53 protein-coding genes (1 of these 53 running past the window's edge) are annotated in these 57,671 nt (G+C 57.6%); 38 read left to right on the forward strand and 15 right to left on the reverse strand.

Annotated elements, in window-relative coordinates:
- Positions 1-190: 190 nt before the first annotated feature.
- A complete protein-coding gene (locus tag ACTQ33_RS10915; protein WP_441464622.1) occupies positions 191-1,078 on the reverse strand; it encodes a DMT family transporter in 888 nt (295 codons plus the stop codon).
- Positions 1,079-1,216: 138 nt separating this feature from the next.
- On the opposite strand from ACTQ33_RS10915, the gene pepF reads away from it, so the two are divergent.
- The 5 genes from pepF (at position 1,217) to ACTQ33_RS10940 (ending at position 7,478) form a co-directional block, all read left to right on the forward strand.
- A complete protein-coding gene (gene pepF / locus ACTQ33_RS10920; RefSeq protein WP_441464623.1) occupies positions 1,217-3,016 on the forward strand; it encodes an oligoendopeptidase F in 1,800 nt (599 codons plus the stop codon).
- A gap of 9 nt (positions 3,017-3,025) precedes the next feature.
- Positions 3,026-3,316 carry a hypothetical protein gene (locus tag ACTQ33_RS10925; protein ID WP_441464624.1) on the forward strand — a complete coding sequence of 97 codons (291 nt, stop codon included), beginning with the start codon at positions 3,026-3,028 and terminating at the stop codon, positions 3,314-3,316.
- A gap of 3 nt (positions 3,317-3,319) precedes the next feature.
- Positions 3,320-5,041: an ABC transporter ATP-binding protein gene (locus ACTQ33_RS10930; protein ID WP_441464625.1), complete on the forward strand. Its 1,722-nt coding sequence runs from the start codon at positions 3,320-3,322 to the stop codon at positions 5,039-5,041.
- Complete coding sequence (locus tag ACTQ33_RS10935; RefSeq protein ID WP_441464626.1) at positions 5,038-6,774, forward strand: ABC transporter ATP-binding protein; 1,737 nt, start codon at positions 5,038-5,040, stop codon at positions 6,772-6,774. The genes ACTQ33_RS10930 and ACTQ33_RS10935 overlap by 4 nt, the downstream gene beginning before the upstream one ends.
- A gap of 137 nt (positions 6,775-6,911) precedes the next feature.
- The gene (locus tag ACTQ33_RS10940; RefSeq protein WP_441464627.1) at positions 6,912-7,478 is read left to right on the forward strand and encodes a putative ABC transporter permease; all 567 of its coding nucleotides are present in this window, start codon (positions 6,912-6,914) and stop codon (positions 7,476-7,478) included.
- Between the two features lie 64 nt (positions 7,479-7,542).
- Here the strand turns inward: ACTQ33_RS10940 and ACTQ33_RS10945 are convergent, their stop codons facing one another.
- Positions 7,543-9,228, reverse strand: a complete 1,686-nt coding sequence (locus ACTQ33_RS10945; protein ID WP_441464628.1) for an FAD-dependent oxidoreductase — start codon at positions 9,226-9,228, stop codon at positions 7,543-7,545.
- A gap of 154 nt (positions 9,229-9,382) precedes the next feature.
- Here ACTQ33_RS10945 and ACTQ33_RS10950 point away from each other — a divergent pair, with 154 nt between their 5' ends.
- The 4 genes from ACTQ33_RS10950 (at position 9,383) to ACTQ33_RS10965 (ending at position 14,846) form a co-directional block, all read left to right on the forward strand.
- Entirely contained in the window at positions 9,383-10,246 is an 864-nt protein-coding gene (locus tag ACTQ33_RS10950) for a LysR family transcriptional regulator (RefSeq protein WP_441464629.1), read from the forward strand.
- A 111-nt stretch (positions 10,247-10,357) separates the two neighbouring features.
- Positions 10,358-11,710 (forward strand): C-GCAxxG-C-C family (seleno)protein, encoded by a 1,353-nt coding sequence (locus tag ACTQ33_RS10955; protein WP_441464630.1) that lies wholly within the window; start codon positions 10,358-10,360, stop codon positions 11,708-11,710.
- Positions 11,711-11,853: 143 nt separating this feature from the next.
- A complete protein-coding gene (locus ACTQ33_RS10960) occupies positions 11,854-13,869 on the forward strand; it encodes an LTA synthase family protein (RefSeq protein ID WP_441464631.1) in 2,016 nt (671 codons plus the stop codon).
- 110 nt (positions 13,870-13,979) lie between these two features.
- The gene (locus ACTQ33_RS10965) at positions 13,980-14,846 is read left to right on the forward strand and encodes a prephenate dehydrogenase (protein ID WP_441464632.1); all 867 of its coding nucleotides are present in this window, start codon (positions 13,980-13,982) and stop codon (positions 14,844-14,846) included.
- 44 nt (positions 14,847-14,890) lie between these two features.
- On the opposite strand, the gene ACTQ33_RS10970 is transcribed toward ACTQ33_RS10965, so the two are convergent.
- From ACTQ33_RS10970 to ACTQ33_RS10990, 5 genes are all read right to left on the reverse strand, one after another.
- On the reverse strand, positions 14,891-16,087 hold the full coding sequence (locus ACTQ33_RS10970) for an ABC transporter substrate-binding protein (protein ID WP_441464633.1): 1,197 nt from the start codon (positions 16,085-16,087) through the stop codon (positions 14,891-14,893).
- The gene (locus ACTQ33_RS10975) at positions 16,084-16,911 is read right to left on the reverse strand and encodes an ABC transporter permease (protein ID WP_441464634.1); all 828 of its coding nucleotides are present in this window, start codon (positions 16,909-16,911) and stop codon (positions 16,084-16,086) included. The genes ACTQ33_RS10970 and ACTQ33_RS10975 overlap by 4 nt, the downstream gene beginning before the upstream one ends.
- The gene (locus ACTQ33_RS10980; protein ID WP_441464635.1) at positions 16,908-17,723 is read right to left on the reverse strand and encodes an ABC transporter permease; all 816 of its coding nucleotides are present in this window, start codon (positions 17,721-17,723) and stop codon (positions 16,908-16,910) included. The genes ACTQ33_RS10975 and ACTQ33_RS10980 overlap by 4 nt, the downstream gene beginning before the upstream one ends.
- A complete protein-coding gene (gene potA / locus ACTQ33_RS10985; protein ID WP_441464636.1) occupies positions 17,713-18,834 on the reverse strand; it encodes a spermidine/putrescine ABC transporter ATP-binding protein in 1,122 nt (373 codons plus the stop codon). Before potA ends, ACTQ33_RS10980 begins: the two co-directional genes overlap by 11 nt.
- 118 nt (positions 18,835-18,952) lie before the next feature.
- The gene (locus ACTQ33_RS10990; protein WP_441464637.1) at positions 18,953-19,918 is read right to left on the reverse strand and encodes an RluA family pseudouridine synthase; all 966 of its coding nucleotides are present in this window, start codon (positions 19,916-19,918) and stop codon (positions 18,953-18,955) included.
- Between the two features lie 166 nt (positions 19,919-20,084).
- Between ACTQ33_RS10990 and ACTQ33_RS10995 the strand changes: the two genes are divergently transcribed.
- The 7 genes from ACTQ33_RS10995 to ACTQ33_RS11025 all read left to right on the forward strand — a co-directional run bounded on the left by ACTQ33_RS10995 (position 20,085) and on the right by ACTQ33_RS11025 (position 25,185).
- Complete coding sequence (locus tag ACTQ33_RS10995) at positions 20,085-20,582, forward strand: YceD family protein (RefSeq protein ID WP_441464638.1); 498 nt, start codon at positions 20,085-20,087, stop codon at positions 20,580-20,582.
- A 47-nt stretch (positions 20,583-20,629) separates the two neighbouring features.
- Positions 20,630-20,815: a 50S ribosomal protein L32 gene (rpmF, locus tag ACTQ33_RS11000; protein ID WP_441464639.1), complete on the forward strand. Its 186-nt coding sequence runs from the start codon at positions 20,630-20,632 to the stop codon at positions 20,813-20,815.
- Between the two features lie 172 nt (positions 20,816-20,987).
- On the forward strand, positions 20,988-22,316 hold the full coding sequence (gene der, locus ACTQ33_RS11005; protein WP_441464640.1) for a ribosome biogenesis GTPase Der: 1,329 nt from the start codon (positions 20,988-20,990) through the stop codon (positions 22,314-22,316).
- Positions 22,313-22,945 carry a glycerol-3-phosphate 1-O-acyltransferase PlsY gene (plsY, locus tag ACTQ33_RS11010; protein WP_441464641.1) on the forward strand — a complete coding sequence of 211 codons (633 nt, stop codon included), beginning with the start codon at positions 22,313-22,315 and terminating at the stop codon, positions 22,943-22,945. Before der ends, plsY begins: the two co-directional genes overlap by 4 nt.
- 30 nt (positions 22,946-22,975) lie before the next feature.
- Complete coding sequence (locus ACTQ33_RS11015) at positions 22,976-23,971, forward strand: NAD(P)H-dependent glycerol-3-phosphate dehydrogenase (RefSeq protein WP_441464642.1); 996 nt, start codon at positions 22,976-22,978, stop codon at positions 23,969-23,971.
- A 168-nt stretch (positions 23,972-24,139) separates the two neighbouring features.
- Positions 24,140-24,703 carry a putative ABC transporter permease gene (locus ACTQ33_RS11020; protein WP_441464736.1) on the forward strand — a complete coding sequence of 188 codons (564 nt, stop codon included), beginning with the start codon at positions 24,140-24,142 and terminating at the stop codon, positions 24,701-24,703.
- Entirely contained in the window at positions 24,700-25,185 is a 486-nt protein-coding gene (locus tag ACTQ33_RS11025) for an HD domain-containing protein (protein ID WP_441464643.1), read from the forward strand. The genes ACTQ33_RS11020 and ACTQ33_RS11025 overlap by 4 nt, the downstream gene beginning before the upstream one ends.
- A 130-nt stretch (positions 25,186-25,315) precedes the next feature.
- Here ACTQ33_RS11025 and rpmB read toward each other — a convergent pair whose 3' ends face one another.
- Positions 25,316-25,504, reverse strand: a complete 189-nt coding sequence (gene rpmB / locus ACTQ33_RS11030) for a 50S ribosomal protein L28 (RefSeq protein ID WP_441464644.1) — start codon at positions 25,502-25,504, stop codon at positions 25,316-25,318.
- Between the two features lie 251 nt (positions 25,505-25,755).
- On the opposite strand from rpmB, the gene hprK reads away from it, so the two are divergent.
- The 20 genes from hprK (at position 25,756) to tsaD (ending at position 49,687) form a co-directional block, all read left to right on the forward strand.
- A complete protein-coding gene (gene hprK / locus ACTQ33_RS11035) occupies positions 25,756-26,703 on the forward strand; it encodes an HPr(Ser) kinase/phosphatase (protein ID WP_441464645.1) in 948 nt (315 codons plus the stop codon).
- Positions 26,704-26,837: 134 nt separating this feature from the next.
- A complete protein-coding gene (murB, locus tag ACTQ33_RS11040) occupies positions 26,838-27,737 on the forward strand; it encodes a UDP-N-acetylmuramate dehydrogenase (RefSeq protein WP_441464646.1) in 900 nt (299 codons plus the stop codon).
- An 11-nt stretch (positions 27,738-27,748) separates the two neighbouring features.
- Complete coding sequence (gene rapZ / locus ACTQ33_RS11045; RefSeq protein WP_441464647.1) at positions 27,749-28,609, forward strand: RNase adapter RapZ; 861 nt, start codon at positions 27,749-27,751, stop codon at positions 28,607-28,609.
- 12 nt (positions 28,610-28,621) lie between these two features.
- Positions 28,622-29,632, forward strand: coding sequence for a gluconeogenesis factor YvcK family protein (locus ACTQ33_RS11050; RefSeq protein ID WP_441464648.1), 1,011 nt, complete (start codon positions 28,622-28,624; stop codon positions 29,630-29,632).
- Between the two features lie 11 nt (positions 29,633-29,643).
- A complete protein-coding gene (gene whiA, locus ACTQ33_RS11055; RefSeq protein WP_441464649.1) occupies positions 29,644-30,537 on the forward strand; it encodes a DNA-binding protein WhiA in 894 nt (297 codons plus the stop codon).
- Between the two features lie 13 nt (positions 30,538-30,550).
- Positions 30,551-34,012: a DNA polymerase III subunit alpha gene (locus ACTQ33_RS11060; RefSeq protein WP_441464650.1), complete on the forward strand. Its 3,462-nt coding sequence runs from the start codon at positions 30,551-30,553 to the stop codon at positions 34,010-34,012.
- Between the two features lie 61 nt (positions 34,013-34,073).
- Positions 34,074-35,414: a hypothetical protein gene (locus ACTQ33_RS11065; protein WP_441464651.1), complete on the forward strand. Its 1,341-nt coding sequence runs from the start codon at positions 34,074-34,076 to the stop codon at positions 35,412-35,414.
- 14 nt (positions 35,415-35,428) lie between these two features.
- The gene (locus ACTQ33_RS11070; RefSeq protein ID WP_441464652.1) at positions 35,429-36,118 is read left to right on the forward strand and encodes a response regulator transcription factor; all 690 of its coding nucleotides are present in this window, start codon (positions 35,429-35,431) and stop codon (positions 36,116-36,118) included.
- Positions 36,119-36,152: 34 nt separating this feature from the next.
- On the forward strand, positions 36,153-37,571 hold the full coding sequence (locus tag ACTQ33_RS11075) for an ATP-binding protein (RefSeq protein WP_441464653.1): 1,419 nt from the start codon (positions 36,153-36,155) through the stop codon (positions 37,569-37,571).
- Positions 37,572-37,604: 33 nt separating this feature from the next.
- A complete protein-coding gene (locus ACTQ33_RS11080; RefSeq protein WP_441464654.1) occupies positions 37,605-38,570 on the forward strand; it encodes a DUF1385 domain-containing protein in 966 nt (321 codons plus the stop codon).
- Positions 38,564-39,436: a peptide chain release factor N(5)-glutamine methyltransferase gene (gene prmC, locus ACTQ33_RS11085; protein WP_441464655.1), complete on the forward strand. Its 873-nt coding sequence runs from the start codon at positions 38,564-38,566 to the stop codon at positions 39,434-39,436. The genes ACTQ33_RS11080 and prmC overlap by 7 nt, the downstream gene beginning before the upstream one ends.
- Positions 39,437-40,543, forward strand: coding sequence for a recombinase RecA (recA, locus tag ACTQ33_RS11090; RefSeq protein ID WP_441464656.1), 1,107 nt, complete (start codon positions 39,437-39,439; stop codon positions 40,541-40,543).
- Positions 40,533-41,165, forward strand: a complete 633-nt coding sequence (locus ACTQ33_RS11095; protein ID WP_441464657.1) for a regulatory protein RecX — start codon at positions 40,533-40,535, stop codon at positions 41,163-41,165. Before recA ends, ACTQ33_RS11095 begins: the two co-directional genes overlap by 11 nt.
- Before the next feature lies 1 nt (position 41,166).
- On the forward strand, positions 41,167-42,504 hold the full coding sequence (gene rimO, locus ACTQ33_RS11100) for a 30S ribosomal protein S12 methylthiotransferase RimO (protein ID WP_441464658.1): 1,338 nt from the start codon (positions 41,167-41,169) through the stop codon (positions 42,502-42,504).
- Positions 42,501-43,013, forward strand: coding sequence for a CDP-diacylglycerol--glycerol-3-phosphate 3-phosphatidyltransferase (gene pgsA / locus ACTQ33_RS11105; protein WP_441464659.1), 513 nt, complete (start codon positions 42,501-42,503; stop codon positions 43,011-43,013). The genes rimO and pgsA overlap by 4 nt, the downstream gene beginning before the upstream one ends.
- A gap of 332 nt (positions 43,014-43,345) precedes the next feature.
- Complete coding sequence (gene cysE, locus ACTQ33_RS11110; RefSeq protein WP_441464660.1) at positions 43,346-43,975, forward strand: serine O-acetyltransferase; 630 nt, start codon at positions 43,346-43,348, stop codon at positions 43,973-43,975.
- 46 nt (positions 43,976-44,021) lie between these two features.
- Positions 44,022-45,467 (forward strand): cysteine--tRNA ligase, encoded by a 1,446-nt coding sequence (cysS, locus tag ACTQ33_RS11115; protein WP_441464661.1) that lies wholly within the window; start codon positions 44,022-44,024, stop codon positions 45,465-45,467.
- A gap of 260 nt (positions 45,468-45,727) precedes the next feature.
- Positions 45,728-48,244 (forward strand): DNA polymerase I, encoded by a 2,517-nt coding sequence (gene polA, locus ACTQ33_RS11120; protein WP_441464662.1) that lies wholly within the window; start codon positions 45,728-45,730, stop codon positions 48,242-48,244.
- A 1-nt stretch (position 48,245) separates the two neighbouring features.
- Entirely contained in the window at positions 48,246-48,686 is a 441-nt protein-coding gene (gene rimI, locus ACTQ33_RS11125; RefSeq protein WP_441464663.1) for a ribosomal protein S18-alanine N-acetyltransferase, read from the forward strand.
- Positions 48,683-49,687, forward strand: a complete 1,005-nt coding sequence (gene tsaD / locus ACTQ33_RS11130; RefSeq protein WP_441464664.1) for a tRNA (adenosine(37)-N6)-threonylcarbamoyltransferase complex transferase subunit TsaD — start codon at positions 48,683-48,685, stop codon at positions 49,685-49,687. Before rimI ends, tsaD begins: the two co-directional genes overlap by 4 nt.
- Before the next feature lie 17 nt (positions 49,688-49,704).
- On the opposite strand, the gene ACTQ33_RS11135 is transcribed toward tsaD, so the two are convergent.
- Positions 49,705-50,784 carry a tetratricopeptide repeat-containing glycosyltransferase family 2 protein gene (locus tag ACTQ33_RS11135; protein WP_441464665.1) on the reverse strand — a complete coding sequence of 360 codons (1,080 nt, stop codon included), beginning with the start codon at positions 50,782-50,784 and terminating at the stop codon, positions 49,705-49,707.
- 104 nt (positions 50,785-50,888) lie between these two features.
- On the opposite strand from ACTQ33_RS11135, the gene ACTQ33_RS11140 reads away from it, so the two are divergent.
- Positions 50,889-51,353 (forward strand): TspO/MBR family protein, encoded by a 465-nt coding sequence (locus tag ACTQ33_RS11140; protein WP_441464666.1) that lies wholly within the window; start codon positions 50,889-50,891, stop codon positions 51,351-51,353.
- A 49-nt stretch (positions 51,354-51,402) separates the two neighbouring features.
- Here ACTQ33_RS11140 and ACTQ33_RS11145 read toward each other — a convergent pair whose 3' ends face one another.
- The 6 genes from ACTQ33_RS11145 to ACTQ33_RS11170 form a co-directional block, all read right to left on the reverse strand.
- Positions 51,403-52,059 (reverse strand): HAD family hydrolase, encoded by a 657-nt coding sequence (locus tag ACTQ33_RS11145; protein ID WP_441464667.1) that lies wholly within the window; start codon positions 52,057-52,059, stop codon positions 51,403-51,405.
- An 84-nt stretch (positions 52,060-52,143) separates the two neighbouring features.
- Entirely contained in the window at positions 52,144-53,067 is a 924-nt protein-coding gene (locus ACTQ33_RS11150) for a helix-turn-helix domain-containing protein (RefSeq protein WP_441464668.1), read from the reverse strand.
- A 154-nt stretch (positions 53,068-53,221) separates the two neighbouring features.
- Positions 53,222-54,607: a thioether cross-link-forming SCIFF peptide maturase gene (gene scfB / locus ACTQ33_RS11155; protein ID WP_441464669.1), complete on the reverse strand. Its 1,386-nt coding sequence runs from the start codon at positions 54,605-54,607 to the stop codon at positions 53,222-53,224.
- A 117-nt stretch (positions 54,608-54,724) separates the two neighbouring features.
- Positions 54,725-54,877 carry a six-cysteine ranthipeptide SCIFF gene (gene scfA, locus ACTQ33_RS11160; RefSeq protein WP_441464670.1) on the reverse strand — a complete coding sequence of 51 codons (153 nt, stop codon included), beginning with the start codon at positions 54,875-54,877 and terminating at the stop codon, positions 54,725-54,727.
- Positions 54,878-55,034: 157 nt separating this feature from the next.
- Positions 55,035-56,468, reverse strand: a complete 1,434-nt coding sequence (locus tag ACTQ33_RS11165) for an aminotransferase class I/II-fold pyridoxal phosphate-dependent enzyme (protein WP_441464671.1) — start codon at positions 56,466-56,468, stop codon at positions 55,035-55,037.
- A gap of 2 nt (positions 56,469-56,470) precedes the next feature.
- Positions 56,471-56,923, reverse strand: a complete 453-nt coding sequence (locus ACTQ33_RS11170) for a C-GCAxxG-C-C family protein (RefSeq protein WP_441464672.1) — start codon at positions 56,921-56,923, stop codon at positions 56,471-56,473.
- A 400-nt stretch (positions 56,924-57,323) separates the two neighbouring features.
- On the opposite strand from ACTQ33_RS11170, the gene ACTQ33_RS11175 reads away from it, so the two are divergent.
- A protein-coding gene (locus tag ACTQ33_RS11175) for an L-cysteine desulfidase family protein (RefSeq protein WP_441464673.1) crosses the window boundary here: on the forward strand, positions 57,324-57,671 show its 5' end (the start). 927 nt of this gene lie beyond the right edge of the window; the window shows 348 of its 1,275 coding nt (coding positions 1-348); its start codon is at positions 57,324-57,326; its stop codon lies beyond the right edge, outside the window.

Raw genomic sequence — 57,671 nt, forward strand, 5'->3', positions numbered from 1 at the left:
TGGTTGTGGAAGGAGAAGCTTGCTCCATTTACCCTTATCCTTCTTTGGCCTCTATACGCCAGAGACCCGGCTTATGCTTGACGCATATGCCGGGTTTCTCGACAGACTGAGAGACGCTGCTTCAGCAGCGTCTCTTGTGGCTTCATATTATAGATGTAATGAACCCGCCTCCGTGCTGGAGGCGGGTTTGTTATTGGGGCTGTCTGGTACGCGTAGGCAGTTGGGCCAGGACAATCGCGCCGAACATCAGGAGGCAACCCACATATTCTCGAAGGGACAGCCGTTCTTGCAGCAGCACCGCGCCGAAGAGAACGGCAAAAACAGACTCCAGACTCATAAGCAGGGAGGCGACTGTCGGTTTGGTGTATTTCTGAGCTACAATCTGCAAGGTGAAGGCCACGCCGCTGGATAAAATACCGGCATAACCAATGGGCAGCCAGCACCGAACGACGGCAGTCCAGGAGGGGGTTTCCCACAGGAAAGCGGCCACCCAGGCCAGCACCGCACAGACGGCAAACTGTATGCAGGACAGTTTCACGCCGTCAACGCGGCTGGAAAAGTGATCGATGACAAGAATGTGGATGGAAAAACACAGGGCGCAGCCCAATGTCAACAGTTCACCGAAACCCACCGAAAGGGATTCGTTCCAACAGAGCAGATACAGGGCAGCAGCTGCAATGACGGCACTGATCCAAAGGTTGACGCGAAACCGGCGGCCCAGGAGCACGCTGCATAGGGGAACCAGCACCACATAGAGGGCCGTGACAAAGGCAGATTTTCCAGCGGTGGTGTACAGAAGTCCCACCTGCTGCAAGGTGGCGGAGACGAACAGAATCACACCGCAGAGAGTGCCGCCCAGCCAGAGGTCCCGCCGGGAACCGGTGGGCGGCGCAGCCGGGGTCCGACGTGATAGCACGGCAATGACCGGCAGGAGCACGGCGCTGCCGAGGACGCTGCGGCAGGCCAGAAAGGTCAGTGGTCCCACATAGTCCATACCGGCGGACTGCGCAACAAAGGCCGCACCCCAGATCATGGCGGCCAGAATCAACAATCCGTTGGATATCCGTTGCAGTTTCATCAATGTTCCCCGTTTCCTCACAAAATCTCGATTTACCGTAGCACAGTTGTGGGACAATGTCAATGGTGTCCGTTGTAAAGCGGCGCAAAACATGGTACAATAGCGCTGAAAAATTTCATGACGCAGGAGGAACACAACATGGAAACAAAGGTGTTGGAGCGCGCACAGCGCAAGCCTGAGGAACTTTGGGCCATTGAGGATTTGTTTGCCAGCGACCAGCAGTGGGAGCAGGCGTTGGAAGAGCTGCGCAAAGAACTGGCAAAGGTACCGCAGTACGCCGGAAAACTGGGCGAGTCGGCCCGGACGCTCTGCGCCTATTTGCAGTTGCAGGACCGGGTGGAACGGATGATCAGCGATCTGGCGGAGTATGCCCAGCGCCGCAATGATGAGGATACCCGTGTGGCGACCTATCAGGCCATGTCGGACCGCATCATTTCCGTCTGGGTGGAGGCCTCCGCGGCTTCCAGCTTCGAGACGCCGGAGGTGCTGGCCATTGAAGACGCGGTGCTGGAACAGTTCTATCGTGACGAACCGGCTTTGGAGCTGTACCGCCGGTATCTTGAGAACCTCCGCAGCCGCCGGGCCCATATTCTCTCTGCGGCGGAAGAGAAATTGCTGGCCGGTACCGGTGAGATGGCCCAGACGCCCAACGCGGCGTTTTCCATGTTTTGTGACGCCGATTTGACCTTTAAAGATGCCGTGGACGGGGCAGGGAAGTCCTATCCTTTGACCCAGGGCACCTACGGCCAGTATATGGAGAGCAGCGACCGGGCGCTGCGGAAGTCTGCCTTCCAGAATCTGTACGCCCCTTTCCGCCAGTTCCGCAACACCGTGGCGACCATGCTGTCGGGCCAGGTAAAGCAGCTGCAATTCTATGCAAACGCCCGCAACTATGGTTCTTCCCTGGAAGCCTCTCTCGATGGGACCCGGGTACCGGTGCCCGTATACCATAACCTTATTGATGCCGTCAACCGCAATATGGACAAGATGCACCGCTACGTCCGCCTGCGCAAGAAGCTGCTGGGTGTGGACGAGCTGCACATGTATGATGTCTATGCGCCGCTGGTGGAGGGCGTCAGCCGGAAGATCCCCTATGAAGAGGCCCGGGAGACGGTCTATGAAGCACTGGCGCCCATGGGCGAGGAATACCGCAAGATCCTGCGGGAGGGCTTTGACAACCGGTGGATCGACGTCTATGAAAACCCCGGTAAGCGGTCCGGCGCGTACTCTGCCGGCGCCCATGTCCATCCCTATGTGCTGCTCAATTACAACGGCACCCTGGACAGCCAGTTCACCCTGGCCCATGAGATGGGCCACGCCATCCATTCCTACCTGTCCAATAAGACCCAGCCCCAGCGCTACTGTGAGTATGTGATTTTTGTGGCCGAAGTGGCCTCCACCTGCAATGAAGCGCTGCTGATGGAGCATCTTCTGGCCAAAACCACCGACCGCAAGGAACGCGCCTACCTCATCAACCATTTCCTGGAGCAGTTCAAGAGCACCCTGTACCGGCAGACCATGTTTGCCGAGTTCGAGCTGCGTATGGGAGAGCTCAACGCCGGTGGTACCCCGCTGACGGCGGAGACACTGTGCAAGGAGTACCGGGCCCTCAATGAGCGGTATTTCGGTCCTGATATGGTGCTGGATGAGCAGATTGAGCTGGAGTGGGCCCGGATTCCCCACTTCTACTATAATTATTATGTGTTCCAGTACGCCACCGGTTACGCCGCAGCCATTGCACTGTCCCGGCGCATCCTGCGGGAAGGGGAGCCGGCGGTCAAAGATTACCTGAAGTTCCTGTCCGGCGGATGCAGCCAGGACCCCATCGACCTGCTCAAGGGCGCCGGTGTGGACATGACTACCGCCGCGCCGGTGGAGGAGGCGCTGGCCCTCTTTGATGAGCTGCTGGACGAGATGGAAGAACTGCTGGAGGCGTAAAGAGAGCGTATGGAGGAGTACGAACAAATCTTTCTGCCCACGCTGCACTACTTTGAAAACAACAACCGGTTTTCCGGCAGCTTTGGCCTGCTGCGGTTTATGCTGACGCCGCAGGTGTCCATGAAGTCACCCAAAGAGGTGGATTTGGAAGCCAGCACCATTTTGGGTCAGCTGTGGCACGGGCTGTATTGTATGGAAAAGAGCGAGATTGAGGCGGAGCAGACTTTCCCCATGAGCGCTCAGGGACTGGTGGACATCCGCGCCTGGCTGGAAGCCCATCAGAAGGATACGGAGCGGTAACCTATGAGAAGTCTGATTAAGTATCTGAAACGCTATACAAAAGAATGCATTTTGGGGCCGCTGTTCAAGCTGCTGGAAGCCACCTTTGAATTGTTTGTGCCCCTGGTGGTGGCGGCCATGATCGATACAGGCATCGCCAGCGGCGACAAAGGCTTTCTGCTGCGCCAGGGGGTGCTGCTGGTGGTCCTGGCCCTGATCGGTCTGACCTGCGCCATTACTGCCCAGTATTTTGCTGCCAAGGCGGCGGTGCATTTTGCCGGCGATCTGCGCCAACGGCTTTTTGCGCATATCCAGCGATTGCCCCATAGCCAGCAGGACCGGCTGGGCAGTGATACGCTGATTACCCGCATGACCAGCGATATCAACCAGGTCCAGACCGGTGTCAATCTGACGCTGCGGCTGCTGCTGCGGTCACCGTTTATCGTCTTCGGCGCTATGGTTATGGCCTGTACCATTGACCTGCGGGCCGCCGGGATTTTTTTGGGTGTCATCGCCGCTCTGTCGCTGGTGGTTTTCGGTATTATGCTGTGGAGCATCCCCCGTTATAAGGCGGTGCAGCAGCGTTTGGACAAGGTCCTGGGCGCTACGCGGGAAAACCTGTCCGGCGTCCGGGTCCTGCGGGCCTTTGGACGCCAGCGGCAGGAGACGGAGCGTTTTGACCAGCGGAATGAATCCCTGACCTCCTTTGGACTGTTTGTGGGCCGGATTACAGCCCTTATGAATCCCTTGACCTATGTGCTGGTGAATCTGGGCCTGGTGGTACTGCTGAAAACCGGCGCGTTGGAGGTGGACGGCGGCGTGCTGACGCAGGGCCAGGTGGTGGCCCTGGTCAACTACCTGTCGCAGATTCTGGTGGAGCTGGTGAAAATGGCCAATTTGATTATCAATATCACCAGGTCCTGGGCCTGCGGCAACCGTATTGCACAGCTCCTTTCCACACCGGAGGAGCCTTTGGGCACAGAACGGCAAACTGGTGAAAAAAGTTCGGATTCCGTCGTTTTTGATCATGTGTCCCTGACCTATGCAGACGGCGGTGCACCGGCGTTGAAAGACATTTCCTTTCGCGTAGGAAAGAACAGCGTTTTCGGAATTATTGGCGGTACTGGTTCCGGTAAAACATCAGTAATCAACCTGATTCCGGGATTTTATCAACCAACAAATGGCTCGGTGCTTGTCGATGGGTTATCCACAAAACTGTGGATAAATGACAGTCTCCGACAGCGCATCGGACTGGTTCCACAAAAGGCCAATTTGTTCCGGGGAACCATAGCGGAGAATCTGCGCTGGGGCGATCCAAATGCAACGGAAGCCCAGCTTTGGGAGGCGTTGGAGCGGGCCCAGGCGGCGGACTTTGTCCGGCAGAAGGAGTTGGGCCTGGAAACGGTGGTGGAGCAGGGAGGACGGAACTTTTCCGGCGGCCAGCGTCAACGACTGACTATTGCAAGAGCCCTGGTCCGGCGGCCGGAGATTCTGATTTTGGATGACAGCGCCTCGGCCCTGGACTACGCCACCGACGCCAAACTCCGCAAGGCATTGCGGGAACTGGAGAACACCACAGTGTTCATCGTTTCCCAGCGGACTTCGTCCATCCGGTTTGCCGATCAGATTCTGGTGCTGGAGGATGGACAAGCCGTAGGTCTGGGTACTCATGAGACCTTGCTGAAGACGTGCCCCGTCTACCGGGAAATCCACGCCACCCAGCAGGAACAGGAGGTGGGGGCATGAAGCAGAAAGAAACGCTGCGCCGCGTGCTGTCGTATCTGCGGCCCTACGGCGCGCTGCTGGTCCTGTCGCTGATTCTGGCCGTGGTGACTGTGGCTCTGACATTGTACATCCCGATTCTTACCGGTGACGCTGTGGACTGCCTGGTGGACCGGGGGGCCGTGGACTTTGCGGCCCTGGCTCCCATTTTAATGCAGATTGCTGTAGTGGCGGTGCTGACGGCTCTGAGCCAGTGGATTATGGGCCTGTGCAACAACCGGCTGACGCTGTGTACCGTCCGGGATATCCGGGCGGCGGCGTTCCGAAAGTTACAGAACCTGCCCACCCGGTATTTTGACGGCCATTCCAACGGCGACACCGTCAGCCGTATCATTGCCGATGCCGACCAGCTTTCCGATGGCCTGCTGCTGGGCTTTACCCAGCTGTTCACCGGCGTCATCACCATACTGGGCACCATTTTGTTTATGCTTTCAGTCAATGTGGTCATTACGTTGGTGGTGGTGCTGGTTACACCACTGTCCCTGCTGGTGGCGTCCTTCATCGCTAAACGGACCTATGCCATGTTTACCAAGCAGTCCGTGACCCGGGGCGAGCAGACAGCGCTGATTGAGGAGATGGTGGGCGGCGTCAAGCTGGTGCAGGCTTTTGGACAGCAGGAGCAGGTAATGGAACGGTTTGATGAAGTCAACGAGCGGTTGAAGAAATACTCCCTGCGGGCCATTTTCTTCTCCTCCATTACCAATCCGGCCACCCGGTTCATCAACAGTCTGGTCTATGCCGGTGTCGGTGTCACCGGTGCGTTCAGCGCACTGACAGGCGCCATCACCGTGGGTCAGCTGACCGTGTTCCTCAGTTATGCCAATCAGTATACGAAGCCGTTCAATGAAATTTCCGGCGTGGTAACGGAGCTCCAGAATGCCCTGGCCTGTGCCGGACGCATCTTCGCCCTGTTGGATGAGGAGGAGGAGACGCCGGACAGTCCGGACGCTGTGACGCCGGACCATTACGATGGCGCGGTAGAGCTGCGGGACGTGGCCTTTTCCTATACGCCGGAGCAATCGCTCATTACCGGGCTGAATCTCCAGGTGCATCCGGGCCAGCGCATTGCCATTGTCGGTCCCACAGGCTGCGGCAAGACAACGCTGATCAACCTGCTTATGCGGTTTTACGACGTCTGCGGCGGTTCCATTGCCGTGGATGGTACCGATATCCGGGAATTGACCCGGTCGGGCCTGCGCCGGGGCTTCGGTATGGTGCTCCAGGATACCTGGCTGGAGACGGCTACTATTGCTGAGAATATCGCTATGGGACGGCCTGACGCCACGCGGGAGGAGATTGAAGCGGCGGCCAAACAGGCCCACGCCCACAGCTTTATCTGCCGGCTGCCCCAGGGCTACGACACCATGGTGGAAAACGGCGGCGAGAGTTTGTCTCAGGGCCAGCGGCAGCTGCTGTGCATTGCGCGAGTCATGCTGTGCCGTCCGCCCATGCTGATTCTTGACGAGGCCACATCGTCCATCGATACTCGGACGGAACAAAAGATTCAGTCTGCCTTTTTGAAGCTCATGGAGGGCCGGACGGCCTTTATCGTGGCCCACCGTCTGTCCACCATCCGGGAGGCCGATGTGATTCTGGTCATGCGGGACGGTCATATTATCGAACAGGGCAGCCATGCGGAGTTGCTGGCCCGAAAGGGCTTCTATGCCCAGCTGTATGAGAGCCAGTTTGCTGTCTGATACCATGCTCTCATAAAATTTTAAAGGTTTATGAGCATAGACACCGCCAAGTGATGCTGCCTTTTTTGCAGTAAAATCCGTGAAAGCGTTTTATCAAGAACGATTAGGAATCCCCATTTTGAGAGAGGAAACATACTATGACAACGGTTCATTCAAAATCCGACAAGTTCCAGCGTTATTTCCTGTATTTTATGATGTATTGCGTCATCGGCTGGTGCTATGAGGTATTTCTGGAGGTGGTGGTTTACCGCTGGGGCTTCTCAAACCGGGGCGTCCTGTTCGGGCCCTATCTGCCGGTGTACGGTGTGGGAGCGCTGACCTTTTTGGCTACCCTGTATCCGCTGCTGCGGGGAAAGACCAAAAAGCAGAAACTGCTGCTGGTGCCGGTAATTTTCCTGGGCTGCGCTCTGGTGGCCACGGCCATTGAACTGGCGGCCTCTTACCTGTGCGAGCTGCTCCTGGGGGAATGGCCCTGGCAGACGTATGCCAGAGATTACAAAATTCAGTTCCAGGGCCGGATTGCGCTGTCGCCGTCGATCCGTTTCGGTCTGGGTGGGCTGCTGTTTCTGTATGGCTTGCAGCCTCTGTTTGAAAAGCTGATAGGACGGATGAAGCCCCGGACCCGTACCACTGTTTTTTGGATCGTACTGGCCATTGTTCTCTGTGATACGGTTGCCTTTGTGCTCCGGCAGGTCCTGGCATAAAAAGCAGAAAACCCGATGCGGAACATGTACCGCATCGGGTTTTTTGAATCGGAAATGCGTGGAATTACTTTTTACAGGGCATGGCGCTGACAGGGGGCTTGCCCTCGCCGGTCACCGACTGATACAGACGGTAACCGCCAGCCAGATTGTAGCAGTGGAAGCCCTCGCCGGTGAGAATGCGGCAGGCAATGTAGCTGCGCAGGCCGCTGTGGCAGTGAACGTAAATGGGCTTGGTGTTGTCCAATTCCTTCAAGTGCTGACGCAGCTCGTCCAGAGGAATGTTGGTGAAGCCGTCGATCATGCCGCGCGCGGCTTCCGCCGGGGTACGGACATCCAGCAGCTGCACACTGCCGTCTCTGGGCAGAGCGGCCACGTCGTGCCAGTGGAACTGGTGGACCAGACCCTTTTCAATGTTCTCAATGACGAAGCCCGCCATATTGACCGGGTCCTTGGCGGAGCCGAAGGGAGGTGCATAGCACAGTTCCAGCTGGGTCAGATCACGACCGGTAGCGTTGAAGCGGATGGCCGTGGCCAGCACGTCGCAGCGCTTGTCTACGCCGTCAAAGCCCACAATCTGTGCGCCGAGAATGCGGCCGGACAGGGTTTCAAAGAGCACCTTCATAGACATCATGGTGCTGCCGGGGTAGTAGCCGGCGTGGTTGGCCGAATACAGGAACACCTTGTCATAGTCGATGCCCTTGGCCTTGGCGGTGCGCTCATTGAGGCCCGTGGTGGCAATGGTCATGTCGAACAGCTTCAGTACGGCGCTGCCCTGGGTGCCGGTGTAGCGGGAGTGGAGTCCACAGATGTTGTCGGCAGCAATGCGGCCCTGCTTGTTGGCCGGACCGGCCAGCGGCACCATGGCCTTGTCGCCGGTGACGAACTCGTTGATTTCCACGGCGTCGCCCACGGCGTAGATGTTATCATCTTCCGTGCGCATGTGATCGTCCACCAGAATACCACCCTTGGCATTGCAGGGCAGTCCTGCCTCCTTGGCCAGACGGCTCTCAGGCCGGACACCAACAGACAGGATGACCACGTCGGCGGCCACGTCGCCGGTGGAAGTAGTGACGGTCATGGCGCCATCCCGCTCCACAATGCCGGTGACGGCGCTGCCGAGCATCAGCTTCAGACCCTTTTCTTTGGCGTAGTGGTGGACGTCGGCGGCCATGTCCGCATCCAGAGGGGCAATCAGATGATCGGCCATCTCCACGACGGTCACATCCAAACCGGCGTTGAGGAGATTTTCGGCCATTTCCACACCGATGTAACCGCCGCCGACGATGACGGCTTTCTTACCCTGACCCAGGGCCACCACCTTGTCACGGATGGCATAGGCGTCGGGAATATTGCGCAGGGTAAAGACATTGGCGGACTTGGCGCCCTCGATAGGCGGCACCAGGGGCTCGGCGCCGGTGGAGAGAATCAGCTTGTCATAGGTCTCCGTGTACTGCCGGTCCTCCTTGAGATCATGGATGGTGACCGTCTTCCCGGCACGGTCGATGGACACCACCTCCGAGAGCACACGGACGTCAATGTGGAACCGGTTATAGAAACTCTCAGGCGTTTGCAGCGTCAGGGCACTCTTCTCGGTGATTTCACCGCCGACATAGTAGGGCAGACCGCAGTTGGCAAAGGAGATATACTCGCCGCGCTCCAGCAGTACAATGTCGCTGCGCTCATCCAAACGACGCAGGCGGGCCGCAGCGCTGGCGCCGCCGGCCACACCGCCGACAATCACAGTTTTCATGAGAAATCCCTCCAGTTGATGTGACGCTCCCAGGGAAGCGTCAAAGAATCATGAAATGGTAATAAAAGTATTATAACTGTTTTTTTAAGCGTTGCAAAGTATGAAAGAAGCATTTATAATCATAGGTAATGAATTATCGATGGGGGGATGTCCGATGACGCTGCGCAGCCTGGAGGTTTTTCTGGCCGTCGTGGATGGCGGCAGTATGCGGGCGGCTGCCGAACGGCTGTACATCAGTCAACCGTCGGTCAGTGGTGTGGTGGCCGACCTGGAGGATGAATATGGCGTGCGGCTCTTTGAACGATTGGGCAAGAAACTGTGCATTACGCAGGAGGGCGAACAGTTGGCGGGCTATGCTCGGCGAATGCTGAGTCTCAATGAGGAAATCGGCCGCCAGATGCTCTGTGCCGGCAGCCGGACGCCACTGCGCATTGGCGCATCGGTCACTGTGGGCAGCAGTATTATGGCGGAGATCGTGGGCCGGGTCCAGGGACCGCAGCCCTATGTCTATGTGGCAAATACGGGGATTATTGAACAAAAAATCCTCCGCAATGAACTGGACGTGGGCATTGTGGAAGGTCATATTAAAAGCGACGATCTGGTGGTATCGCCTATGATGCCGGACCGTCTGGTGCTTGTATGCCGTCCGGACCATCGGTTCGGAGCACGCGACAGCGTCCGCGTGGAGGAGCTGGGCTCGGAACGGCTGATTTTGCGAGAACCGGAAAGCGGCACCCGGCAGGTGCTGGACCTGGAGTTTCAGCGGGCCGGTGTGAATATGCAGGTGGGATGGGAGTGTACCAACTCCCAGGCGATCCTCGACGCGGTAGGGGCGGGACTGGGCGTGGCGCTTATGTCGCCCCGGCTGCTGCGTAAGGGGACGGGACTGGTTACAGTTCCCATTTCCGACGGCCCGGTGGAGCGCTGGTTCTCCCTGGTGATTCATAAGGACAAGTATATCCGGCCGCCACTTCGGGCGTTTCTGGAACTTTGTAAGGAATATAAGGAATGTAAATAGGGAAAATCTTATGATTTTCATCGTGGGATTGGTAGTTTACTTTTCGGCTGGTATCCGCTATGCTGAAGTCAGAAAACAACAGACGCCAACAGACAGAAGGAGTGTCCAACGATGATCAAAGATTACGTCCGCAAGTATTATCTGGAGCAGGACCGCAACTGCGCCGAGACCGTGTTCCTGGCAGCCAATGAGGCATTGGGCCTGGGCCTGTCGGAGGAGAGCGCCAAACTGGTCAGCGCCTTTGGCGGCGGTATGGGCTGCGGCAGCACCTGCGGCGCGCTGGCCGGTTCCATGGCGATTCTGGGCCAGTGCAGAGTGCAGGGCAAAGCCCATACCACTGAGGGATTCAAGGAACAGTGCGCTGCTTTGAAGGAAGCCTTTGAGAAGCGTCTGGGCAGTACCTTCTGTAAAGAGTTGAAGGACAAGTATACAACGGAGCAGGAGCGCTGTCTGGCTGCGGTTACAGCCGCTGCCGAGGTACTGGAATCCTTCCTCAAGGGCAGCGAGGAGACGGAACTGCCTCCGCTGACCGCCGCCGATATCAAGCGGGTCAAGGCGCTGGGCTTCCTGCACCAGAAGGGAACCCGCTGCTTCAACGGTCGTATCCTGACCCGCAACGGCAAGATCACCGCTGCCGAGAGCCAATGTCTGACGGAGGCCGCCGAAAAGTTCGGTTCCGGTGAAATTGCCATGACCACCCGTTTGACCCTGGAGGTCCAGGGCATTCCCTATGAGAACATCGAGCCGTTCCGCCAGTATGTGGCCAAGGTGGGCCTGGAGACCGGCGGCACCGGCAGTAAGGTGCGCCCGGTAGTCAGCTGCAAAGGCACCACCTGTCAGTATGGCAACTGCGATACCTTTGCGTTGTCCAACCGCGTCCATGACCTATTCTATAAGGGCTACCACGATGTACTGCTGCCCCATAAGTTTAAGATTGCCGTGGGCGGATGCCCCAACAACTGCGTCAAGCCCGATCTCAACGACATCGGTATTGTGGGCCAGCGCGTTCCCGTGATTGACAACGACAAGTGCCGCGGCTGTAAGAAGTGCGCTGTGGAGGAGAACTGCCCCATCCATGTGGCCCATGTGGAAAACGGCAAACTGGACATCCCGGCAGACAGCTGCAACCACTGCGGCCGCTGTGTGGGCAAATGTCCGTTCCATGCTGTGGACGAGAGCCGTTACGGATACAAAATATATCTGGGCGGCCGCTGGGGCAAGAAAGTGGCACAGGGTCAGGCTATGACCAAGGTCTTCCACAGTGAGGAGGAGGTTATTGCCGTGCTGGAAAAGGCCATTCTCCTGTTCCGCGATCAGGGCATCACCGGCGAGCGCTTTGCCGACACCGTGGCCCGTCTCGGCTTTGAGAATGTGGAGGCCCAGTTGCTGGACAACGCATTGCTGGAGCACAAGGCGGAAATCCTGGGCGCTGAAAAGCATCTGGTGGGCGGCGCCACCTGCTGAAACCAAAACTCCATATCGTTCAAGGAGCAGACCGGAATTGCCCGGTCTGCTCTTTTTCATTTTCTGCTTGCATTCTGGCCCAAGGGAGGCTATACTGTGTCTGCTCCTGTTAAATTCACGTTAATTCTATGGAGGAACTTCCTTTGCAGACATCACTCAAGAATTTAAAACAGCGGGCCGGCTCCGCTGTCCAAAAACTGATACAGCACAAGGTGCTGTTTGCCATTCTGATCTCCTTTGTCCTGAATCTGACGCTGGAGAGTTTGTGCCGCCGCTCCCTGCTCAAGGGACTGCAATTTCTGGTGGACGCCCCCATGCCGTTTATCTACGGTATGGGTATCATTCTGCTGACTGTCAGTTTGGTGGGCCTAGTGCGCCGCCGCCGCTTTGCCTTACTGCTGATCTCCATCTTCTGGATCGCTCTGGGTGTGGTGGAATGCGTGCTGATGTCCTTTCGGATTACGCCGCTGACCGCCGTGGATTTCCGGCTGATTTTCTCTGTGTTCAGCATTCTGGATGTCTATTTGAATCCTTTCCAGGTGGTTTTGATTGTACTGGTCACCCTGGCCGTTCTGGCGGCGCTGGTGGTGGCGTTTTTGAAGCTGCCCCTCAGTGAGCCCGTGGACTATCTGCGTTCCGGGTTTGGCTGTGTGGCGGCGGGATTATACGTCTGGGGCACCACGGTACTCTTCACCAGCACCGGCATTCTGGCTACCCAGTTTGATAACCTGGGCAACGCCTATAACGCCTATGGCTTTACATACTGTTTCAGTACCAGTCTGTTCGACCGGGGCATCACCCAGCCGGAGGACTATTCGCCCGAGGAAGTGGGTACGGTGGTGGAGGAGTTGGATCAGGAGGAGCCGGATTCCACGGCCTCGGGCACCGAAACAAAAGTCATGCCCAATATTGTGGCTGTGCAGCTGGAGTCCTTTATGGATGTGAAATACCTCAAGGGCCTGACCTATTCGCAGGACCCGGTGCCCAATTTTACGGCGCTGAAAGAATTCTGCTCCACGGGTCTGCTGTCGGTGCCGTCCATCGGCGCCGGTACGGCCAACACGGAGTTTGAAATCCTGTCGGGTATGAGCCTGGACTATTTCGGTACCGGCGAATACCCCTATGAGACGATTCTGCAATCCAACGTCTGTGAATCGGTCAACTATGCTCTCAAGGAGGAGGGCTACGCCTGCCACGCCATCCACAACCACACGGGCACTTTCTACGATCGCAACAAAGTCTATGCCAATCTGGGGTTCGACACCTTCACATCGGTGGAGTATATGCTGCGGGTGGAGCGGAATCCCCTGGGATGGGCCAAGGACGCATTATTGACGGAGGAAATTCTCAAGGCGCTGGACTCCACGCCGGGACAGGATATGGTGTACACCGTGTCGGTGCAGCCCCACGGGAAATACCCCACGGAGGTACTGGACCCGAACCAGCCCATATCCGTGGCGGGCGAGTTGGAGGGCATCAACCCCATCAGCTTTGAATACTATGTCAATCAGATTTATGAGACCGACGCCTTTGTGGGCCAACTGGTCCAGGCACTGGCGGAGCGGGACGAACCCACAGTGCTGATACTTTTCGGTGACCATCTGCCCAACTTTGCCATTCAGCCGGAGTATCTGAGCAAGGGTGATCTGCTGCAAACGGAATATGTGATTTGGAACAACCTGGGTCTGCCCAAGGAGGACGAGGACCTGGAAGCCTACCAACTGATGGCCACAGTGCTGGGACAGCTGGGCTATCACGACGGTATGTTGACCAAACTCCACCAGGATCGGGACACCAATCCCGACTACCAGGAGGACTTGCAGATGCTGGGCTACGACCTGCTGTACGGCGACTATTACGCCTACGACGGACGGCTGCCCTATGAGCCGACGGATTTGCAGATGGGTGTTCTTCCCATTACTGTCAAACGGGCCGACAACCTCCATGATGAACTGTATGTGACCGGTCAGAACTTTACCGAATGCAGCCAAATTTCCATCAACGGCAAGCTACGGTCCGATACTATTTTCATCAACAGCAGTACTCTGATGTTGCCGGCCACGACGCTGGAACCCCTGGACGTGGTGGCAGTCTCCCAGGTGACAGCCCAGGGGGAAGCCTTATCCCAGTCCAACCAGTTTACCTATGTGGGTAGCTGACCCAAAAAACAACAACCAGCGGACGGCAGTCTCTTGACGGACGGCCGTCCGTTGTGTATAATGAGAAAAATTTAGCCATTTAAAACGTGATAACAAAGGAAGCGGTAACAATGAAACAATTGGTAGTGGTAGCGGGGCTGGGCCTCATCGGCGGCTCCATGGCCAAAGCGTTTAAAAAGCATACGGACTGCCTGGTGTACGGCTGGAACCGGACCCGGTCCGTGGCGGAGCGGGCTCTGGCCGACGGGGCCATCGACGGCATTGCCGACGAGGAGGTGCTGGCCCGGTGTGATCTGTTGATTCCGGTGCTGTATCCACGGGCCACAGTCGCTTTTCTGGAACGGGTCATTCCCACCATGAAGCCGGGGGCGGCCATAGTGGATTTGGTGGGTGTCAAGGAGGCGGTGGAGGAGGCGGTGACGCCCCTGGCTGCTGCCTATGGCATCCGATATACCGGCGGCCACCCCATGGCCGGTCTGGCCCGGGCGGGTTATGAGCGGTCCTTTGCGGAGCTGTTCGACGGCGCCAGTATGATTCTGGTGCCGACGGAAACCACGGGGGCTGGGGATTTGGACCGGTTCAGCGATTTGTTCCGGCAGGTGGGCTTCGGTACCATTCGCATCTGCGACGCCAAAACCCATGACCGGATGATTGCCCATACATCCCAGCTGGCCCATGTGGTGTCCAACTGCTATGTGAAAAGTCCCGTGTCGGCCAATTATGACGGCTTTGCCGGCGGCAGCTACCGGGATATGACCCGGGTGGCCCCGCTGAATGAAAAGGTCTGGACGGAGCTGTTCGCCATGAACCGTGCGGCGCTGGTGGAGGAGATCGACCTGCTGATAGCCCGGATGAACGAGGTGCGTCAGGCCATTGTGGACGGTGACGAAGCGACGTTGGAACGGCTTCTGCGGGAGGGCAGAGAGGCTCGGGAACGCATTGAGCTGCTGCATCCCAACGAACCGAAATTTGAATAATTTCATAAAAAACCCGCTTCTGTTTCGGCAGAAGCGGGTTTTTGTCAGGGGTTGTTTGGGCGACGGCTGCATCCGCGGCGGGCAATGCGGCGCTTTTTGCGGATTTTGGCAATGGTCAGCAGACCGACCACCAGAATCAGCACGGCGGCACTGGACCAGAGATAGAAGTCCGTATCGCCGCCGGCGGTTTTCACCGTCAGCCACAGGGAATCCATCAGCTGAGTGGATTCCGTGGGCAGAGCTAGGAAGCTGGAGCCTCTGGAAAGGGTTTCGGCGTCGGGATAGGCCACGGGATCATTGGCCACCGCAGGGTCCATGTATGCCTTGGCGGCGGAAATGGGGGTGGAATAGCCCAGGTAGTCCATGTTGCGGCCGGAGATTTCCGGATCGCAGAGGAAGTTGATAAAGGCTTCGGCGCCCTCTTTGTTGGTGCAGCCTTTGGGAATGCACATGGCGTCGATGAACATATTAAATCCCTCTTCAGGCAGGCAGAAGGAGAGGTCCGGGTTTTCCTCCACCATGGTCAAATAGTCGCCGGCATAGTAGGGGGCCAGCCAGGCTTCCTCCCGCTCCATTTTGGAGAAAATCTGGTCCATGACATATTGCTGGACATAGGGCTTCTGCTGCTGGAGCAGATTGGCGGCCTCCTGATATTCCGCCGGGTCGCTGCTGTTGATGCTGTAGCCCAGCCGCAGCTCCGCAATGGCGAAGGCGTCCCGGCAGTTGTCGAACATCAGAATTTTTCCCGCGTACTGGGGGTCCCACAGGGCGGACCAGCCGGTGACGTTGTCCACATACTTGCTGTTGTAGATCAGGCCCACGGTGCCCCAGGTGTAGGGTACGGAGTAGCGGTTCGCCGGGTCATAGGCCGTATTGCGGAAGGAGTCATCCACATACTGATAGTTGGGGATGTTGTCGAAGTTCAGGGGCTCCAGCATATCCTCGGCAATGAGCCGTCCCACCATGTAGTCCGACGGAATGATAACATCGTAGGAGGAGCCGCCGGTTTTCAGCTTGGTGTACATGGTCTCGTTGCTGTCGAAGGTCACATAGTTGACCTTGATGCCGGTTTCCTCTTCAAAGGCGGCAATCACATCGAGGGAACCGTCGGTGCCGTCGGAGATATACTGGCCCCAGTTGTAAACGTTAATGGTGCCGCCGGGGGCGGCGGCGGCCGTAATGGGCCAGGCTGCCAGCACCAACAGAGCGGTGAGCAGCAGAGTAACAAGGCGTTTCCTCAACGGGAAGGCTCCCTCCTTTGGGTCAGCTTGGTGCGGCGGCGCTTCAGGTCCCGCAGCTGCAACAGGTTCATGGCTACCATCAGCAGAAGAATCACGCCGAACATCAATGCGAACAGGGCGTAGATTTTTGGCTGAATGGGCTTTTTGGTGTAGTTGTAAATTTCCACCGGCAGGGTGACGAAGTCGGAGCCGGTGACAAAATAGCTGATGACGAAGTCGTCCAGACTCATGGTGAACGCCATCAGCGCACCGGAGACAATGCCCGGCAGAATCTCGTGGATGACCACTTTGGTAAAGGCCTGGAAGGGGGTACAGCCCAGGTCCTGGGCCGCCTCGGCCAAATCCGGGTCCATCTGTACCAGCTTGGGCATCACCGACAGAATGACATAGGGCAGATTGAACGTCACATGGGCAATCAGCAGCGTCCAGAACCCCAGGATGGAGTTGATTTTCAGCATGGTACCGGCAAAGGCAAAGAGCAGGGCCAGGGCCACGCCGGTGACGATCTCCGGGTTGGTCAGGGGAATGTTGGTGACGCCCAGAACGATGCGGCGCATGCGGCCCCGCATGGCGTGGATGCCCAGAGCGGCCATGGTGCCCAGAATGGTGGCGATGAGGCTGGACAGGACTGCCACCAGCACCGAATTGCCCAAAAGCCGCAGCAGGGACCCATCCCGGAACAGTTCGCCGTACTGGGAGAAGGTGAAGCCCTTCCAAACGGCCATATCGGTGCCCTGGTTGAAGGAGGACACCACCAGCAGAATCATGGGGATATAGAGGAAGAGGAACACCAGAAAGGTAAAAATTTTATTAAAGCGTCTCACAGGGTAGCCACTCCTTCCTCGTCATCGGTGCCAGAGAAGTGGTTCATCAGGCCCACGCACAGGAAGATCAACGCCATGAGAATTAACGACATGGCGGCGCCCAGGTTGGGGTTGTAAGCGCCCTTGAACTGGGACTCGATGACATCGCCAATGAGGACCGCGCCGGGGCTACCCAGCTTCTGGGAGATATAGAAGGTGGACACGGCAGGGACGAAGACCATGGTGATGCCGGAGACAATGCCGGGCACCGACAGGGGCAGAATAACCTTGGTGAACACCTGTACCTGATTGCAGCCCAGGTCCTGGGCGGCCTCAATGAGCCGCCGGTCGATTTTGATGAGGACCGTGTAGAGGGGCATAATCATAAAGGGCAGATAGTTGTAAACCATGCCCAGGATGACGGCGCCTGTGTTGCGGATCAGGGGCAGGGGGGCGAGACCCAGGGAGCGGAGAAAGTTGTTGATGATACCGGTGTCCTCCAGCAGGGAGACCCAGGCCATGGTTCGCAGCAGGAAGCTCAGGCACATGGGCAGCATAATGAGCATATAGTAGATTTTTTGCCGGGTGGGACTGGCCAGGGACATGCAGTAGGCCACGGGATAGCCGATCAGCAGACACAGGATACTGGAAAAAATGGACATCCAGGCCGACCGCAGCAAAATGGGTAGATATGCCCCCAGCCGCTGGATATTGGACAGAGTGAATTGACCGGTTCCATCGGTAAACGCGAAATAAAAGACGATGCCCAGGGGAATCAGGGTGAACAAAATCATCCAAATCACATAGGGGCCGGACAGCCAGCTACGCTTCATCTTCGCCGCCCTCCGCAATCTCGTCGTATTCCGCCGAATAGGAGCTGTAATCACCGAACATGCCGGAGTATTCGCTCTTCTTCATGACGTGGATATCCTCGGGATTCAGCCGGATGCCGATGTAGGAGCCGACCTCCTGGTAGTCGGTGGACTGAATCAGCCACTTGAAGCCCTTGAAATCCACGATGATATCGTAGTGGACGCCCTTAAAGGTGATGGCCGTGACGGTGCCGCACAGGTGGCCGTCGTCGGCGGGGACAATGTCGATATCTTCCGGGCGGATGACCACGTCCACCGGCTCATCCTTGGCAAAGCCTTTGTCGAGACAGGGGAACTGACGGCCGAAGAACTCCACCAGCAGGTCCTGCCGCATGATGCCGTCAAGGATATTGGACTCGCCGATGAAATCGGCTACAAAGGCGTTTTTCGGCTCGTTGTAAATATCCTCCGGGCGGCCAATCTGCTGAATGTGGCCCTTGTCCATGACCACAATGGTGTCGGACATGGTCAGCGCTTCTTCCTGGTCGTGGGTGACATAGATAAAGGTGATGCCCATGGCCTGCTGAATGCGCTTCAATTCGTTCTGCATATCCTTGCGGAGACGCAGGTCCAGGGCGCCCAGGGGCTCATCCAGCAGCAGAACCTTGGGCCGGTTGACCAGGGCGCGGGCGATGGCCACCCGCTGCTGCTGTCCGCCGGACAGAGACGTGACCTTGCGGTTCTCAAAGCCCCTGAGACTGACAATATCCAGCATCTCCATGACCCGCTCGTCGATTTCCCGTTCGCTGAGTTTGGCCAGCCGAAGGCCAAAGGCAATGTTGTCGTAGACGTCCAGGTGAGGGAACAGGGCGTAACGCTGGAACACCGTGTTGATCTTGCGCTTGTGGGGCGGCAGCTCGTTGATGCGCTGGCCGTCAAAGAGAATTTCACCGGAGGTGGGTGTCAAAAAACCGCCGATCATCCGCAGCGTTGTCGTCTTGCCGCAGCCGCTGGGACCCAGCAGCGTGAGAAATTCGTGGTCATTGATATATAGGTTGATCCCTTTGAGGATGGTTTCGCCATCTTCAAAGGTCATGGTCAGGTCCGTCAAGCGGATGAGTTCCTTTGCCATGCTCCGCCCTCTCTTTCTTCGGAATGGTGGCCCACGGAAGCGGCGCTCCGCAGGCCATAGAATGACTATATAAAATAAAGGAGTCGATGTCAACGAAAATCGACGGATTTCGCCGCGTTTACCATGTATAACCCGGGAAATACTGCTCCACGAAGTCCACATCTTCCACCTGGAACGTCTTTCCGTCCAGGTGGGAGAGACATCCGGCGTCGGTGGTGAAGGTGAACGTCAGCTTGTAGGAGTAGAGGGCCTGGAATTTTCGGTCATAGCGCTTGTCCAGCTTTCCATACTTGCCGTCGCCCAGGAGCGGGTGTCCGGCGGCAGCCATCTGGGCGCGAATCTGATGAGTTCGACCGGTGATCAACTCACACTCCACCAGGGACAGGCCGTTGCGGGTACACAGGGTTTTGTAACGGGTCACCGACGTTTTAGCGCCGGGCTGGGACGTCTTCGTCACATAGACACGGTTTTTGGCGGCGTCCTTGAAAATATAGCCCTCCAGCTTGCCCTCCGGCGGCTTGGGGGTACCGTAGACGATGCAGAGATACCGCTTGTCCAATTCCCGGTCCCGGATTTTCTGGTTGAGAATGCGCAGGGCCTCGGCGGTCTTGGCGGCGATGACAATGCCGCCGGTGTTCCGATCGATGCGGTTGCACAGTGCGGGCGTAAAACTGTTTTCCTCCCGGGGACGCCACTCCCGCTTGGCGTAGAGATACGCCTGGATGTGGTCAATCAAGGTTTTGCCGTATTCCGCACCGTCGTGGGGGTGGACCGCCTGGCCGGGTTTTTTGTCCACCAGCAGAATGTGCTCATCCTCGTAGACAATGTGCAGCTTGGGAGTGGAAACAGTCAGATAGGCATTTTCCGCTTTGGGGGTTTCAAAAAACTCGTCGTTGATATATAATTGCAGTACGTTGCCCTCCACCAATCGGGTGTCGCGGCTGGCGCCTTTGCCGTTGACCTTGATCCGCTTGAGACGGATGTATTTCTGTAACAGGCTGGCCGGCAGCAGGGGAACGGATTTGGCCACGAAGCGGTCCAGCCGCTGGCCGGCGTCGTTGCGTCCGATGTGCAGTTCTTTCATAGTGTGCCTCCGTTGTGTGGTTCGTACTCCCATCATGTACGGTGGAACGGGGAATGTCAAGGGCCTGGAATCACATTTTTTAAATTTTTTGTAAAAAAGGGTTTGACAATTCCGGAAACATACTATACAATATACCCTGCACGACTAATGGAGTGGGTGAACGCATATGCTGCTAGGATTGTCCAAGATCATCGACTGCCCCGGTGGCATCGTTCCGTTTGAAATGACACTGGATTTGCGCGAAGAAACCTTCGGCGGCGGACGGCCGGTTACGGAACCGGTACGCTGTACCGGACAGGTTCGCAACACAGCCGGTGTCCTGGTTCTCACCGGCACCCTGGAAACGCGGCTCCACGGCACTTGCGACCGTTGCGCCACGGAATTTTCCCGGGACGTACGGTTCCCTGTGGAGGCTATTTTGGTCCGGGAACTGGCCGACGAGGACAACGCCGACGAGTGGACGTTCCTGCTGGACGGCGATAACGCCGATCTGGACGACATTATGACTACGGCCTTTGTGTTGTCCATGGATTCCAAGCTCCTGTGCAGCGAGGACTGTAAAGGACTTTGCGCCAAATGCGGCAAGAACCTCAACGAGGGACCCTGCCAGTGCAAACCCGATGTGGATCCACGCTTTGCTGCGTTGCAGCAGCTGCTACAATAATTTACAAGCCCATGCCGAAAGGCATTTAGACCAAGGAGGTGTCACAAATGGCTGTACCCAAGTGTAAAGTTTCCAAGGCAAGACGCGACAAGAGACGCAACTCTCACTGGAAGATTTCCATCCCCGGCGTAGTCGCTTGCCCCAAGTGCGGCGCTCCCCGTCTGCCCCACAGAGCATGCAAGGCTTGCGGAACATACAACGGACGTGAAGTCGTTGCTGTCGAGGCGAAGTAAGTCCCAATGCAAAGAAACTAAGAGGCCGGTCCTTGGATCTGCCTCTTTTTCTTTTGCCTTCGACAGGAACCGAGGGCTTTCCGGTTGACCGGACCGGCGGCCCATGTCATAATAGAATTGGCGTAGTTCCAAAGGGGCTGCGCCTCGGACAAACCATATAGGAGGTGTCTGCATGGCAAAGCCCATTGTAGCCATTGTGGGCCGGCCCAACGTGGGCAAGTCCCTGTTATTCAATAAACTGACCGGCCGCCGGACAGCCATCGTGGAGGACACACCCGGCGTCACCCGGGACCGCCTTTACGGCGACTGCGAATGGAACGGCCGGACCTTTTCCCTGGTGGATACCGGCGGTATCGAGCCGGGTACCGACAGCGAGATGCTGCAATTCATGCGCCGTCAGGCGGAAATCGCCATTGAGACAGCGGATGTCATCATCATGGTCACCGATGTGACCGTGGGCCTCACTGCTGCCGACAGCGCCGTGGGCTCCATGCTCCAGCGGTCCAAAAAGCCGGTGGTCCTGGCTGTCAACAAGTGCGACAGCGTTGGCCAGGTCAATGCCGACGTCTACGAATTCTACGCTCTGGGTCTGGGCGATCCCATTGAGGTCTCCGCCGTCCACGGCCACGGCACCGGCGATCTGCTGGACGCCTGTGTGGCTGCTTTCCCGGAGGAAGTGGAGGAGGAAGAGGACGAGGATGTCATCAAGGTGGCCATCATCGGCAAGCCCAACGTGGGCAAGTCCAGTCTGCTCAACCGCATTCTGGGCGAAGAACGCGTGATTGTGTCCAATGTGGCCGGCACCACCCGGGATGCCATCGACAGTTATTTTGAAAACGAACACGGCAAGTATCTGTTTATCGATACCGCCGGTATGCGCCGGAAATCCAAGGTGGACGACGCCATTGAGCGCTACAGCAACCTGCGGACCATCAGCGCCATTGAGCGGGCCGACGTTTGTTTGATTCTGGTGGATGCTCAGGAGGGCGTTACCGACCAGGATACCAAGATTGCCGGTCTGGCCCACGAGGCTGGAAAAGCCAGCATCATCGTTGTCAACAAGTGGGACGCCGTGGAAAAGGACACCAACACCATGGCCAAGATGACGGAAGAGGTCCGCCGGGATTTGGCCTATATGACCTATGCGCCGGTGGTGTACCTGTCGGCGCTGACGGGCCAGCGGGTAGATCGGATTTTTGAAGAGATTAACGCCGTGTCCAACGCCGCTGCCATGCGCATCACCACCGGTATGCTCAACAACATTCTGGAGGACGCCATGGCCCGGGTGCAGCCGCCGTCGGACAAGGGCCGCCGCCTGAAGATCTACTATATGACCCAGGCCGGCGTCAAGCCGCCCCACTTTGTCATCTTCTGCAACGATGCCCGGTTGTTCCACTTCTCCTATCAGCGGTATCTGGAAAATCAGATTCGCTCGGTGTTTGGTCTGGTGGGTACGCCGGTGCGCATCACCATCCGGCAGAAAGGGGATAAGGAGGGATGAGCGCGTTCTGGCTGTTCTTTGCAATCACAGCGGTTGCGGGATATCTGCTGGGCAATCTCAACGGCGCCATCCTGATTTCCCGCCTGGTCATGAAGGAGGACGTCCGCACCAAGGGCAGCGGCAACGCGGGCCTGACCAACTTTCACCGCACCTACGGCGGTCTGTCCACGTTTCTGGTGCTGGGCATCGATGTGGTTAAGACCGTGGTGGCGGCGCTCCTGGGTACCTGGCTCCTGGGGCGCTTCGGCTATGGGGACCTGGGTCGTATGCTGGGCGGATTCTGTGCGGTTCTGGGTCATATGTTTCCCATTGCTTTTCAGTTCCGCGGCGGCAAGGGCATTCTCAGCGCCGCCACCCTGGCGGCCATGATGGACTGGCGGCTCTTCCTGGCCCTGCTGGTGATGTTTGTCATCGTGGTCTATTTTACCAAATATGTTTCTTTGGGCTCCTGCCTGGGGGCGGTCCTGTTTGTCCCGGCCTTTTTCATCCTCTATCCGGGCCGGTGGGCGATCATCGCCCAGGCGGTGATTCTGGCGGCTCTGGTTCTCTATAAGCACCGGAGCAACATCCGCAGACTGATCAAAGGGGAGGAGAACAAGCTTTCCTTCCACAAAAAACAAAAAAGCTGATAAACGCATAGAATTGAGGAGGCGACGGATATGGAAATCGCAGTGGTAGGCAGCGGCGGTTGGGGTACGGCTCTGGCGCGGCTGCTGGTAAAAAACGGCCATGAGGTCACCTTGTGGTCTTTCCATGAGCAGGAGGCCCGGTCTCTGTCTGAAACCCGGGAGAATCGGCTGCTCAAGGGTGTGATGCTGCCGGACATGCACTTCACCAGCGACCCGGCCTGCGTGGCGGGCAAACGTCTGGTGGTCATGGCGTCGCCGTCCTTTGCTGTGCGCGCTACGGCGGAGCAGGTGGCGCCTCATCTGCGGGAGGATGCGGTGCTGGTCTCTGTGTCCAAGGGCATTGAGGCGGGGACGTCCAAGCGGCTCAGCGAGATCCTCCGGGAGGTCACGGGCCGGACGGTGGCGGTGCTCTGCGGTCCGTCTCACGCTGAGGAGGTGGCCAGGGACATCCCCACGGGCTGCGTGGCGGCCTGTGAAGACATCGCCGTGGCGGAGATGGTGCAGGACGTCTTTATGAACGAGCGGTTCCGGGTGTATGCCAGTACCGATGTGGTGGGCGTAGAACTGGGCGCTGCCCTGAAGAACGTCATTGCCCTCTGCGCCGGTATTTCCGACGGTATGGGCTTTGGCGATAACACCAAGGCCTTGCTGATGACCCGCGGTTTGACGGAAGTGGCCCGCCTGGGCGTGGCCATGGGGGGCCAAAAAGAGACCTTCGCCGGATTGGCCGGCGTGGGTGATTTGATTGTCACCTGCACGTCCATGCACTCCCGCAACCGCCGGGCCGGCATTCTCATCGGCCAGGGCAAGAATGTCCAGGAGGCCATGGAAGAGGTGGGCGCCGTGGTGGAGGGTTACTACGCCGCCAAATCCGCCTATGAACTGGCGGAAAAGGCCCATGTGGAGATGCCCATTGTCCGGCAGGCCTATGCCACCCTCTATGAAGGCTGCGACCCCGGCGCGGCGCTGCATGCGCTCATGGGACGCGAAAAACGTCATGAATTTGAAGATGTTGGCTGGAATTGACAAATTATTGTGTTTTTTGTACGATTGAAAGATTAAATTTTGTTTAAGATTCTGATTTTTATTGTAAATCGTACAAAGATGCGCTATACTAATGACACAAAATCCTAGGGGCGGCAGCGCCGGGTCTCTGCCTGCCGTCCGTCGTAAAAGGTGATAAAATTGAGGACCATGTTTTATCCGGAGGCCGTGTCGCTCTCGGTGCTGATCAACGTGTTCTTTCTTTACAGCTTTTTGGGATGGCTTATGGAGTGCATCGTCATTCGCCGGGAAAAGGGCCATTGGGAAAACCGCGGCTTTGCCCACAGTCCCTTCTGCATTATCTATGGTTTTGGTTCCATGCTGGGCTATGCGGCGCTGAACCCGCTGGCGGACAATCTGGTGCTGCTGTTTTTTGTCGGCGCTCTGACGGCCACGGGGTTTGAATACCTGGTGGGTCGGGCCATGCAGCGGCTGTTCGGAGATTTCTGGTGGGACTATTCGGAGAAGAAATTCAACTACAAAGGCATTCTCTGCCTGGAGAGCACCATGGGCTGGGGACTGCTGGCGCTGTTTGTCATCCTGTTTTTGCATAAAACAGTGTTCTGGCTGGTGCTCCATCTGTCGGAGCGGACCAGTTGGTGGCTGTCCTTTGCGCTTAGTGTGATCTATCTGGTGGATTTTATTGTCAGTGCCAAGAAGGCCCGCCGGGAATTCCGCGGCGGGCTGGAGATGGGGAAGGAGGAACGGTTTTGAGTGTACGGTTGCCGCAGGACCTGCTGTACCGCGCCGCCATTGCCGACCTGTGGGAGCATGAGGCAGTGCAGTCCATGGCGCAGTTTATGCAGCACGGAACTACCAGCTGTTTGCACCACTGTGTCAACGTGTCCTATCTCAGTTATTGCTATTGCCGGGATCGGGGACTGGATGCCCGTGCAGCAGCCCGGGGCGGGCTTCTGCACGACCTGTTCCTCTACGACTGGCATACTTACCGCCCGGCCAAAGGAGAACTGCTCCACGGTTTTGAGCACCCGCGTAAGGCGCTGCACAATGCCCGGAAGTATTTCGATCTGACGCCGGTGGAAGAGGATATCATTCTGCGCCATATGTGGCCGCTGACCCGCAATCTGCCGGCCACGGCCGAGGGCAGAGTGGTGACCATGTTTGATAAATACGTCAGTCTCATGGAAACATTCCGTGTACCGGTGCGGATTCCCGCGCCGCTGGCGGAAGCTTAACTCCATACCATTCAAAAGCGGACCGCAGAGGCGGCCCGCTTTTCTGTATGGTCCAATCTGCAATTGACGGGAAGGAAAAAAGAAAAGCAGACCATCTTTCGATGATCTGCTTGACTTTTTGGGTGTGTGATTACACAGCGCGCTCGACCTTGTTGGAGCGCAAGCATCTCGTACAGACGTAAACATGGCGCGGAGTACCGTCAACAATCGCCTTGACGCGCTTGACGTTGGGCTTCCACATCCGATTGGAACGTCTGTGGGAGTGGGAAACCTTAATTCCGAACGCAACACCCTTGCCGCAAATATCGCACTTAGCCACTGGCTGCACCTCCTTGCCATGAAAAAATTTAACGCTTTGACACGCAGTAAATATGTTATCAGATTTTAAGTGAAATTGCAAGAGTTTTTTGCAAGATTTTTGTCTTATTTTTTCAAAGGGATTGGTTGCGAAATAGTGTGGTACACGGTATAATAAGAACAATCACTCCGCATGGTGAAAAAAACCGGGTTTTTGGCGGTCTGCTGTACCCGTAAGAAGATTGTTGAGAAAATTTATGAGGTGAGAAGATCATGATCCATTCTTACAGTGTTGCGCTGACGCAGCTGGTGAAGGAATTTAATTTGCGTCCCATTCATAAGGCTACCGATTATGAACAGATCAACATCACGGTGGACGATATCAGCAGACCCGGCCTGCAGCTGGCCGGTTATTTTGACCATTTTGAACCCATGCGCCTACAGGTCATCGGTACGGTGGAGACCACCTACCTCAACAAGCTGTCGGGGGACGAGCGCCGCAGCATCTTTGACCGATACTTCTCCTACAAGATTCCGGCGCTGATCATTTCCCGCGATCTGGACCCTCTGCCGGAGTGTCTGGAGATGGCGGCCAAGCATGACATTACCATTTTGCAGGGCAGCGAGACCACATCGTACATCGTCTCCAGCCTGATCTCCGCTCTGAAGGTCTATCTGGCGCCCCGGATTACCCGTCACGGCGTCCTGGTGGAGGTTTACGGCGAGGGCCTGCTGCTGCTGGGCGAAAGCGGCATCGGTAAGTCCGAGGCGGCGGTGGAGCTGCTCAAGCGCGGCCACCGGCTTATCGCCGACGACGCCGTGGAGATCAAAAAGGTCTCCTCCAGGAAATGTTTTGGTACGGCGCCGGAGCTGATCCGGCACTATATCGAGCTGCGGGGCATTGGCGTCATCAATGTGGCCAAGCTCTTCGGTATGGCTGCGGTCAAGGACAGCGCCGACATCGACCTGATCATCAACATTGTTCCCTGGCGGGACGGCGAAGCCTATGACCGTCTGGGTCTGGAGAACCAGTATACCGATATTCTGGGCGTCAAAATTCCGTCCCTGACCATTCCCATCACTCCGGGCCGGAACCTGGCGGTGATTCTGGAGGTGGCTGCCATGAACAACCGTCAAAAGAAGATGGGTTACAACGCCGCCGCTGAATTTACAGAGCAGATCAATAAGCATTTCGATTCTTCCTTCGGCCAGAGTTTCTAAAAATTTCCCGGGCGTCCGTTTACGGATGCCCGGTTTTTGTCTGCTTTGGCTATTTGCAAGGAGGCGGACATATGATATGATTAGAATTCTAAGAAACCAGCGCCGCCGGAGCGGCAGAGAGGAGCCAGTGAAGTATGGGTGCAGAATGGATTACCGCCCTGCAAACAGCGTGTCCCGAAGTGGAGGTGCGTCCGGGGGAGCCCATGGCGGAGCATGTGTCGTTTCGACTGGGCGGACCAGCGGCGGCCATGGCCTTTCCCAATAGTGAGGAACAGGTCCGGCAGCTGCTGGCGTTCTGTGACGCACGGAAGATCACGCCCCTGATTTTGGGCGCCGGCACCAATGTGCTGCCGCCGGACGGCGGTCTGGAAACGCTGGTCCTCTGTCTCAAGGGCGGTCTGATGACGCTGGAGCGGCAGGGGGACTGCATTGTGGTGGGGGCAGGTGTCACCATGGCCCAGGCGGCGGCCTTTGCTGCCGACCAGGGATTGGCAGGACTGGAATTTGCCCACGGCATCCCTGGCACCATGGGCGGCGGCGTCTATATGAATGCCGGAGCCTACGGCGGCGAGCTGTGCCGGGTCTGTGTGGAGACAACCGTGCTGCGGAACGGCGCCTTTGTCACTGTGGCAGGGGAGGACCAGGGGTTCTCGTACCGCCACAGCACCTTCCAGGACGACGGCAGTGTGATTCTGCGGGTCGTCTGCCGTCTGACGCCGGATGACCCGGAAGCCATTCGGGAACGGATGCGGGAACTGGCCCAACGGCGGCGGACGTCCCAGCCCCTGGAGCTGCCCTCGGCTGGCAGTACCTTCAAGCGGCCTGTGGGCGGTTACGCCGCGGCGCTTATTGAACAGGCGGGCCTCAAAGGCTTCCGCGTGGGCGGTGCGTCGGTGTCCACTAAGCACGCCGGTTTTGTGGTCAATGACAACGGCGCGACCTGTGCCGATGTGCTGGCCTTGATTGCCGCTGTGCAGAAAAAGGTATTGGAACAGTCCGGCATCCAGCTGGAGCCGGAAGTGCGGATTTTGTGAGGTGACAGAGCATGCAATTTCTGATTGTATCCGGTATGTCCGGCGCCGGTAAAAGTAAAGCGCTGGATTGCCTGGAGGACCTGGGATTCTACTGCGTGGACAATATGCCGGAGGATTTGATTCCTCAGTTTGCCCAGCTGTGTATGGCCACCAAGTCCAAGTTTGAAAAGGTGGCCCTGGTCACCGACATCCGCAGCGGCCTGACCTTTGACGGCTTGTTTATGGCGCTGGATTCCCTGGAAAAAATGGAGTGCGACTACGCCATTGTCTTTGTAGAGTGCTCCAAGGAGACGCTGGTCAAGCGCTACAAGGAGACGCGGCGCAAGCACCCATTGACCAAGGACGGCACGGAACTGCTGGCTGCCGTGGAACGGGAGCAGAAGCTGCTGGAGCCCATCCGCAACCGGGCCAATTACATTATTGACACCACCAACCTGTCAACGGGCAAGCTGCGGGGCGAGCTGGTGAACCTCTTTGCCGGGGAACAGCGGGACCACGCCATGACGGTCAACGTCATTTCCTTCGGGTTTAAATACGGCCTGCCCATGGACGCCGATCTGGTCTTTGATGTGCGGATGCTGCCGAATCCCTACTATATTGCAGAGCTAAAACGCCGGACCGGCCTGGAAAAGCCTGTGCGGGACTTTGTTTTTTCCTACCAGCAGACGCTGGACTTTATGGAAAAGCTGGAGGACCTGATGAGTTTTTCCCTGCCCCTCTACGTGGAGGAGGGCAAGACCAATCTGGTCATCGCCATCGGCTGCACCGGCGGCCATCACCGGTCTGTGGCCGTAGCCAAGGAGCTGGGCGACCACATCGCCCGACTGGGCTTTGTGACCACGGTGGGGCATCGGGACATCTCCCGGGAGTGACAGGAGGCGTCTATGCGGTATTTTGATGAATCGGTCCGGGTCTACGTGCCCGGGCGGAATAATCCCAAGGTGGTCTGTATCGGCGGCGGCCATGGCCTGTCAGCCATGCTGCGGGGTCTCAAGCGCCATACCCGCAACATCACCGCCATTGTCACCGTGGCAGACGACGGCGGCGGCTCCGGTATGCTGCGGGAGGATTTGGGAATGCCGCCTCCCGGCGACATCCGCAACTGCATTCTGGCGCTGGCCAACACGGAACCCACCATGGAAAAGCTGCTGAACTACCGGTTCTGTGAGGGATCGCTTTGCGGCCAGAGCTTTGGCAATCTGTTTCTGGCGGCCATGAACGGGATTTCTGACACCTTTGACGAGGCAGTGAACCGCATGGGTGAGGTTTTGGCCATCACGGGCCGGGTACTGCCGGTGACCAATCAGGATGTCCATTTGGAGGCGGAGTTTGAAAACGGAAGCCGCGTCCTGGGTGAGAGTAAAATCTTTTACCATAAAAAAGAAAACGACTGCCGCATCACCCAGGTGCGTCTGGTGCCGGAGCATCCCCAGGCGCTGCCGGAGAGTTTGGAGGCCATTGCCGACGCCGATATGATCGTTATGGGGCCCGGCAGTCTCTATACCAGCATCATTCCCAATTTCCTGGTGGACGGCATAGCCGAAGCCGTGGCGGCGTCTCCGGCCTGTAAAGTCCTGGTTATGAACATCATGACCCAGGAGGGAGAGACCGAGGGGTATACGGGCGCGGACCATGTGCGGGCGCTGCTGCGCCATGGCGGCCCCAATATTATCGATGTGTGCGTGGCCAACAGCACGCCGGTGCCGGAGGATGTGTCCGACGCCTACCGGGTGGAGGACGCGGAGCAGCTGATCCTGTGCCGGGAGGAGATCGAAGCCATGGGCATTCAGGTCCGGTGCCACCCGTTGCTGGCCATGGGCCAGCGGGCCCGCCATGATTCGGCGGCCCTGGCAACGGTGCTGATGGATGTGCTGCGGAACTACGCCGTTGGATAGGGGGGAACGCCATGTCCTTTGCATCCAATATCAAGCAGGAGCTGTGCCGCCATCCGGTCCAGAAGCGGTGCTGTGCTGTGGCCGAGGCTTTCGGCATTCTGCTCTATGGCAATACCTTTACGCCGTCCTTAATCAAAATTGTCACCGAGAGTGCAGACTTTGCAGAACGCCTGCCGAAAGTGTTCCGCAAGGCGTTCAATCTGCGCTTTGACAGCGAACCGGAGGAAGGAACCGGCAAACGGACCTTCCTGATCACGGACCGGGAGAAGATCGACCGGATTTTTGAGACCTTTGATCTGGTAGCCGGGGAGAGCGTGACGCTCCACGTCAACTACGGCATGTTGGAGGAGGAATGCTGCCGCAACGCCTTTCTGCGGGGGGCGTTTCTGTCCGGCGGCAGCGTCACGGACCCGGAAAAACGGTATCATCTGGAGTTCTGTACCACCCATCAGAAGGTGGGGTTGGAGACGGAGGCGCTGCTGTTGGATATGGGGTTTTATCCCAAGGACACCCTGCGTAGCGGCACTTGTGTCATCTATTTCAAGCAAAGCGACGCCATCGCTGACGTTCTGACCTATTTGGGCGCGCCGGTGGGCGGCATGGCCATTCTGGAAGCCAAGGTGGAAAAGGAACTGCGCAACGGCGTCAACCGCCGGGTTAACTGCGACACGGCCAATCTGACCAAGGTGGTGGACGCGGCCCAGGACCAGATTGCCGCCATCCGCCGTCTGGAGGAGACGGGGCAGCTGGATCAGCTGCCGGAGAAGCTGCGCCAGACGGCTAAACTGAGGGTCCAGCACCCGGAGGCCACGCTGTCGGAACTGGCTGGTATGTTGGAACCGCCCCTGACCAAATCGGCGTTGAATCACCGCATGAGAAAACTGATGGAATTGTCAAAACAGTGAAAGGAAGTTGTCTATGGCATTCGTACACCTCCACGTCCATACGGAATACAGTCTCCTGGACGGCGCCTGCCGGATTGGCCGCATGATGGAGCGGGTCAAGGAGCTGGGCCAGGAGGCCGTGGCCATTACGGACCACGGCGTCATGTACGGTGTCATTGACTTTTACCGGGCGGCCAAGAAAGCCGGCATCAAGCCCATCATCGGCTGTGAGGTCTATGTGGCCCCCCGGAGCCGCCACGACAAGGTCCACGGCACCGACAATGAGGCGTATCACCTGATACTTCTGTGTATGAATGAGACGGGCTACCAGAATCTCAGCTACATGGTGTCCCAGGGCTTTCTCGATGGTTTTTACGGCAAGCCCCGTGTGGATATGGAGCTGCTGCGGGCCCACAGTGAGGGGCTGATCTGTCTGTCGGCCTGTGTAGCGGGCCAGGTGCCCCAGCTGCTGCTCCATGACAACTACGAAGCCGCCAAGGCCAAGGCCCTGGAGTTTGCAGCGATTTTCCCGGGCCGCTACTATCTCGAATTGCAGGATCACGGCCTGGAGGTCCAGACCCGTGTCAACCAGGGCATTCTGCGGCTGGCCAAGGAGACGGGCCTGCCTCTGGTGGCGACCAACGACGCCCACTATCTGCGCCGGGAGGAGAGCGAACTCCAGGATGTACTCATGTGTATTCAGATGCAGAAAACCGTGGAGGACCAGGACCGGATGCGCTTTGAGACGGAGGAATTCTATCTCAAGAGCGAGGAGGAGATGGCATCCCTCTTTCCCAATGTGCCGGAGGCCCTGGAAAACACGGTGCGCATTGCGGAACAGTGCAACATGGAGTTTACCTTCGGCAATTACCATTTGCCGGAATTTAAGCTGCCCCCCGGGGAGACCAATGTGGGTTATTTCCGCAAGCTGTGCCTCCAAGGCTTTGCCAAACGGTACCCCAACCCCACGGAGCAGCATAAAAACCAGCTGGAATATGAGATGCAGATGATCGAGAAAATGGGCTATGTGGACTATTTTCTCATTGTGGCGGACTTTGTGGACTTTGCCAAGCGGTCCGGCATTCCCGTGGGGCCGGGCCGCGGCAGCGCCGCCGGCGCCATCGTGTCCTATTGCCTGTTTATCACCGATCTGGACCCCATGCAGTATGGTCTGGTGTTTGAACGGTTCCTGAACCCGGAGCGGGTCAGCATGCCCGATATCGATATGGACTTCTGCCAGGCCCGCCGGGGCGAGGTCATTGACTACGTCATGGAAAAGTACGGCAGCGACCATGTGGCACAGATTGTCACCTTCGGTACCATGGCCGCCCGGGCGGCCATTCGGGACGTGGGCCGGGCCATGAATTTTACCTACGCGGAGACCGACGCCGTGGCCAAGCTGGTACCCACGACGCTCCATATCACCATTGAGGAAGCGCTGAAGGTCTCGCCTCAGCTGAAAGCCATGTATAACGGCGACGACCGTATCCGCCGTCTCATCGATATGGCTCAGGCGTTGGAGGGAATGCCCCGCAACACCTCCACCCATGCCGCCGGCGTGGTCATCACCAAGCTGCCGGTCTATGACTATGTACCGTTGGCCCGCAACGACGATACCATAGTCACCCAGTTTACCATGACAACGCTGGAAAAGCTGGGCCTTTTGAAAATGGATTTTCTGGGCCTGCGGAACCTGACGGTCATCGACGACGCACAAAAGCTGATTCGGCTCCGGGAGCCGGACTTTTCCATTGAAAAGGTGGCCGACGGGGACAAGCTGACCTATGCCATGCTGGCCGAGGGCAAGACGGCCGGTGTGTTCCAGATGGAGTCCGCCGGGATCACCGGCGTCTGCGTGGGCATGAAGCCGGAGTCCATCGAAGACCTGACGGCCATTGTGGCGCTGTATCGTCCCGGCCCCATGGACTCCATCCCCAAATTCATCCGCTCCAAGCAGAATCCCAAGACCATCACCTACCGCCATCCCAAGTTGGAGCCCATTTTATCGGTCACCTATGGTTGTATCGTATATCAGGAACAGGTCATTGAGATTTTCCGCCAGTTGGGCGGCTACACGCTGGGACAGGCCGACAATATGCGCCGGGCCATCTCCAAGAAAAAACAGGCAGTCATTCTGGAGGAGCGGAAAGCCTTCGTCTATGGCGATGCGGAACGGGGCATTCCCGGCGCCATCGCCAACGGGGTAGAGGAGAAAATTGCCCAGGAAATCTATGATGAAATCCTGGATTTTGCCAACTATGCGTTTAACAAGGCCCACGCCGTCTGTTATGCGCTGATCTCCTATCAGACCGCTTATCTCAAGGCTCATTATCCCAGAGAGTACATGGCGGCTTTGATGACGTCGGTGCTGGACAGCGCCACCAAGATTTCCGGCTATATCGCCGAGTGCAAAAACCTGGGCATTTCGGTGCTGCCGCCGGATATCAACGAGTCCTATGACAATTTCACGGTTGTGGATGGGGGCATCCGCTTTGGGTTGGCCGCCGTCAAGAACATCGGCCGGGGGTTCATCCGGCTGGTGGTCAAGGAGCGCCAGAGCGGCGGCCCGTTCCGCAGTCTGGAAGACCTGTGCAGCCGCCTGTACAGTACCGACCTCAACAAGCGAGCCTTGGAAAACCTCATCAAATGCGGCGCCCTGGATAGCTTGGGGCTGTATCGTTCTCAGATGCTGGCCATACACGAGATGGTGCTGGATGCGGTGACGGCAGCCAAACGGAAAAACCTGGACGGTCAGCTGGGTATGTTCGATTTGGGCGGCAGTCAGGAGGATGCGTTGCCGTCGGTGCCGGTGCCGAAGATTCCAGAATTGAGTGCCCAGGAGCGTATGAGTTACGAAAAGGAGACCACGGGCCTATATTTGACGGGCCACCCCATGGACGAGTACCGGACTCGGCTCCGGGGCGCTTCCGTGGTGGCGTTGGGCTCCATCATGGAGAGCTTTGCCGACAATACCGGCGCGTTCCAGGACGAGCAGCAGGTGGTGGTGGCCGGTGTGGTCCAAGCCGTCAAAATGAAAACCACCAGAAACAACTCCATGATGGCCTATGTGACGTTAGAGGACGATACAGCGTCCATGGAGCTGCTGGTCTTTTCCAATGCCCTCAGTGAGTACGGTGGTTTTCTGGCGGAAAATGCCGCCGTGGTGGTCTGGGGCAAGCTGTCGGTGCGGGATGAAAAGGAACCGCAGATGATTCTCAACCGCGCCCTGCCCATCGAGGACTATCAGCCGGACACCACACCGCTTCCGGCGGCCGCACCGGTGGCCGCGGGCAAGCTGTACGTGCGGCTGGACAGTGAGACGGCGCCGGTGTATCAGAAAGTGCGGGCTGTGCTGCAAATGTTCCCCGGAATCATGCCGGTAGTACTCTATTTTGCGGATACCAAACAGCGGCTGGCCGGTACCTGCCTGCCGGACCCGGACCTGTTCCGGGAATTGCAGGAACAATTGGGCGGGGAAAACGTCGTGATAAAATAGCTGCAATTTTAGAAAAAGTGTGGTATAATCAAACGGATATGGGAAAGGAGGCAGACGGAATATGGTAAAAAAAGCAATTTTGTTGACACTGCTGGCCTGTGCCATGGCGCTGGCCCTGTCCGGCTGCCTGTTTCAGGGTACGGAGGAGCTCTACGCCCTGCCCAAGCAGTCGGAGGAATACTACGAACTGCAATCGGAGATTGAACTGCTGTTGACGGATCAGACCTCCTACGCCGCCCCCACCTCCGGCACCAACCAGCAGTCGGTACAGCTGGCCGACCTGGACGGCGATGCGGAGGACGAGGCCATTGTTTTCCTGCGGACCACCGGCGAAAAGCCTCTGCGGGCCTACATCTTTGACCGTATCGGTGAGGATTTTCGCAATGTGGCTGTCATTGAGGGCGACGGTAGCAGCTTTGCCAGTGTGGAATACGTACAGATCGACGGCCAGCCGGGTTTGGAAATGGTTCTGGGCCGCCAGATCAGCGACCAGGTGCCCCAGGCCCTCAGCGTCTACGCGCTGCGGGATAACCGGGTGGTGGAGCTCATGAGCGCCAACTACAACGAGTACACCACGGTGGACCTGGACCGGGACGGCAAGATGGACATTTTCCTGCTGCGGTTCAGTACAGAGGTCCGGTCCGGTGTGGCGGAGTATTACCACCATACGGGCAGCCAGATCGAGCGGGCTCCGGAGTCCCTGTTGTCCACCGGCGTGGAGAATGTCCGCCGCATCAGCACCGGCTATGTAGATACAGGCGTTCCAGCGGTGTTTGTGGCCAGTATGTACGATGAAAACAGCGTGGTCACCGATATTTTTGCCCTGCGGAACGGAGCCTTTGTGAACATCACCGCCGAGGGGGCCAGCGGTACCAGCGCCCAGACGGTCCGCAACTACTACGTCTACGCCGCCGATATCGACAACGACGGCCTGATTGAATTGCCTCAGCCCAAGCAGCTGCCCCAGGCGGAGACGGCGGCGGAAGACGAAGCCTACTGGCTCATCGATTGGTACCATCTGTCCATCGACGGCCAGCGGGAGAAGAAACTGACCACCTACCACAACTATTCCGGCGGATGGTTTCTGGTGCTGCCGGAGGAATGGGAGGACCAGCTGACGATCACCTACGATGCGGAAGAACAGGGTATTCACGGCTATACCTTCCACCAGTGGAAGGGCTACGGCCAAGAGGCGGAACCCATTTTCACCATTTACGCCTTGTCCGGCGATGACCGGAAGGCAGTGGCATCCAGCGATGGCCGCTTCCCGCTGGGCGACAAGGGCGATGTGACTTACGCCGCGTCCTTCGGTACGTCGGAGTTGGCCGACGATCTGACGCAGGCGGATTTAGTGGGCATGTTCAAGTATATTCAGATTGACTGGAATTCCGGTGAGGTATAAGGAGGAACAGGGAAATGAAAAAGGTATTGATTATGGAGGATGAGGTCAGCATCCGCAGCTTTGTGGTCATCAATCTCAAGCGGGCCGGGTACGAGGCCATTGAGGCCAGCAACGGCGCAGAAGCCCTGGAGCAGCTGAAAAACAACCCGGACATTGGTGTTGCCATCCTCGATATCATGGTACCCGGCGATATGGATGGATTTGAGGTCTGCCGCACCATCCGCACCACCAACAAGTCCATTGGCATCATTATGCTGACGGCCCGGACCCAGGAGATGGATAAGGTCACGGGGCTGATGACTGGCGCCGACGACTATGTGACCAAGCCCTTTTCTCCGGCGGAGCTGACGGCCCGCATCGACGCCCTGTACCGCCGCATCGGCGGGGACGGCGGCGGGGACGGCACCGAGCAGCAGCAGGGACCCTTTGTCCTCAACACCCGCAACCGCACTTTGGACAAGAACGGCAAGCGCATCAAGCTGACCCAGGTGGAGTACTCCATCATGAAGCTGTTTATGCAGAATCCCGGCCGGGCTCTGTCCCGGGAGGATATCCTTACCAGCGTATGGGGCCGGGATTTTGACGGAGAATTGAAGATCGTGGATGTCAATATCCGGCGGCTGCGCATCAAGATCGAAGATGATACGGCCAACCCCACCTATATCACCACTGTGTGGGGCTTCGGCTATAAGTGGGGCGCGTGACGGCCCATAGAATGGAGAGAAGGGAGGGGACCGGATGAAAAAGATAGCCGGCATCCAGAAACGCTGGATTGTCAACAACCTCAGTATTGTCATTCTGCTGGTGATTGTCTGCATTGTCGTCGTGTCCCTGTCCTTCACCACCTACTACTATTCCAGCATGCAGTCGGGATTGGAGTCCAAGGCCAAGACCACCACGGACTTTTTCAGCAACTATATCGGCCAGAGCTATGGGGAGTATTACCAATCCTGCATACTGGTGGCCCAGACCTTTGAGGAAAAAGATACGCTCGAGCTGCAATTTATCAACCTCAGCGGCCGCATTGTGGCGTCCTCCTATGGCCAATGGGGCGGTGCAGACCCACAGACGCCGGAAATCCAGGAAGCCATTGCCACCAAGGAAATGCGGCCCTATGTGGGTAAAAACCCCAGCACCGGCGAGCGGATTATGGCGGTGTCCAGTCCCATGATCTATACCAACGGCGAGGTCATCGGTGTTTTGCGCTTTGTCACCAGTCTGAAAAACGTGGACCGGCAGCTGATGATTATTACCGGGCTGGCGGTGCTGGTGGGATTGATCTTTATCGGTCTCATTATGTACAGCAGTAAGTTTTTCATCCGCTCCATCATCGGCCCTGTGGCGGAGATCACCGCCACGGCCAAGCGCATCGCCGCCGGCAGCTACGGCGTACAGATTCAAAAGAAATTCGACGATGAAATCGGTGAATTGGCCGATACCATCAATGACATGTCGGTGAAAATCGGCCAGACAGAGAAAATGCAGTCGGAGTTTGTGTCTTCTGTGTCCCACGAGCTGCGCACGCCCCTGACGGCCATTTCCGGCTGGGGGGAAACGCTGCTGTCGGCGGAGACCATGGACCCGGTGGAGACCCGTCGGGGCATGCTGATCATCCTCAGCGAGACCCGGCGGCTCACCGCCATGGTGGAAGAGCTGCTGGAGTTCACCCGTATGCAGGATGGCCGGTTCACCCTCAATGTGCAGCCTGCCGATCTCCGGGCGGAGTTTGAGGACACGGTCTTTATGTACGGCAGCCGCTTAAAACAGGAGGGTATCACGCTGGAATACCTGGAAAACGACGACGAAATTCCGGAGATTCCCTGTGACGTGGCACGGCTGCGGCAGGTGTTTCTCAATATTCTCGACAATGCCGCCAAGCACGGCGGCCAGGGACAGCGGATTACGGCGTCCATTTCCTATGAAGAGGGGTTTGTGGTCATTCGCATTCGGGACTTTGGGCCCGGTATCCCGGAGGACGAGCTGCCCCATGTGAAGATGAAATTCTACAAGGGCAGTTCCACGGCCCGCGGCAGCGGCATCGGTCTGGCAGTCTGTGAGGAGATTGTCACAATGCACGGCGGGACCCTGACCCTGGAAAACGCCGACGGCGGCGGCACCCTGGTGACGGTGCGCATTCCCGGCGGGGAAGCAGTATAAATCGAGCCGCTCCGGGCGGCGCAGGAGGCATCCATGGCAAAACAAAAGGAAACACAGGGCTGCTGTGAGCAGTTCAAAACATTGATCGGCGGACAGGCCCTGATTGAAGGCATTCTCATGCGGGGGCCAGACAAACAGGCCATTGTGGTTCGTTCCAAGGACGGCCTGGTAAAAAAGGTCGATGAGCTGAAGCTGACGAAAAAGCGTTCGGCCCTGGCCAGACTGCCGTTTATTCGCGGCATTTTCACCTTCGGCGGCTCCATGGTCAATGGTATTCGGGCGCTGCTGTTTTCTGCCGAGTATTTTCCCGAGGAGGAGGGCGGCAGCGGCGAACCTTCCAAGCTGGAACGCTGGATTGAACAGCATTTCGGATCGGAAAAACTGGAACAGTTTATTATCTATTCGGCGGCGGTTCTGGGCATTGGACTGTCGGTGGGACTGTTCATTCTGCTGCCCACCCTGATCAGCGGCTTGATTCCCGGCCTTTATGATAATCATATGGCCCGGAATCTGGTGGAGGGTCTGCTGAAAATTATCATTTTCATGGGGTACATGATTCTGGTGTCCCAGATGAAGGATATGAAACGGGTGTTCAGCTATCACGGTGCGGAACATAAAACCATCCGCTGCTACGAGGCCCGGCTGCCCCTGACCGTGGAGAACGTGCGGCCCATGTCCCGGTTCCATCCCCGCTGCGGTACCAGCTTCCTGTTGGTGGTGGTCTGTATCAGCATTCTCTGCGGCACAGCCATCCAGGTCAGCAATACGCTGCTGCGAATGGGCCTGCACCTGTTGATGCTACCGGTCATTGTGGGCATCAGCTATGAGATCAACCGTTTTGCCGGCCGCCATGACAACTGGTTCACCCATATGCTGTCGGCTCCCGGTATGGCGATGCAGAAGTTTACCACCCAAGAGCCAGACGACTCCATGATCGAGGTGGCCATTGAGGCCATGCGGGAGGTCATTCCCGAACAGGAGGGAGAGGACCAGTGGTGAAAACATACAGTGAATTGTACCATGAGGTTCGACACGCCCTGTTTGAGACCCAGGGCGCCGACGCCTCCCAGATTGCACGGGAGTTGGTCTGCGCGGCCTCGGGCTTGCCCATTTCAGAGATTGTCTCCGGCCGCACCACCCACGCCGATACGGCGGCGACGCAGAAGCTGCAAAACTATGTGGAGCGGATTCAAAACGGGGAACCGCTGGCCTATGTATTGGGGGAATGGGATTTCTGCGGTATGACGCTGACCGTGACCCCGGATGTGCTGATTCCCCGGGATGACACCATGGCGGTCACGGAACTGGCTATGAAAAAAGCCATGTTTCTGTCTCAAAACCCGCGAATTCTGGATTTGTGCGCCGGCAGCGGGTGTATCGGCCTGGCCCTTGCCCACCGGGTCAAGGATGCCCGGGTGACCTTGGGTGAGCTGTCTCCGGCAGCCATCCGCGTGGCCAAGAAAAACATTGTGGACCAGCGGCTCACAGGCCGCGTCAACTGCATCACTGTCGACGCCATGAAACCGGCGTCGAAGTTTTTGGGCACCTTTGATATGATCGTGTCCAATCCGCCGTATGTCACCGATGCGGAGTACGAGCGGTTGGACCCGTCGGTAAGGGACTTTGAGCCCAAGATGGCCCTGGTGGGCGGCCCCGACGGCCTGGATTTCTATCGGGCCATCGTCAAGAATTTTTCGTCGGCGCTGAAGCCCGGCGGCTACCTCTGTTTCGAATTCGGCATGGGACAGCATGATGCTGTCCGGGAGATTTTGGAGCAGCACAGATACACTGTACTGCAAATGCGCGAGGACACGGGAAATATTATCCGCGCCGTGCTGGCACAGTACAAAGGAGAGGAAACATAAATGGCAAAGGCAAAAACCCCCTATGAGAGCCCCACGCCGGCCAGCGACAAGAAAAAGGCCCTGGAGACGGCTCTGCACCAGATTGAGAAGAATTTCGGCAAGGGCGCGGTGATGCGCCTGGGCGACAAGCCGGAAATGGTGGTGGATGCCATCCCCACCGGTTCTCTGGCGCTGGATGCCGCCCTGGGCATCGGTGGTGTGCCCCGCGGCCGGATCATTGAGATTTACGGCCCCGAGTCCTCTGGTAAAACCACCCTGGCTCTGCACATATTGGCCCAGGCCCAGAAAATGGGCGGCGAGGTGGCCTTTGTAGATGCGGAGCACGCGCTGGACCCGGAGTATGCGGCGGCCCTGGGCGTGGACATTGATTCCATGCTGGTGTCCCAGCCGGACACCGGCGAACAGGCGTTGGAAATCACCGACGCGTTGGTGCGTTCCGGTGCGGTGGATGCCATCGTGGTGGACTCCGTGGCGGCCCTGACGCCCCGGGCGGAAATTGAGGGTGAAATGGGCGACAGCTTTGTGGGCCTCCAGGCCCGTCTCATGTCTCAGGCATTGCGGAAGCTGGCCGGTACCATCGCAAAGACCAACTGCGTCGTCATTTTCATCAACCAGATTCGTTTGAAAATCGGCGTCATGTACGGCAACCCCGAAACCACCACCGGCGGTAACGCGCTGAAATTCTACGCTTCGGTGCGCATCGACATTCGTCGGGTGGAGGCCATCAAGGATGGCAGCGATATCATCGGCAACCGGACCCGGGCCAAGATCATCAAAAACAAGGTGGCGCCGCCGTTCCGGGAGGCCATCTTTGATATCATGTACGGCGAGGGCATTTCCAAATATGGTGAAATGATCGACTTGGGTGTGCAGCTGGAGCTGGTCCAGAAGAGCGGCAGCTGGTTCTCCATCGGCGAGGAGCGCATTGGCCAGGGCCGGGACAACGCCAAGCAGTATCTCATTGACCATCCGGAACTGACGGAGCAGCTGGAAAAGGGCATCCGGGAGAACTTCTATAAACTCCAGGGCGCACGGCCCAGAACGCCGCTGCGTCCGGCGGAGAAACCCGTGGACGTGAGCGCCGACGATTTCAACGATGAAGATTGAGGCATTGCGGGAGCCGACGGTCCGGGGCGGACGGTACACCGTCACCCTGGACGACGGCCGCCGCCTGCGACTGGAACAGGCCACCGTGGGGGAGTTCTCCCTATATCCGGGCCGGGAAGTCACGGCGGAAGAGCTGGACCAAATTCGGGCTGCCAATCAGCGGGCTTCAGCCAAGGCCCGGGCTGTCCGCATCATCTCCGCCACCAATGTGTCCAAAAAGGATTTGGAACGGCGACTGGTGCAAAAAGGAGAGACGCCGGAGCTGGCCTCCGAGGCCGTGCAATGGCTGACAGACCTGAACCTGCTGGACGATTTGCAGACGGCCCGGCAGCTGGCCCAGTCGGCAGCCCGCAAGGGCTATGGCGCCGCCCGTATCCGGCAGATTCTCTATCAGAAAGGCATCGACCGACAGTTGTGGGACGAGGCTATGGAGGAACTGCCGGAGCCGGATGACGCCATTGACCGGTTTCTGCGATCCCGCTTCAAGGGGGAGAAGCCCGACGAGCGGGAAACGAAACGGGCTGTGGATGCCTTGCTGCGCCGCGGCCACCGCTGGGCGGATATCCGTTCGGCTATGGCGCGTTATACCGACGCGCTCAACGATATCATGGAGGAATTTTAATATGTCCTATTCCGTTGGTTTTGTGTCCCTGGGCTGTGCCAAGAACCAGGTCAACACGGAGCAAATGATCTATTTGCTGCGGGAGGCCGGCTATTCCATTTCCGAGGTCCCCGATCAAGTGGATTTGGCGGTCATCAACACCTGCGGCTTTATTGACGCGGCGAAATCCGAGGCCATCGAGAACATCCTGCTGCTGGCCCAGGCCAAGGCAGAGGGCCGCGTGGGCAAGATTCTGGTGACGGGCTGTCTCAGCCAGCGCTACCAGTCGGAGATTCTGGAAGAGATGCCCGAGGTGGACGGCGTCCTTGGTACCGGCAGCTACAGCGATATTGTGGAGGCCGCCAACCGGGTTCTGGACGGGGAGGAGCATCTGCAATTCTTCGGCAACATCAATGAGACTGAGGAACCGCAGCGGATTCTCACCACGCCGGAGCACTATGCCTATCTGCGGATTGCCGAGGGCTGCGACAACCACTGTGCCTTCTGCATCATCCCCAAGCTGCGGGGCAAGTACCGCAGCCGCCCCATGGAGGAACTTATCGACGAGGCACGCTCCCTGGCGGCATCCGGCGTCAAGGAACTCATTGTCATCGCCCAGGATACCAGCCGCTACGGCATCGACCTGTATGGCGAGCGGCGTCTGGATGTGTTGTTGGAGGCCCTATGTAAAATCGAGGGCTTCACCTGGATTCGGATTCACTATCTGTACCCCGATGAGATGTCCGACAACCTCATTGACGTCATCGCCCGGGAACCGAAGATTGTTAAATATCTTGATATTCCCATCCAGCATGTCAACGATGCCATTCTCAAGCGTATGAATCGCCGGGGCGACCATGCGTATCTGGACCAGCTGTTTACGAAGCTGCGGGAGCGGATTCCGGGCCTGGTACTGCGGACCAGCCTTATTGCCGGTCTGCCTGGCGAGGGCGAAGCGGAGTTTGAGGAGCTGTGTAACTTCCTGCGCAAACACAAGCTGGAGCGCGTCGGCGCGTTTGTGTTCTCTCCCGAGGAGGGCACCGCCGCCGCCCGCATGGAGTACCCTCCCACGGAGGTGGCTCAGCAGCGGGCCGAGTTCCTGGCGGAACTGGAATCCCGTGTCATCGACGAGTACCACGACAGCCGCATGGGCCAGAAGGAGTTGGTGCTCTGCGAGGGCTACAGCGAAGAGGACGAGGCATACTTCGGCCGCAGCTACGCCGAGTCCCCCGACATTGACGGGAAAATATGGTTCACCTCGGAAACACCGGTGGTCCCCGGCCAGTTTGTCACCGTGGAACTGGAGGACGTGGTGGACGGCGAGCCGGTGGGCACCGTCTGTGAGGAGGAAACACTGTGACAACTGCATCCAAATTGACGCTGCTGCGTGTCGTCATGATTCCGGCTTTTATGGCCGTCTTCCTGCTGGGCTATCATTGGGCGGCCCTGGCCATCTTTATTCTGGCCAGCGTTACCGACTTTGTGGACGGCTATGTAGCCCGCCACTACAACCAGGTCAGCGACTTCGGCAAATTCCTGGACCCTCTGGCCGATAAGCTGCTGGTGACTTCCGCCATGCTGATTTTTGTCCAGTGGGGAAGAATGCCTTCCTGGGCTGTTATGCTGGTGCTGACGCGGGAATTTGCCATCAGCGGTCTGCGGATGGTGGCGGCTTCCAAGGGTACCGTCATGGCCGCTGCCTGGAGCGGCAAGATCAAGACGGCCAGCACCATGGTGGGGCTGTGTTTGATGATGGTCTTTATGAACACACCGCTGCTGGATACCGTTGTCACCTGGGTCATTGTAGTGACCACTCTGTACTCCGGTATTGAGTATTTCGTCAAGAACTGGAAGTGCCTTGGCCTCTAAGGAACAATATCAAACCATGGTGTCTGCTGCCCGAAAACAGGAATGACTCTTGACACCTTTTACGATTGATGGTAATATACTGATACTGAATTGAATATCGCGTTGATCGAAAAGAGTAACGGCAACGAAGCGATAGAGAATCTCCGTCATCGGCTGGAAGCGGAGAGCGTGGACTGCTGTGAACGTGCGTTCGGGAGCGAGGGGAGACCCCGTCAGGGCTGCGTTATGCCCAAAGTAAGAAATCAGAGTGGAACCGCGAGCAATTCCTGCCCGCCTCTTGAGAACTTGTTCAAGAGGCGGGCATTTTGTATGCGGCGATCGGGGAGGACTTTATGCATTTGATCGAAGATATCCAGGCCTACCGCAAAAATGACCCGGCAGCCCGCAGCGTGCTGGAGGTGCTGCTGCTTTATAACGGACTCCACGCCACAATTCAGTATCGGATTGCCCATTGGTTTCATCAGCACAAGCGGTATTTCATTGCCCGGTGGATTTCTCAGATGACCAAGTGGTTCACCGGTATTGAAATCCACCCGGCTGCCAAGATTGGGCGGCGTTTGGTCATTGACCACGGCACAGGCATTGTCATCGGCGCCACCACGGAAATTGGCGATGATTGCCTGCTGTACCAGGGCGTCACCTTGGGCGGTACCGGCAAGGACAAGGGAAAGCGGCATCCCACCTTGGGCAATAATATCATGGTGGGCGCCGGAGCCAAGGTCCTGGGACCTTTCAAGGTGGGGAACAACGCCCGCATTGCCGCCAATTCCGTGGTGCTGCGGGAGGTGCCGGAAAACGCCACGGTTGTCGGCGTGCCGGGCCGGATTGTCAAAATCAGCGGTGAAAAACTGGACCACATCCACACACCGGACCCCATGATGCTGGAGATTGAACGGCTCCAGAAGCGTCTCAGCCGTCTGGAAAAGATGCTGGGCGACGAAGATGACCGCCGCTGTGACTAATACAAACAGAAACGGTTACCATACCGTCCTATAGGAGGAACTGACCATGTATCTTTATAACTCTGCCAGCCATAACAAAGAGGAATTCGTTCCCAACCATCCCGACATTGTCAAAATGTATACCTGCGGTCCCACAGTGTACCACTTTGCCCACATCGGCAATCTCCGCAGCTACATTATGGAGGATGTGCTGGAGAAATATCTGCGCTATCAGGGCTACAATGTGAAGCGCGTCATGAATATCACCGATGTGGGCCATCTCAGCTCCGATGCCGACACCGGCGAGGACAAGATGCTCAAGGGCGCCAAGCGGGAGCATAAGACCGTCATGGAGATCGCTCAGTTTTATACGGATGCCTTTTTCTCCGACTGCAAAAAGCTGAACATCAAGCGGCCCGACGTGGTGGAGCCTGCCACCAACTGCATCGCGGAGTATATCGAAATTGTCTCCAAGCTCCTGGAAAAGGGCTACGCCTACGAGGCCGGCGGCAATGTCTATTTTGACACTGCCAAGCTGGACCAGTACTATGTCTTCAACGACCATGACGAAGAGGACTTGGCGGTGGGCGTCCGGGAGGGCGTGGAAGAGGACACCAGCAAGCGCAACAAAAACGACTTTGTTCTCTGGTTCACCAAGTCCAAGTTTGAGGACCAGGCTCTCAAGTGGGATTCTCCCTGGGGCGTGGGCTATCCCGGCTGGCATATTGAGTGCTCCGGCATCAGCATGAAGCACCTGGGCGAGGACCTGGATCTCCACTGCGGCGGCATCGACAACGCTTTTCCCCACCATACCAATGAGATTGCCCAGTCCGAGGCCTACTTGGGTCACCACTGGTGCAACTACTGGTTCCATGTCCACCACCTCAACACAAACACCGGCAAGATGTCCAAGTCCAAGGGCGAATTTCTGACGGTTTCTCTGCTGGAGGAGAAGGGATATGACCCGCTGGCCTACCGCCTGTTCTGCCTGCAATCCCACTACCGCCGCAGCCTGGTCTTTTCCTGGGAAAACCTCGACAATGCCATGACCACCTACCAGAAGCTGATCAACAAAATCGCGGCTCTGGATGACAGTGACAAGACGGTGGACCAGGCCCAGTTTGACGCCCTCAAGGAGAAATTCAACAATGCGCTGAGCAACGATTTGAATACGTCTCTGGCTATCACCGCTGTTTATGATGTACTGAAAGCCAAGACCAACGACGGTACCAAACTGGCTCTGCTGGGCGATTTTGATAAAGTCCTGAGTCTGGATCTGTTGGAAAAGGCAGCCGCCAAGCGGGCTGAGCAGGCCAAAACCAAGACGGCTACCACCGGTGGCTATACCATCCAGGGCGAGGGCGACCCGGCCATCGACGCTTTGGTGCTCCAGCGGGCCGAGGCCAAGAAAGCCAAAAACTTCGCGGAGGCCGACCGCATTCGCGACGAGCTGAAAGCCCAGGGTATCGAGATTATCGACGTACCCGGCGGCGCTCAGTGGAAAAGCATCTAAACCTTAAAAGTTTTACGCGATTTTTTTTCAAAAATCGCGGTTTCCAAAGGCAGAGCCTTTGGCCGCCCGCCGCAGCGGGCGAAATTCCCATGCGGCCTCAAGCGCCCGCCGCAACAGGCGCAACTCCCGCGGCAAAGCCGCAAGCCTGCCGTCTCCACCCTAACATGGGTGGCAGACGGCAGGCTTTTTCTGCTTGCCAGGTGGAAAAACAGTAAAATCCGTGGTATACTGTACCGTATGATATAAAGGGGGTTCTACCCATGAAGCTGATGATTTTGGACGGCAACAGTGTCATCAACCGGGCCTTTTACGGCATCCGGCCACTGACCACCCGGGAGGGATTATACACCAACGCCGTCTATGGATTTTTGAATATTCTCCATAAATTTATGGGGGAGGAGCGGCCCGACGGTGTCTGTGTGGCCTTCGATTTGAAAGCACCCACGTTTCGGCATTTGCAGTATGAGGGCTACAAGGCCACCCGCCACGGCATGCCCGACGAGCTGGCCCAGCAGATGCCCGTTATGAAGGACGTTTTGCGGGCCATGTCCATTCCCATCTACGAACAGGAAGGGTGGGAGGCCGATGATATTTTAGGCACTGTGGGCCGTATCTGCGCGGAGTCCGGCTGGGAGTGCGTCATCCTGACCGGTGACCGGGACAGTCTCCAACTGGTGGACGACCATGTGACCGTGCGGTTGGTATCCAGTAAAGCGGGCCAGACGTTGGCTACCCGCTATACGCCGGAGACCTTCCGGGAGGAGTACGGCTTTGACCCCATCCGGCTGGTGGATTGCAAGGCCCTCATGGGCGATTCCTCCGACAATATCCCCGGTGTACCCGGTGTGGGCAAGAAGACAGCGGGGGACCTGCTGGCGGCCTTCGGCAGTCTCGATGCCATCTATGACCATCTGGACAGCGACGCCATCAAACCGGCGGTGAAAAAGAAGCTGGAAGCCGGAAAGGATTCGGCCTACCTGTCTTATGATCTGGCCACCATTCGCAAGACGGCACCCATCGATTTTGTACCGGCGGACAACGTCTGTAAGCCCGTGGACAAACCGGCCTTGCGGGCGCTGTTTGAAAAGCTGGAGTTTGTCCGGCTTATGGACCGCTATGGCCTGTACGAGGTGGAAGAAACGCCGCAGCCTGCGGAAGAGACTGCCGCCGTGTGTACGCTGGAGTGTTTGCCGCCGGTGGGGACGCCCTGTGCTGTGGTGCTGGACGGCGATCAGGCGGCCATTTCCACCGCTGACGGCGTCTGTATCGCGGAGATTTCCAGCTGTGCGGAGTTGCTGACGGCAGAGACGCCGAAAGCCTGTGCCGATTACAAGACGCTGTGGCATCAGTTGGACCGATTGGGGCTGCCCAAGGACGGCTTTGTGTTTGATGTGAGTTTGGCGGGATACGTCCTGGACCCCTCGGACAATCGGTACAGCCCGGACGAGTTAGCCAAACGCTATCTCAACCAGGAGAGCCAGTCAGAGAGCCTGTCCGACCGTGCCGCCGCCGTGTTTGCTCTGTGGAAGCCGCTCCAATCTCTTATGGAAGAGCAGAATATGACCATCCTCTATGAGACGGTGGAGTTTCCTCTGTGCGCCGTTCTGGCCCGTATGGAGCGGGAGGGCATCGCCGTGGATCGTATGGCGCTGCTGGCCTTCGGCAACCTGCTGACGGAGCGTATCAACGCCCTGACAGAGCAAATCTACGATATGGCAGGGGAGACCTTCAACATCAATTCCACCCAGCAGCTGGGCGTCATACTCTTTGAGAAGTTGGGCCTGCCGCCGGTGAAGAAGACGAAGACCGGCTACTCCACCAATGCGGAGGTTCTGGAAAAACTGAAAAACAAGCATCCCATCATCGAGGCCATCATGGACTATCGTATGGTGACAAAACTCAATTCCACCTATGCCGAAGGACTGATCAAGGTCATCGGCGAGGATGAGCGGATTCACACGACCTTTCAGAACATGGTTACAGCCACGGGACGGCTGTCGTCCACGGAACCCAATCTCCAAAACATCCCTGTTCGCACGGAGCTGGGCAGCGAAATCCGTAAAATGTTTGTTCCGAAAGATGGCTGTGTACTCATTGATGCCGACTACTCCCAGATTGAACTGCGGGTTCTGGCCCATATCGCCAATGACAAGATCATGCAAGAGGCGTTCCGCAGCGGCGAGGATGTTCACCGGGTCACAGCGTCCCAGGTCTTCGGCGTGGCGCCGGAGGACGTTACCAGTTTGATGCGCCGCCATGCCAAGGCCGTCAACTTTGGAATCGTTTACGGAATTTCCGATTTTTCCCTGGCCGACGATATCGGTGTGACCAGAAAAGAGGCCAAGGCCTATATTGAGAGCTATCTGGAGAAGTACGCAGGTGTCCGGCAGTATATGCACGACGTGGTGGAGCAGGCAAAGGCCGACGGCTATGTGACAACCTTAATGGGCCGCCGCCGCTATTTGCCGGAACTCAAAAGCAAAAACTTCAATCTCCGCTCCTTTGGAGAGCGCTGCGCCATGAATACTCCCATCCAGGGTACTGCCGCCGATATCATCAAGCTCGCCATGATTCAGGTGGATGCGGCTTTGGCAAAACAGTATCCCCGGGCAAAACTGGTTTTGCAAGTCCATGACGAACTGATTGTCGAGTGTCCCGTGGAACAGGCCGACGGGGTGAAGCAGCTGGTGGAACGGGAGATGGAACAGGTGATGGAACTGCGGGTGCCTCTGCTGGCCGAGGCCAAAAGCGGCGCTAGCTGGTATGAGGCCAAGTGATATGGAACTGATACCAATGACCCCATCCCATGTGGCCCAGGTGGCGGCTCTGGAACGGGTTTGTTTCTCCGATCCCTGGAGCGAAGCATCGGTGGCCGGAGAACTGGCTAACGAACTGAGCCTATGGCTGGTGGCCGTGGAGGGGGAGACTGTTCTGGGCTATGTGGGCAGTCAGACGGTGCTGGACAGTACCGATATTCTGAATGTGGCCGTGTCTCCGGACCACCGGGGGCGCGGTATTGGCCGGGCGCTGCTGACGGAATTGGAACAGCGGCTGCGGCAGCAGGGTGTGACGGAAGTGCTTCTGGAGGTGCGTCCCTCCAACGCGCCGGCCATCGCCCTGTATACATCCCTGGGCTTTGTCCAGGTGGGCAGACGGCCCAACTACTATCTGAATCCCCGGGAGGACGCGTTGATCCTCAAAAAGGAGTGGAATACTTGAATATTTTAGCCATTGAATCCTCCTGTGACGAGACGGCGGTGGCCGTAGTTCAGGATGGCCGGACGGTGCTGGCCGACTGCATTGCCTCTCAGGTGGCCATCCATAAAACCTATGGCGGTGTGGTGCCGGAAATCGCTTCCCGCAAGCACATCGAAGCCATCTACGGCCTGGCCGATCAGGCATTGGAGACGGCAGGTATCACCCGGCAGGACATTGATGCCGTCGGCGTCACCTATGCGCCGGGTCTCATCGGCGCGGTACTGGTGGGCGTCAATTTCGCAAAAGCGGCGGCTATGGCTTTACAGGTCCCGCTGATTCCAGTGCATCACATTCGGGGCCACATCGCCGCCAATTATCTGGCTTTCCCGGAATTGGAACCGCCGTTCCTTTGTCTGGTGGTGTCCGGCGGCCACAGCATGATCGTGGATGTTCAGGATTATACCAAACTGAAAATCCTTGGTTCCACCCGGGATGACGCGGCGGGAGAGTGCTTCGACAAAGTGGCCCGAGTCCTGGGGATGCCCTATCCAGGCGGCGCGGCCCTGGACAAGCTGGCCCGCACCGGCACAGAGGGTAAATACCCTATGCCCGTGGCCCACGTCAGCGGCAGCGATTTGGATATGTCATTCTCCGGACTGAAGACGGCGGCCCTGAATCTCATTCACAACGCCGAGCAGAAAGGGGAAACTCTGGATGTGCCCAGTCTTTGCGCCGACTTTTCCAAAGCCGTCAGCGATACCTTAGTGCCCCGTACCATGGCGGCGTTGGAGCAGACCGGCTATAAAAAGCTGGCCATTGCCGGCGGTGTGGCCGCCAACAGCCGCATTCGCGGCGACTTTGAGACAGCATGTGCCAAGCTGGGTGCAGAACTGTATCTGCCGCCGCTGAAACTCTGCGGCGATAACGGCGCCATGATCGGCGCCCAGGCCTATTATGAGTACTTGGCCGGACACACGGCGGGCCAGGACCTCAACGCCTATGCCACCATGTCCATAGAATGAGCCATGCGGACCGGAAATTATGCCCGGTCCGCATTTTGCTGGGCAATGCGGTCAAAATAGGCCCGGTTGTAAGCACAGGCCGGGGAGTGGGGCCGCAGACGGCAGGCGGCCTCATTATAAGCCGCGGCTTTTCTCCAATTGCCCAACCGGTCATGACAGACACATAATTGCAGCAGAGGAATGTAATCCCGACAATCCGGCAGAGTAAAGCCCAGGTGCTCCGGCCGGGTCATGGCCTGCTCATACCAGTAGATGGCTGCCTCCCACTGTTCCAACTCCAGGTACCGTTGGCCTAAGGCGCAGCATAGCTCCGGTGTCGGCGCGCCGAAGCACAGTCCCAGCACCAGCGACGGCAAAACCTGTTCCGGCCGTTCCAACCGCCGATAACAGTCGGCCAAATCCATGGCGGCCTGAATGCTGTCCGGTGCCCAACCGCCGCCGGTGCGCAGAAAGTCTGCAAACTGTGATGCCGCCTCCTGGTCTTTGCCGTGGTATGTCAACTCCCGGGCGTAATAGAATTGTTCTCTAGGCGTCAAGGGCCGCCGGGCCCGGAGTCCTTCCAGAATCCGTAGGTTCCGGTCCGGGTCGCCGGGGCCGGTTTTACGGTGGGTCACAGCGCCGTCTCCATACTGGACCACGCCACGGGGGGCGATGGCCTCATGGACCGCGCCTTCCCAGTGGAACCCGGCATGATTCCGGATAAGACGCTCTCGATAACAGGTGAAGGTGGGGGTGCCGTCGGCGTCGAAGGCCGTATGATAGGGCAGCATGACCATATCGGTGTCTGGTGACAGCGTTTCTTTCAGGACCAGCAATTTAGCCAGATCGTCCGGCAGCAGAATGTCGTCGGCGTCCAGCCACAGACAGTAATCCATGGAGGCGGCGTCAAAAGAAACATTCCGCGCGGCGGAGAAGTCGTCCCGCCAGGGAAATGAGAGCACCTGTGCTCCAAACCGCCGGGCAATTTCTACAGTATCGTCGGTGCTGCCGGTGTCCACCACAATGATCTCGTCTGCCAGGGGCGCGGCCGATTGGAGACAGCGCTCCAGAACTGCTTCCTCATTTTTTACAATCATACAAAGACTGATGGTGATCAAACTCCATCCCTCCATCCGGAAAGCATAGTACAGTCTATGATGCTGCTGTATAAAGGGTGCAGAAACTGCATATAGCTGTTCTATGGAAGAAAGGAGGAGCAACCTTGAAAAAATGGACGTATCTGTGGCTGCCGCTGCTGGCGTTGGCCGTGGGGTTTCTGGCGTCGTCTCTGACCCGACAGGGTATGGAGACCATCTATCCCATGTGGGTCAAACCGGCCCTGACGCCGCCGAATATCGTTTTTCCCATCGTATGGACCGGACTCTATATCCTGATGGGCCTGGGATTGGCGATGGTGCTGCAACAGGGCGGCGCGGCGGCCAAACCGGCGGCCATTGTGTGGGGCGTCCAGCTGGCCCTGAACTTTGTTTGGACTTTGGTGTTTTTCGGAGCGGGAAAACCGCTGGCGGCCCTTTTGATCCTGGTGCTGTTATGGCTTGCCATTTTGATAATGATTCGCTCGTTCCGTCAATTTTCCACATTGGCAGCGGTTTTGCAGGTCCCATATCTGTTGTGGGTGACCTTTGCGGGCTATCTCAATCTGGCAATTTTCTATCTGAACCGATAAACCAAGCCCCGTTCCAACCACGGAACGGGGCTTGGTGTGTTATGTAGCATCAGGGAATCATGGTCAGGGCTTGGGACCAGTGCTCCAACCGGTAGTCGGCCAGAGCGGCCATTTCTGCCCAGCGGGTCTCGGAAACACCCTCGTCATAGATGGCCGCTACCCGGTATCCGGCGTCCTTGGCCGTGCGGATGGCATAGGGAGCGTCCTCATAGACGACAGTCTCCGCCGGAGTGCCGCCTAAACGGGACAAGGCGATATTGTAGATATCGGGCCGCTCCTTACCATAGCCTACCTCTTCACAAGACAGAAGAAAGGCAAATCGGTCCAGGATGCCCAGACGGCCCAGACACAGTTCCATCAGGGGTCTGCCCGTAGCGGAAGCCACACAGAGAGCGACGCCGCGGCGCTGTAACGCATCCAGATACTCTACGATGCCGTCTTTCAGCAGTACATCCCGCCCATAGTGGACGGCCATCATGTTGTTCATCTCCGACAGAATCTCTTCCGGTGTATCGGGCAGATGAAAGACGTCGGCAAACAACGTGGTGGACTGGGCCAGTGTCATGGGCCGCAGCATACGGAGAATGTCCGGCGAAATCTCTGTTACGCCTTTGTTGTGGAGATATTCCACGCTCAGCTGCCGCCAATAGCCCATGGAATCCACGAGGGTGCCGTCCATGTCGAAAATACCGTATTTTTGCTTCATAGTGTGCTCCTTGCTTCCGGGGGACGGCGCCGCCGCCCATGTCATAATGTCCATTATACGGCGGGCCGGGGAGAAACGCAAGGCTCAGGTGGGGGAGACGGGGGCGTCGGCAATGCGCTGCATCTGGGCTTTGCGGTACTTGACCGGCGACAGTCCGGTGGCTTCGGAAAAGCGGCGGATAAAGTGACTGGTGTTGCAGAAGCCCAAAGATTCCGCAATGGAATCAATGGATAAGTTGGTCTGCACCAGGGCATATTGAGCTTTTTTGATTCGCTGGTTCATGATATACTCCTGGGGCGTCTGGTGGTAATGCTCCTTAAACTGCTTGATAAAGTGCTGGAGACTGATGCCGCACAGATCGGCCAACTCGGCGTTGGCGATTTTCCGGGACATATGGGCAGTAATATACGCTTCCACCGACAGAAAATTGATAGCGCTGTCCTCGATCAGCTGCAAGGGATTGGATACCTCGCTGTATTGCAGCATGGACAGGAGTACCCGGTAAAGTTCCAGGGACGGCTGATAGTAGCGGTTGACCATCAGACGCTGCTGGATGAGACAGACAAGAGCACAGATATCAGGGAAGAGTGGACCTTCCAGCACGGGTCCATGGAGTCCAATCAGGTGGCGGATCAAATCATTGGTGTTGGCGCCGTAGAATTCCAGCCATACCTTTCCCATGGGGTCTTTGGGGTCGTTGCGGTATTTGTGGGGCTCATGGGCCGGCAGCAGCACCAGTTGATTCCGGTGCAGTTCATACGTCTTGCCGCCATACTCCAGATAGCCGTGGCCTGACAGGATACAGAAGATTTCACAGTAGATGGTGGAGGCGCTGCGCTCTACGGCAAAAAGCGTCGGCAGCGCGTGGACAATGCCGGTGCGGTGTACCCGATACAGCAGGGACGTTTCATCCGGTTGAAAAGGGGAAATGTAGTGATAGTCATGAAAATCACCGTCGCCGTCACAGAGGAACACGTCGGAATAAGAAGCATCTCGAATCATTTCCATGGTAGGACCTCCCATCTTCTATATTCATCTTACTGGTATTATATCATAAAAATTGGATACAGGGAAGAGCGGGAAGCACGCATGAAACGTGCTTCCCGCCCGAACTGGATGGTGTGCAATTCTTTGTGCTGTACGTGCTGTGCTCCCGCTGTGCTCAGTAGCTTTTGGTGAAACCGGCCTGTGCTACCTGCACCATGATGGCGCATTCGATGCGCTTGCGGAACAGCTGACAGCCGTATTCATAGATGCCCTTGATGCTGCCGGTGGCGTGATAGGCGTTGGCCGCGCAGCCGCCGGAGCAGTAGAGACGGGCCCAGCAGTCCTTGCAGTCGGGGCGGGCATAGGCGTTGCACAGCTTGAACTCGTCGCGCAATGCCGTGTTGGTGACGCCGTCCCAGACGTTGCCCATGCTGTAGGCGGGATCGCCCACAAACTGGTGGCAGGGGAACAGCTCGCCCCAAGGGGTCACGGCCAGATACTCTGTGCCGCTGCCGCAGCCGGAAATCCGCTTGTAGATGCAGGGGCCGCCCTTGAGGTCGATCATGTAGTGGTAGAAGGTGAAACCGTTGCCGGCCTCATGACGGCGGATCATCTCTGTAGCCAGAATCTCATATTGTTCGAAGAGCTTGGGCAGATCCTCCTCCGTCAGGGCGTAGGGCTCGTCGGGGGCGGAGACCACCGGCTCCATGGAAAGCTCCGTGAAGCCCAGGTCGGCCATATGGAAAATATCGTTGGTGAAGTCCACATTGTCATGGGTAAAGGTACCGCGCATATAGTAGCCTTTACCGCCGCGGCTCTCCACCAGCTTTTTAAATTTGGGCAGGATGATGTCATAGCTGCCCTTATCATTGACGGTCCGGCGCAGACGGTCGTGGACTTCTTTACGGCCGTCCAGGCTCAGGACCACATTGTGCATTTCCTTGTTGGTAAACTCGATCACGTCGTCATCGATGAGCAGGCCGTTGGTGGTCAGGGTAAAGCGGAAATTCTTGTTGTGGAGTTTCTCCTGCTCCCGTGCATAGGCCACCACATCTTTCACCATCTGCCAGTTCATCAGCGGTTCGCCGCCGAAGAAATCCACCTCCAGATTCCGGCGGGTACCGGAGTGGGCGATGAGGAAGTCAATGGCCTGTTTGCCCACCTCCAGAGACATGAGGGCCCGGTCGCCCTGGTACTTGCCCTGACTGGCAAAGCAGTAGTTGCAGGTCAGGTTGCAGGTGTGGGCCACATGGAGACACAGCGCCTTGATGACGGTGTTGCGCTCCTTGAAATCGAAAGCCATATGGGCATACTGGTCCGGGGCAAAGAGTTTGCCCTGCCGTTTCAGGTCTTCGATGCTGTCCAGGACCTGGCGCAGTTCCTCCTCGGTGACGTCGGGCTGGTCGTGGTACTTCTCCAGCATCCGCCGGATGATCTCCTCGGGCGCCGTGGTCTCGTAGAGGGCGATGACGTCGTAGGCCACCGGGTCCACCACATGGACCGAGCCGCTGTAGACATCCAGCACGATGCAGTAGCCGTTGAGTTTGTACTGATGAATCATAAGGTTCCTCTTTCTATGCGAAAATTATAAGATTACCGATGTATCCGGCCCAAAGACATGAAAAATCGCCGCCGGCCGCGCTAGGCGCGGCGGGGCAGCGACCCTTCCAAAATCAAATTACTTGTTCTCGCTGCTCTTCTCGCAGGGCTGGTTGGCAACGCCGCAGGAAGTCTTGCAAGCAGACTGGCAGGAAGTCTGGCACTCGCCGCAGCCGCCGTTGTGAGCGCTCTGGGCCAGGTCACGGGTCTCCAGGGTCTGAATCCGATTCATAGTAATGGGCCTCCTTTAATGAAAAATACAGTGGCGGCAACACCGCCTGGTCAACGATTCCATGGCGCAGCACCGACGTGCGCGCCCGTTTCGCTTTTATCTATTCAATCATAAATCTTTCCGTCTGTCAATTACAACCGTGTGGATTTGTGAAATTTTATCGCGTCTGCGTCACCAGAATCCCATGGGGTGCCAGACCGCTGTCGCTGTGAAGCTGTACACCGCTGTCGGCAATGTGCTGAAAAGACCATACAATATCCTCGGTCAAAACCTCGCCGGGAACGACCAAGGGGATGCCCGGCGGGTAAATCCAAAGGCTTTCCGCCATGGTGCGGCCAATGGCCTCCGACATGGGCAGGGGAACAGCGGGAAGCTGTCGGGCTTGGGCAATGGTGTGCCGGACCGGGGGCGGGGGAAGCGTTGGAAGGACGTAAGGGGGATCGGTGTTGCGACAGAGACTGTCGAGTTCCAGCAAAACGGCACCAAAGCGTTCTAGCGTTTCCGCCGTGTCGCAGCAGCTGGTCATGGCCAGAACGCCCTGGGGGGCCGTCATCTCTGGTTCCACGCCCCGCTGCCGCAGCAGAGCGGCCAGCCGGGGACCGGTCAGGTCGGTACACTGGGTATCGATGAACAGCTTCCCCGGGTCAAAGGCGAAGAAATCGGGATGGCGGCTGCAATCCTCCGCACCATGACAGAGGACCCGCAGATGGCGCAGCGCTCTTAACCGCTGATCCAGCTGTTGCAGATTCTGGGCATAGTCGGCAAACAATGCCGGGCCCTGATGCTCCAACAGTTTGAGGCAACGGTGGATGGAACCCATGAGCAGATAGGAGGGGCTGCTGGTTTGAAAGACGGCCAGAAAGTGGGCCAGCCGTTGGGAGTCCACCAAATCGCCCTGCACATGGGCCAATGCTGTCTGGGTCAGACTTGGCAGCGTTTTGTGGACGCTTTGAATGACCAAATCGGCTCCGGCCGTCACAGCTCCGCCGGAAAAAGCCGGATGAAAATAGAGATGTGCCCCATGGGCCTCATCCACCAGCAGCGGGATACCCCGCCGGTGGCAGATGGCGGCAATGGCAGCAATGTCGCTGATGACACCCTCGTAGGTGGGACTGGTGAGGACCACCAGACGGATGTCCGAGTGCTGAGCTAAGCCAGATTCCACCGCTTCGGGCGGCAGGGAAGCGGTCACAGCGAAGGAGGGGTCCACCGGTGGCATCAGGTAGAACGGCTCCAGATGCAGCAGTTCCACGGCGTGATAGACCGATTTGTGGCAGCCCCGGGCCATGAGAATCCGGCTGCCGAACGGGGCAGCGGCAGCCATGGCGGCCAGAATGCCGCCGGAGGAGCCGTTGACCAGATAAAAGGCTCGGGCAGAACCGTACAGCCGGGCTGCCAGCTCCATACCGTCTTTCAGAATCCCCTCGGCCTCGTGGAGGTTGTCGAAGCCATCGATTTCCGTAATGTCCAGATGCCAGGGCAGTTCTGTGCCGCCCAGGGCGGTACGTTTGTGTCCGGGCATGTGCATGGGCAGGGAACCGGCGGCGTTATACTGGGCCAGCCGCTCCAACAGATCATCGTAGCGAGCCATGGTCAGTCTCCATTGGAAAAGAGCATCCGTTCCACAATGGCGGCGGCGTCACCGATGCAGCGCGCACAGGGACGGCTCTCATAATATGCCGCGGTTCGTTTAGCGGGGGTGGGGCAGTCCGGCCCCTCCGACATTCCCAACAAGTCCCGGCAGAGAATGGTGCCGTGGATGGCGCGGAATTGCGCCGCGATTTCCTGGACCTGGGCATATTGGCGGGCTTTGGCGTCGTCGTCGGCGGGGGAGCTGTAGCCCTCCCGAAGGCCCAGAATCAGAAAGGAGGCGCTGAGTGCGCCGCAGACTTCCCGCAGCCGACCCATGCCGCCGCCGAAGGACGAGGCCATGCGGGCGGCGACTTCTTTTGTCAGTCCCAAATCCGGCGCAAAGGCCAGAAGTACCGATTGGGCGCAGTTGTAACCCTCCAGAAAATAGGCCTGGGCCTGGGATGCGTGATCCATGTGGAAACCGCTCCTTTCCTACAATGCAGTATGGAATAGACTGTCAGAGAACCCGTAAAAACTGCCGTAATAGAGCAGTGGCGTTCGGGAGGCTCAAAGTTCCCTCCACCAAGTTCAATAGACCAGTCATGCAATTTTTGCAAAGTTGAGTTTTCGTTTGAGTTTGTTGAACACTCGATTTCGACAAGCTGATGGGATTAGGATACCGCCGGAATCTCATCGTGTCAAGGTGGGGATATCCATAAAATTTCGAGGGGATGGTGGCTTTTTTTCGAGGGGAATGGTATACTGTGCATGGAACCCAGCACACCGGACGGCAGGGAGCCGCTGGTGCGCGTATCGCACGGAAAACGGGAAATATCCGATTCATATTATCAGATAGATAAAAGGAGTTTTTGTTGTGGAACAGACTATGTATGACTGTTTTGTTCGCATTCTGAAAAAAGAACTGGTTCCCGCATTGGGCTGCACAGAGCCTATTGCCCTGGCCTATGCCGCTGCCAAGGCGCGGCAGGTGTTGGGTACTTTTCCGGAGCGGGTGGTCACCACCTGTAGCGGCAATATCATTAAAAACGTCAAAGGTGTTGTGGTGCCTGCCACCGGCGGTCTCCGGGGGATTGAAGCGGCGACGCTCATTGGCGCTGTCGGCGGCGATCCCGAGCGGAAATTGGAGGTGCTCACCGGTGTCACCGACGAGGATCGGGCCAGGGTCCGCACGCTGCTGGAAGAGAAACTCTGTACAGTCAGA

It is taken from the genome of Candidatus Avoscillospira sp. LCP25S3_F1, assembly GCF_052117125.1.
Taxonomy (GTDB): domain Bacteria; phylum Bacillota; class Clostridia; order Oscillospirales; family Oscillospiraceae; genus Avoscillospira_A.

Excerpts from the sequence above, each read along its gene's own strand:
- ACTQ33_RS10915 (WP_441464622.1), bottom strand. The coding sequence starts at position 1,078 with ATGAAACTGCAACGGATATCCAACGGATTGTTGATTCTGGCCGCCATG.
- pepF (WP_441464623.1), top strand. The coding sequence starts at position 1,217 with ATGGAAACAAAGGTGTTGGAGCGCGCACAGCGCAAGCCTGAGGAACTT.
- ACTQ33_RS10925 (WP_441464624.1), top strand. The coding sequence starts at position 3,026 with ATGGAGGAGTACGAACAAATCTTTCTGCCCACGCTGCACTACTTTGAA.
- ACTQ33_RS10930 (WP_441464625.1), top strand. The coding sequence starts at position 3,320 with ATGAGAAGTCTGATTAAGTATCTGAAACGCTATACAAAAGAATGCATT.
- ACTQ33_RS10935 (WP_441464626.1), top strand. The coding sequence starts at position 5,038 with ATGAAGCAGAAAGAAACGCTGCGCCGCGTGCTGTCGTATCTGCGGCCC.
- ACTQ33_RS10940 (WP_441464627.1), top strand. The coding sequence starts at position 6,912 with ATGACAACGGTTCATTCAAAATCCGACAAGTTCCAGCGTTATTTCCTG.
- ACTQ33_RS10945 (WP_441464628.1), bottom strand. The coding sequence starts at position 9,228 with ATGAAAACTGTGATTGTCGGCGGTGTGGCCGGCGGCGCCAGCGCTGCG.
- ACTQ33_RS10950 (WP_441464629.1), top strand. The coding sequence starts at position 9,383 with ATGACGCTGCGCAGCCTGGAGGTTTTTCTGGCCGTCGTGGATGGCGGC.
- ACTQ33_RS10955 (WP_441464630.1), top strand. The coding sequence starts at position 10,358 with ATGATCAAAGATTACGTCCGCAAGTATTATCTGGAGCAGGACCGCAAC.
- ACTQ33_RS10965 (WP_441464632.1), top strand. The coding sequence starts at position 13,980 with ATGAAACAATTGGTAGTGGTAGCGGGGCTGGGCCTCATCGGCGGCTCC.
- ACTQ33_RS10980 (WP_441464635.1), bottom strand. The coding sequence starts at position 17,723 with ATGAAGCGTAGCTGGCTGTCCGGCCCCTATGTGATTTGGATGATTTTG.
- potA (WP_441464636.1), bottom strand. The coding sequence starts at position 18,834 with ATGGCAAAGGAACTCATCCGCTTGACGGACCTGACCATGACCTTTGAA.
- ACTQ33_RS10990 (WP_441464637.1), bottom strand. The coding sequence starts at position 19,918 with ATGAAAGAACTGCACATCGGACGCAACGACGCCGGCCAGCGGCTGGAC.
- ACTQ33_RS10995 (WP_441464638.1), top strand. The coding sequence starts at position 20,085 with ATGCTGCTAGGATTGTCCAAGATCATCGACTGCCCCGGTGGCATCGTT.
- rpmF (WP_441464639.1), top strand. The coding sequence starts at position 20,630 with ATGGCTGTACCCAAGTGTAAAGTTTCCAAGGCAAGACGCGACAAGAGA.
- der (WP_441464640.1), top strand. The coding sequence starts at position 20,988 with ATGGCAAAGCCCATTGTAGCCATTGTGGGCCGGCCCAACGTGGGCAAG.
- plsY (WP_441464641.1), top strand. The coding sequence starts at position 22,313 with ATGAGCGCGTTCTGGCTGTTCTTTGCAATCACAGCGGTTGCGGGATAT.
- ACTQ33_RS11015 (WP_441464642.1), top strand. The coding sequence starts at position 22,976 with ATGGAAATCGCAGTGGTAGGCAGCGGCGGTTGGGGTACGGCTCTGGCG.
- ACTQ33_RS11020 (WP_441464736.1), top strand. The coding sequence starts at position 24,140 with ATGTTTTATCCGGAGGCCGTGTCGCTCTCGGTGCTGATCAACGTGTTC.
- hprK (WP_441464645.1), top strand. The coding sequence starts at position 25,756 with ATGATCCATTCTTACAGTGTTGCGCTGACGCAGCTGGTGAAGGAATTT.
- murB (WP_441464646.1), top strand. The coding sequence starts at position 26,838 with ATGGGTGCAGAATGGATTACCGCCCTGCAAACAGCGTGTCCCGAAGTG.
- rapZ (WP_441464647.1), top strand. The coding sequence starts at position 27,749 with ATGCAATTTCTGATTGTATCCGGTATGTCCGGCGCCGGTAAAAGTAAA.
- ACTQ33_RS11050 (WP_441464648.1), top strand. The coding sequence starts at position 28,622 with ATGCGGTATTTTGATGAATCGGTCCGGGTCTACGTGCCCGGGCGGAAT.
- whiA (WP_441464649.1), top strand. The coding sequence starts at position 29,644 with ATGTCCTTTGCATCCAATATCAAGCAGGAGCTGTGCCGCCATCCGGTC.
- ACTQ33_RS11060 (WP_441464650.1), top strand. The coding sequence starts at position 30,551 with ATGGCATTCGTACACCTCCACGTCCATACGGAATACAGTCTCCTGGAC.
- ACTQ33_RS11065 (WP_441464651.1), top strand. The coding sequence starts at position 34,074 with ATGGTAAAAAAAGCAATTTTGTTGACACTGCTGGCCTGTGCCATGGCG.
- ACTQ33_RS11070 (WP_441464652.1), top strand. The coding sequence starts at position 35,429 with ATGAAAAAGGTATTGATTATGGAGGATGAGGTCAGCATCCGCAGCTTT.
- ACTQ33_RS11075 (WP_441464653.1), top strand. The coding sequence starts at position 36,153 with ATGAAAAAGATAGCCGGCATCCAGAAACGCTGGATTGTCAACAACCTC.
- ACTQ33_RS11080 (WP_441464654.1), top strand. The coding sequence starts at position 37,605 with ATGGCAAAACAAAAGGAAACACAGGGCTGCTGTGAGCAGTTCAAAACA.
- recA (WP_441464656.1), top strand. The coding sequence starts at position 39,437 with ATGGCAAAGGCAAAAACCCCCTATGAGAGCCCCACGCCGGCCAGCGAC.
- ACTQ33_RS11095 (WP_441464657.1), top strand. The coding sequence starts at position 40,533 with ATGAAGATTGAGGCATTGCGGGAGCCGACGGTCCGGGGCGGACGGTAC.
- rimO (WP_441464658.1), top strand. The coding sequence starts at position 41,167 with ATGTCCTATTCCGTTGGTTTTGTGTCCCTGGGCTGTGCCAAGAACCAG.
- cysE (WP_441464660.1), top strand. The coding sequence starts at position 43,346 with ATGCATTTGATCGAAGATATCCAGGCCTACCGCAAAAATGACCCGGCA.
- cysS (WP_441464661.1), top strand. The coding sequence starts at position 44,022 with ATGTATCTTTATAACTCTGCCAGCCATAACAAAGAGGAATTCGTTCCC.
- polA (WP_441464662.1), top strand. The coding sequence starts at position 45,728 with ATGAAGCTGATGATTTTGGACGGCAACAGTGTCATCAACCGGGCCTTT.
- rimI (WP_441464663.1), top strand. The coding sequence starts at position 48,246 with ATGGAACTGATACCAATGACCCCATCCCATGTGGCCCAGGTGGCGGCT.
- ACTQ33_RS11145 (WP_441464667.1), bottom strand. The coding sequence starts at position 52,059 with ATGAAGCAAAAATACGGTATTTTCGACATGGACGGCACCCTCGTGGAT.
- ACTQ33_RS11150 (WP_441464668.1), bottom strand. The coding sequence starts at position 53,067 with ATGGAAATGATTCGAGATGCTTCTTATTCCGACGTGTTCCTCTGTGAC.
- scfB (WP_441464669.1), bottom strand. The coding sequence starts at position 54,607 with ATGATTCATCAGTACAAACTCAACGGCTACTGCATCGTGCTGGATGTC.
- scfA (WP_441464670.1), bottom strand. The coding sequence starts at position 54,877 with ATGAATCGGATTCAGACCCTGGAGACCCGTGACCTGGCCCAGAGCGCT.
- ACTQ33_RS11165 (WP_441464671.1), bottom strand. The coding sequence starts at position 56,468 with ATGGCTCGCTACGATGATCTGTTGGAGCGGCTGGCCCAGTATAACGCC.
- ACTQ33_RS11170 (WP_441464672.1), bottom strand. The coding sequence starts at position 56,923 with ATGGATCACGCATCCCAGGCCCAGGCCTATTTTCTGGAGGGTTACAAC.